Source organism: Allopontixanthobacter sp., assembly GCF_034376665.1.
Lineage (GTDB): Bacteria > Pseudomonadota > Alphaproteobacteria > Sphingomonadales > Sphingomonadaceae > Allopontixanthobacter.
Genome location: NZ_JAXMJI010000074.1, coordinates 1 through 57671 on the forward strand (window position 1 = coordinate 1; position 57671 = coordinate 57671).

The 57671-nt window shown below is 61.6% G+C and carries 51 protein-coding genes, 2 tRNA genes and 1 pseudogene (1 of these 54 running past the window's edge); 28 read left to right on the plus strand and 26 right to left on the minus strand.

Features of this window, described 5'->3' with window-relative positions:
* From U0988_RS07990 to U0988_RS08000, 3 genes are all read left to right on the plus strand, one after another.
* The coding region (locus U0988_RS07990) for a CCA tRNA nucleotidyltransferase (protein ID WP_322292101.1) at positions 1-1121 on the plus strand (1121 nt) is incomplete at its 5' end.
* A 255-nt stretch (positions 1122-1376) separates the two neighbouring features.
* Positions 1377-2867, plus strand: coding sequence for a DEAD/DEAH box helicase (locus tag U0988_RS07995; protein ID WP_322292102.1), 1491 nt, complete (start codon positions 1377-1379; stop codon positions 2865-2867).
* A 291-nt stretch (positions 2868-3158) separates the two neighbouring features.
* Complete coding sequence (locus U0988_RS08000; protein WP_322292103.1) at positions 3159-3680, plus strand: hypothetical protein; 522 nt, start codon at positions 3159-3161, stop codon at positions 3678-3680.
* An 81-nt stretch (positions 3681-3761) separates the two neighbouring features.
* Here U0988_RS08000 and parC read toward each other — a convergent pair whose 3' ends face one another.
* Positions 3762-6056: a DNA topoisomerase IV subunit A gene (parC, locus tag U0988_RS08005; RefSeq protein ID WP_322292104.1), complete on the minus strand. Its 2295-nt coding sequence runs from the start codon at positions 6054-6056 to the stop codon at positions 3762-3764.
* Between the two features lie 97 nt (positions 6057-6153).
* Here parC and U0988_RS08010 point away from each other — a divergent pair, with 97 nt between their 5' ends.
* Positions 6154-6696, plus strand: a complete 543-nt coding sequence (locus U0988_RS08010) for a type 1 glutamine amidotransferase domain-containing protein (RefSeq protein ID WP_322292105.1) — start codon at positions 6154-6156, stop codon at positions 6694-6696.
* A gap of 20 nt (positions 6697-6716) precedes the next feature.
* On the opposite strand, the gene U0988_RS08015 is transcribed toward U0988_RS08010, so the two are convergent.
* Genes U0988_RS08015 through U0988_RS08025 form a run of 3 tightly spaced genes read right to left on the minus strand, consistent with a single transcriptional unit; the run spans position 6717 to position 9150 of the window.
* A complete protein-coding gene (locus U0988_RS08015; protein ID WP_322292106.1) occupies positions 6717-7049 on the minus strand; it encodes a 2Fe-2S iron-sulfur cluster-binding protein in 333 nt (110 codons plus the stop codon).
* An 8-nt stretch (positions 7050-7057) separates the two neighbouring features.
* Positions 7058-8155 carry a cysteine desulfurase family protein gene (locus U0988_RS08020; protein WP_322292107.1) on the minus strand — a complete coding sequence of 366 codons (1098 nt, stop codon included), beginning with the start codon at positions 8153-8155 and terminating at the stop codon, positions 7058-7060.
* Entirely contained in the window at positions 8152-9150 is a 999-nt protein-coding gene (locus tag U0988_RS08025) for a cysteine desulfurase family protein (RefSeq protein WP_416172379.1), read from the minus strand. The genes U0988_RS08020 and U0988_RS08025 overlap by 4 nt, the downstream gene beginning before the upstream one ends.
* Before the next feature lie 187 nt (positions 9151-9337).
* Between U0988_RS08025 and U0988_RS08030 the strand changes: the two genes are divergently transcribed.
* Positions 9338-9994: an alpha/beta hydrolase gene (locus U0988_RS08030; protein WP_322292108.1), complete on the plus strand. Its 657-nt coding sequence runs from the start codon at positions 9338-9340 to the stop codon at positions 9992-9994.
* Between the two features lie 217 nt (positions 9995-10211).
* The gene (locus U0988_RS08035) at positions 10212-10892 is read left to right on the plus strand and encodes a TonB family protein (protein WP_322292109.1); all 681 of its coding nucleotides are present in this window, start codon (positions 10212-10214) and stop codon (positions 10890-10892) included.
* A 3-nt stretch (positions 10893-10895) separates the two neighbouring features.
* On the opposite strand, the gene U0988_RS08040 is transcribed toward U0988_RS08035, so the two are convergent.
* A complete protein-coding gene (locus U0988_RS08040) occupies positions 10896-11099 on the minus strand; it encodes a hypothetical protein (RefSeq protein ID WP_322292110.1) in 204 nt (67 codons plus the stop codon).
* Between the two features lie 100 nt (positions 11100-11199).
* Here U0988_RS08040 and U0988_RS08045 point away from each other — a divergent pair, with 100 nt between their 5' ends.
* Positions 11200-13047, plus strand: coding sequence for a DUF885 domain-containing protein (locus U0988_RS08045; protein WP_322292111.1), 1848 nt, complete (start codon positions 11200-11202; stop codon positions 13045-13047).
* Positions 13048-13149: 102 nt separating this feature from the next.
* On the opposite strand, the gene U0988_RS08050 is transcribed toward U0988_RS08045, so the two are convergent.
* Entirely contained in the window at positions 13150-14754 is a 1605-nt protein-coding gene (locus tag U0988_RS08050) for a phosphoenolpyruvate carboxykinase (RefSeq protein ID WP_416172380.1), read from the minus strand.
* 241 nt (positions 14755-14995) lie between these two features.
* Between U0988_RS08050 and U0988_RS08055 the strand changes: the two genes are divergently transcribed.
* From U0988_RS08055 to U0988_RS08085, 7 genes are all read left to right on the plus strand, one after another.
* The gene (locus U0988_RS08055) at positions 14996-15781 is read left to right on the plus strand and encodes a response regulator transcription factor (protein WP_322292113.1); all 786 of its coding nucleotides are present in this window, start codon (positions 14996-14998) and stop codon (positions 15779-15781) included.
* Positions 15774-17393 carry a sensor histidine kinase gene (locus tag U0988_RS08060; protein ID WP_322292114.1) on the plus strand — a complete coding sequence of 540 codons (1620 nt, stop codon included), beginning with the start codon at positions 15774-15776 and terminating at the stop codon, positions 17391-17393. The genes U0988_RS08055 and U0988_RS08060 overlap by 8 nt, the downstream gene beginning before the upstream one ends.
* 2 nt (positions 17394-17395) lie before the next feature.
* Positions 17396-17854 carry a serine kinase gene (locus U0988_RS08065; protein WP_322292115.1) on the plus strand — a complete coding sequence of 153 codons (459 nt, stop codon included), beginning with the start codon at positions 17396-17398 and terminating at the stop codon, positions 17852-17854.
* 53 nt (positions 17855-17907) lie between these two features.
* Positions 17908-18834 (plus strand): RNase adapter RapZ, encoded by a 927-nt coding sequence (gene rapZ, locus U0988_RS08070; RefSeq protein WP_322292116.1) that lies wholly within the window; start codon positions 17908-17910, stop codon positions 18832-18834.
* 75 nt (positions 18835-18909) lie between these two features.
* Complete coding sequence (locus U0988_RS08075) at positions 18910-19347, plus strand: PTS sugar transporter subunit IIA (protein WP_322292117.1); 438 nt, start codon at positions 18910-18912, stop codon at positions 19345-19347.
* Positions 19344-19622, plus strand: a complete 279-nt coding sequence (locus U0988_RS08080; protein WP_322292118.1) for an HPr family phosphocarrier protein — start codon at positions 19344-19346, stop codon at positions 19620-19622. Before U0988_RS08075 ends, U0988_RS08080 begins: the two co-directional genes overlap by 4 nt.
* Positions 19622-20434: an RNA methyltransferase gene (locus U0988_RS08085; RefSeq protein ID WP_322292119.1), complete on the plus strand. Its 813-nt coding sequence runs from the start codon at positions 19622-19624 to the stop codon at positions 20432-20434. The genes U0988_RS08080 and U0988_RS08085 overlap by 1 nt, the downstream gene beginning before the upstream one ends.
* Positions 20435-20443: 9 nt before the next feature.
* On the opposite strand, the gene U0988_RS08090 is transcribed toward U0988_RS08085, so the two are convergent.
* The gene (locus tag U0988_RS08090; protein WP_322292120.1) at positions 20444-21163 is read right to left on the minus strand and encodes a hypothetical protein; all 720 of its coding nucleotides are present in this window, start codon (positions 21161-21163) and stop codon (positions 20444-20446) included.
* 29 nt (positions 21164-21192) lie between these two features.
* Positions 21193-22581, minus strand: a complete 1389-nt coding sequence (locus U0988_RS08095; RefSeq protein WP_322292121.1) for a DNA recombination protein RmuC — start codon at positions 22579-22581, stop codon at positions 21193-21195.
* 75 nt (positions 22582-22656) lie between these two features.
* Here U0988_RS08095 and U0988_RS08100 point away from each other — a divergent pair, with 75 nt between their 5' ends.
* Positions 22657-23103: a four-helix bundle copper-binding protein gene (locus tag U0988_RS08100; RefSeq protein ID WP_322292122.1), complete on the plus strand. Its 447-nt coding sequence runs from the start codon at positions 22657-22659 to the stop codon at positions 23101-23103.
* Positions 23104-23147: 44 nt separating this feature from the next.
* Here the strand turns inward: U0988_RS08100 and U0988_RS08105 are convergent, their stop codons facing one another.
* Both U0988_RS08105 and recR read right to left on the minus strand, forming a co-directional pair.
* Positions 23148-23717, minus strand: a complete 570-nt coding sequence (locus U0988_RS08105) for a peptide deformylase (RefSeq protein ID WP_322292123.1) — start codon at positions 23715-23717, stop codon at positions 23148-23150.
* 44 nt (positions 23718-23761) lie between these two features.
* The gene (gene recR, locus U0988_RS08110; protein WP_322292124.1) at positions 23762-24370 is read right to left on the minus strand and encodes a recombination mediator RecR; all 609 of its coding nucleotides are present in this window, start codon (positions 24368-24370) and stop codon (positions 23762-23764) included.
* 53 nt (positions 24371-24423) lie between these two features.
* Between recR and fmt the strand changes: the two genes are divergently transcribed.
* From fmt to U0988_RS08125, 3 genes are read left to right on the plus strand one after another with little or no spacing between them, the layout of a single operon-like run.
* Positions 24424-25344: a methionyl-tRNA formyltransferase gene (fmt, locus tag U0988_RS08115; RefSeq protein WP_322292125.1), complete on the plus strand. Its 921-nt coding sequence runs from the start codon at positions 24424-24426 to the stop codon at positions 25342-25344.
* Positions 25341-26105 carry a tRNA pseudouridine(38-40) synthase TruA gene (gene truA, locus U0988_RS08120; protein ID WP_322292126.1) on the plus strand — a complete coding sequence of 255 codons (765 nt, stop codon included), beginning with the start codon at positions 25341-25343 and terminating at the stop codon, positions 26103-26105. Before fmt ends, truA begins: the two co-directional genes overlap by 4 nt.
* A complete protein-coding gene (locus tag U0988_RS08125; protein WP_322292127.1) occupies positions 26105-27211 on the plus strand; it encodes a zinc-binding dehydrogenase in 1107 nt (368 codons plus the stop codon). Before truA ends, U0988_RS08125 begins: the two co-directional genes overlap by 1 nt.
* On the opposite strand, the gene U0988_RS08130 is transcribed toward U0988_RS08125, so the two are convergent.
* The gene (locus U0988_RS08130) at positions 27208-28188 is read right to left on the minus strand and encodes an asparaginase (RefSeq protein ID WP_322292128.1); all 981 of its coding nucleotides are present in this window, start codon (positions 28186-28188) and stop codon (positions 27208-27210) included. The two genes, U0988_RS08125 and U0988_RS08130, sit on opposite strands and share 4 nt — an antisense overlap.
* A gap of 92 nt (positions 28189-28280) precedes the next feature.
* On the opposite strand from U0988_RS08130, the gene U0988_RS08135 reads away from it, so the two are divergent.
* Positions 28281-28356: transfer RNA gene (locus tag U0988_RS08135), tRNA-Val, on the plus strand.
* 274 nt (positions 28357-28630) lie between these two features.
* Here U0988_RS08135 and U0988_RS08140 read toward each other — a convergent pair.
* Positions 28631-29206 (minus strand): TlpA disulfide reductase family protein, encoded by a 576-nt coding sequence (locus tag U0988_RS08140; protein ID WP_322292129.1) that lies wholly within the window; start codon positions 29204-29206, stop codon positions 28631-28633.
* A 16-nt stretch (positions 29207-29222) separates the two neighbouring features.
* Between U0988_RS08140 and argH the strand changes: the two are divergent.
* The 4 genes and pseudogenes from argH to U0988_RS08160 all read left to right on the plus strand — a co-directional run bounded on the left by argH (position 29223) and on the right by U0988_RS08160 (position 32915).
* A pseudogene (argH, locus tag U0988_RS08145) lies at positions 29223-30610 on the plus strand (argininosuccinate lyase).
* Complete coding sequence (gene lptM / locus U0988_RS08150) at positions 30607-30846, plus strand: LPS translocon maturation chaperone LptM (protein WP_322292130.1); 240 nt, start codon at positions 30607-30609, stop codon at positions 30844-30846. The pseudogene argH and the gene lptM overlap by 4 nt, the downstream one beginning before the upstream one ends.
* Positions 30847-30859: 13 nt before the next feature.
* Entirely contained in the window at positions 30860-32122 is a 1263-nt protein-coding gene (gene lysA, locus U0988_RS08155) for a diaminopimelate decarboxylase (RefSeq protein WP_322292131.1), read from the plus strand.
* Between the two features lie 7 nt (positions 32123-32129).
* The gene (locus tag U0988_RS08160; protein ID WP_322292132.1) at positions 32130-32915 is read left to right on the plus strand and encodes a precorrin-2 dehydrogenase/sirohydrochlorin ferrochelatase family protein; all 786 of its coding nucleotides are present in this window, start codon (positions 32130-32132) and stop codon (positions 32913-32915) included.
* Between the two features lie 3 nt (positions 32916-32918).
* Here the strand turns inward: U0988_RS08160 and U0988_RS08165 are convergent, their stop codons facing one another.
* The 5 genes from U0988_RS08165 to U0988_RS08185 all read right to left on the minus strand — a co-directional run bounded on the left by U0988_RS08165 (position 32919) and on the right by U0988_RS08185 (position 39448).
* Positions 32919-33944, minus strand: a complete 1026-nt coding sequence (locus U0988_RS08165) for a winged helix DNA-binding protein (protein ID WP_322292133.1) — start codon at positions 33942-33944, stop codon at positions 32919-32921.
* 138 nt (positions 33945-34082) lie between these two features.
* Positions 34083-35372, minus strand: coding sequence for an adenylosuccinate synthase (locus U0988_RS08170; protein ID WP_322292134.1), 1290 nt, complete (start codon positions 35370-35372; stop codon positions 34083-34085).
* A gap of 118 nt (positions 35373-35490) precedes the next feature.
* Positions 35491-36612 carry an ATP phosphoribosyltransferase regulatory subunit gene (locus tag U0988_RS08175; protein ID WP_322292135.1) on the minus strand — a complete coding sequence of 374 codons (1122 nt, stop codon included), beginning with the start codon at positions 36610-36612 and terminating at the stop codon, positions 35491-35493.
* A 25-nt stretch (positions 36613-36637) separates the two neighbouring features.
* On the minus strand, positions 36638-38221 hold the full coding sequence (gene serA, locus U0988_RS08180) for a phosphoglycerate dehydrogenase (protein ID WP_322292136.1): 1584 nt from the start codon (positions 38219-38221) through the stop codon (positions 36638-36640).
* A 99-nt stretch (positions 38222-38320) separates the two neighbouring features.
* Complete coding sequence (locus U0988_RS08185) at positions 38321-39448, minus strand: phosphoserine transaminase (RefSeq protein ID WP_322292137.1); 1128 nt, start codon at positions 39446-39448, stop codon at positions 38321-38323.
* Positions 39449-39642: 194 nt separating this feature from the next.
* On the opposite strand from U0988_RS08185, the gene U0988_RS08190 reads away from it, so the two are divergent.
* Positions 39643-40848, plus strand: coding sequence for a glycosyltransferase family 1 protein (locus U0988_RS08190; protein WP_322292138.1), 1206 nt, complete (start codon positions 39643-39645; stop codon positions 40846-40848).
* On the opposite strand, the gene U0988_RS08195 is transcribed toward U0988_RS08190, so the two are convergent.
* Positions 40809-41240, minus strand: coding sequence for a hypothetical protein (locus U0988_RS08195; RefSeq protein WP_322292139.1), 432 nt, complete (start codon positions 41238-41240; stop codon positions 40809-40811). The two genes, U0988_RS08190 and U0988_RS08195, sit on opposite strands and share 40 nt — an antisense overlap.
* 80 nt (positions 41241-41320) lie before the next feature.
* Complete coding sequence (locus U0988_RS08200; RefSeq protein WP_322292140.1) at positions 41321-41929, minus strand: PadR family transcriptional regulator; 609 nt, start codon at positions 41927-41929, stop codon at positions 41321-41323.
* Positions 41930-42032: 103 nt separating this feature from the next.
* Between U0988_RS08200 and U0988_RS08205 the strand changes: the two genes are divergently transcribed.
* The 3 genes from U0988_RS08205 to U0988_RS08215 all read left to right on the plus strand — a co-directional run bounded on the left by U0988_RS08205 (position 42033) and on the right by U0988_RS08215 (position 44365).
* Positions 42033-43355 carry a replication-associated recombination protein A gene (locus tag U0988_RS08205; protein ID WP_322292141.1) on the plus strand — a complete coding sequence of 441 codons (1323 nt, stop codon included), beginning with the start codon at positions 42033-42035 and terminating at the stop codon, positions 43353-43355.
* A complete protein-coding gene (locus U0988_RS08210; RefSeq protein ID WP_322292142.1) occupies positions 43352-44239 on the plus strand; it encodes a hypothetical protein in 888 nt (295 codons plus the stop codon). The genes U0988_RS08205 and U0988_RS08210 overlap by 4 nt, the downstream gene beginning before the upstream one ends.
* Positions 44240-44289: 50 nt before the next feature.
* A tRNA-Thr gene (locus tag U0988_RS08215) sits at positions 44290-44365 on the plus strand.
* Positions 44366-44729: 364 nt separating this feature from the next.
* On the opposite strand, the gene U0988_RS08220 is transcribed toward U0988_RS08215, so the two are convergent.
* Positions 44730-46598: a glycoside hydrolase family 2 protein gene (locus U0988_RS08220; protein WP_322292155.1), complete on the minus strand. Its 1869-nt coding sequence runs from the start codon at positions 46596-46598 to the stop codon at positions 44730-44732.
* Positions 46599-46777: 179 nt separating this feature from the next.
* Positions 46778-47932, minus strand: a complete 1155-nt coding sequence (locus U0988_RS08225; RefSeq protein WP_322292143.1) for a cupin-like domain-containing protein — start codon at positions 47930-47932, stop codon at positions 46778-46780.
* Here U0988_RS08225 and U0988_RS08230 point away from each other — a divergent pair.
* A complete protein-coding gene (locus U0988_RS08230; protein ID WP_322292144.1) occupies positions 47907-48791 on the plus strand; it encodes an endonuclease/exonuclease/phosphatase family protein in 885 nt (294 codons plus the stop codon). The genes U0988_RS08225 and U0988_RS08230 overlap by 26 nt on opposite strands.
* Positions 48792-48807: 16 nt before the next feature.
* On the opposite strand, the gene gluP is transcribed toward U0988_RS08230, so the two are convergent.
* The 5 genes from gluP to U0988_RS08255 all read right to left on the minus strand — a co-directional run.
* Positions 48808-50088 carry a glucose/galactose MFS transporter gene (gene gluP / locus U0988_RS08235; RefSeq protein ID WP_322292145.1) on the minus strand — a complete coding sequence of 427 codons (1281 nt, stop codon included), beginning with the start codon at positions 50086-50088 and terminating at the stop codon, positions 48808-48810.
* Positions 50089-50108: 20 nt separating this feature from the next.
* Entirely contained in the window at positions 50109-51416 is a 1308-nt protein-coding gene (locus U0988_RS08240; RefSeq protein ID WP_322292146.1) for a glycoside hydrolase family 30 protein, read from the minus strand.
* Positions 51417-51556: 140 nt separating this feature from the next.
* Positions 51557-53068 (minus strand): tryptophan halogenase family protein, encoded by a 1512-nt coding sequence (locus tag U0988_RS08245; RefSeq protein ID WP_322292147.1) that lies wholly within the window; start codon positions 53066-53068, stop codon positions 51557-51559.
* A 24-nt stretch (positions 53069-53092) separates the two neighbouring features.
* On the minus strand, positions 53093-55087 hold the full coding sequence (locus tag U0988_RS08250) for a glycoside hydrolase family 3 protein (RefSeq protein WP_322292148.1): 1995 nt from the start codon (positions 55085-55087) through the stop codon (positions 53093-53095).
* A gap of 106 nt (positions 55088-55193) precedes the next feature.
* Positions 55194-57671, minus strand: the 3' portion of a protein-coding gene (locus U0988_RS08255) for a TonB-dependent receptor (RefSeq protein ID WP_322292149.1). Its footprint extends 447 nt past the window's final position; the window shows 2478 of its 2925 coding nt (coding positions 448-2925); the start codon falls outside the window, past its right edge; it ends in the stop codon at positions 55194-55196.

Sequence of the window (57671 nt, forward strand, 5' to 3'; positions counted from 1 at the left end):
TGGCTGCGCTCGGCAGCGAGAACGTCCGCTGGGTCGGCGGCGCCGTGCGCGACACGCTGCTCGGGGAGGATGTTCGCGACATCGACGCCGCTACCCCGCTGACACCGGGCGAAGTGGTCGAGCGCCTCGGTGCAGCCGGCATTCGCACCATTCCCACCGGCATCGCGCATGGCACCGTCACCGCGCTGATGGATGGCGGGAACGTGGAGGTCACCACTTTGCGCCGCGATGTATCGACCGACGGACGGCGCGCAACCGTGACCTTCGCTCAGGACTGGCGGGAGGATGCCGCGCGGCGGGATTTCACCATCAACGCGCTGTTTGCGCACCCCGAGACGTTGGAAATCGACGATTATTTTGGCGGCGTCAGTGATCTTTCAGCCGGGCGGGTTCGCTTCATCGGAGATGCGCGGCAGCGTATTCGCGAGGATCACCTGCGCATCCTGCGCTATTTTCGCTTCCAGGCCCGTTTTGGCGCCGAGCTCGATAGCGAAGCGGAGGCCGCCTGCGCCGAACTCGCGGCCACGCTGAAAGGCCTGTCGCGTGAACGGGTGGGATGGGAATTGCAGAACCTGCTCGGCCTGCCCGATCCCTCGCCCACAATTGCCCGAATGCACCGGCTCGGCGTTCTTCAAGTGGTGCTGCCGGAGAGCGGCCGACACGAAGTCGAGGCGCTCACCGGCCTCATTGCGGCGGAACAGCATTACGGCGTCGCGCCCGATGCCCTGCGCCGCCTGGCCGCCATGCTGCCTGCATTGCCGCAGATTGCCGGCGCGGTTACTACCCGTCTGCGCCTGTCGCGCAATCAGCGGGAACGGTTGGCGTGTGTCGCCGCGCGCGGTCCCGAAGATCGCGAAATCCCCCGCGCCCTCGCCTATCGGGAGGGGACCGAATGCGCGATCGACCGGCTTTTGCTGACCGGGGGCGATCCATCCAGGGTAATTGGTTGGGGCGCGCCCGATCTGCCGATCAAGGGCGGCGAAATTGTCAGACGCGGGGTACAGGCCGGGCCTGCCGTCGCACGAATCCTGCAGAGCGTAGAACGCCGATGGCTGGAGGAAGGCTTCCCCGACGCGGCACGGGTTTCCGCCATTCTCGACGAGGAGCTTGCGAAAGAATAAGTCCCCTGTTCGTTATTTCATTGCTTGTTCACACATCCCGCCCTACATGGCCCCCGACGTCCGGCGCATCATGTGGATGCGCACTCGGCTGCAAGCGTGAACTTCGCCGCACAAAATGGCAGAAGTCCCGTAGCCGACGCACGGCAAGCGTTATTCGCTAAGCTTCCCTTTTCACGCTTGGGTCGCAGACCCAAACTCTGCGCCCGGAATCCCGTCTTTTGCGGGAACCGCACGGCGCGTCCTGAAAGTATATTTATGTCTTATTTCAAACAACTCGGCCTGGCCGAACCACTTCTTCGCGCGCTGGAAACCAAGGGCTATACCCAGCCCACCCCGATCCAGAAGCAGGCAATTCCGCCGCTGATGGAAGGCCGCGACCTCTTGGGTATCGCCCAGACGGGAACCGGTAAAACCGCCGCGTTTTCGCTCCCTTCGCTCCATTATCTCGCTGCAAAGCCGGTTGGCCGGTTCCCGTCCGGCTGCCGGATGCTGGTGCTTTCACCGACCCGCGAACTCGCAGCGCAGATTGCCGACAACATGGAAGGTTATGCAAAATATCTGAACCTTTCAGTCCAGTGCATCTTCGGCGGCGTTCCCGCCAACAAGCAGGCCCGTAATCTTGTGGGCGGCACCGATGTGCTGGTGGCCACCCCTGGTCGCCTCCTCGATTTGATCGAACAGCGCGCGCTGACGCTGCGCCATGTCGAAATATTCGTACTTGACGAAGCCGACCAGATGATGGACCTCGGCTTCATCAAGCCGCTGGCGCGCATCGCCGCCATGCTGCCCGAAGACCGGCAGAGCCTGTTCTTTTCCGCCACCATGCCGCAGTCGATCGCCGAATTGGGCAAGCGCTTCATCAAGAACCCGGTGCGGGTGGAAGTGTCGCCGCAATCGACCACTGCCGAACGGGTCGAACAATACGGGATTTATATCAACCAGGCCGAAAAGCAGGCGCTGCTCACGCTGACTCTGAAGGCCGGGCTGGATGACAAGACCATCGACAAGAGCCTGGTGTTCACCCGCACCAAGCACGGCGCGGACAAGGTCGTGCGCCATCTGGTTGCGGCCGGCATCAACGCCGCGGCCATCCACGGAAACAAGACGCAGGCCCAGCGCACCCGGGCGCTCGACGGCTTTCGCAACGGCAGCGTGCCGGTACTGATCGCCACTGATATCGCAGCGCGCGGCATCGATGTCACCGGTGTGAGCCACGTGTTCAATTTCGAAATCCCCAACGTGTCGGAACAATATGTCCACCGGATCGGCCGGACAGCCCGTGCCGGAGCGGACGGGATCGCGATCTCCTATATCGCGGCGGACGAAAAGCCGTTTATCAAGGGCATCGAACGGCTGACGGGGGTGAAGCTTGCCCCGATGCCACTGCCGGAAAACTTCCAGATGCTCGCCAGGACGCTCCCGGCACCTGCGCCCAAGCGCTCCGGCGCTGAACGCGCACTGGGCGGCGGCCGCGCAGGCGGCGGTCAAGGCCGCGGGCGCAGCCATGGCGGCGGACATAGCAGCGGCGGCGGTCAGGGCCGCGGCCGGAGCGACAACCGAGGCCCGCGAACCGGCGAACGCAGCGGGGAAAACGCCGGTGGCGGTGCTCGCAGCGGCGGCCGCCGGGATGGCGGACGTGGTCCGGTTACCAACCCGGTTGCCGCAGCCCGCCCGAACAACGGCCCGCGCCCAAGTGGCGGTGCCGGCGGAGGCGCACGGCGTCAATCCCGCGGCCGACCCGCATAAGGCGGCAACGCCGCTTGAATTCGTCTGCGGGAACCCTTCACCCCAGCTTCAGGTTGCACTGCATACAAGGGTGTCAGTTGCCCGGCCCTCTTTTTGAAGTTAGGGTCGGTCCACTGGTCCGGAGAAATTCTCCGGTACTGGTGAGCGTATTTGTCTGGTCAAACCAAACGGACCGGTTTCGGGGAAATCCCGTATCGGGAAATATGCGATCCCATCCTGGCCTGCTGCCGTCGGAATTCTCCCTATTCCGGACAGCAGATCGACGTGTTCAAGTCTTTACGGAGTGACATAATGAAATTCATGAAATTCGCCGCTGCAACCGCGCTGGCACTTTCGTCGGTATCTGCCTTTGCGGCAGACGGCGAACCTGTAGTCGGCGCAACCATTTACGGCCCCGAGGGTAACGTAGTCGGAACGGTTGAATCCATCGCCGACGGCATTGTCACGGTGGATACCGGGAAGCACAAGGCGCCGCTGCCTGCGGACGTGTTCGGGACCAGCGACAAGGGCCCAACCATCACGGTGACCCAGGCCCAGATCAACGCCATGCTTGACGAGCAGATTGCCGCCGCCACAGCACAGCGCGACGCTGCGCTGGTTCCCGGCGCGATGGTTCACACTGCTGGCGACCTCATGCTGGGTACGGTGGAAACCGTCGAAGGCGATGATGTCGTGGTAAAGATCGAAACCGGCCCCGTCGCTATGAAGCGCGAGCATTTCGCGGTGAATCCGGCCGGGACCCTGATCGCTTTGTTCACGATGGAGCAGATCCAGGCAGCAGCCGGGTCGGCACAGCCGTCAACTGCGAGCTAAGCGCAGACAACCAAACCCGATTCAATCGGGTCGCAGGAAAAGGGCCGATGTGGAGTTTATCCGCACCGGCCCTTTTCTTGTCTAGAACTTGTTGTTTCTCGGGAACCCCTGCGGCGGCATCCGGCCTGCGGCGCCGCGCGCGACCTTCCACTGCCACACTTCCTTTTCCGTCCGGGTCCGCCCGCTGTCTCCGCCCATTGCCCAGCTTAGCCCTTCGTCCAGCGTGAAGGTGATCGCGTCGGACATTCCGCCATCGCGGTAGCGCTGCAGGGTCACGCCCTGCCCGCGGCCCAGGATCGGCAGTTCGTCGAGACTGAAGATAACCAGCTTGCGATTATCGCCGACCACCGCGACATGATCATGTTCCGGCGCGATTTCTGAGACCACGACCAACCGGTTATCGTCCTTCAGATTGACGACCTGCCGGCCCTTGCGCGTTTCCGCGAGCAATTCGTCGGTTTCCGCTGCAAACCCCTTGCCGTTGGCGGCGGCCAGCAACAATTGGCTCTTCGGCTTGTGGACCATCACCCCCACAATCCGCGCGTCGTTCTCGAAATCGAGCATATTGCGCACCGGCTCGCCAAATCCGCGCGCGCCGGGCAATCTGTCGCAGCCGAGAGTGTAGAACCTGCCGTTATCGAGCGCGATCAGCAGTTTGTCCGTCGTCTGGGCGTGCAGCGCATAGGCAGGGCCATCTCCTTCCTTGAACTTGAATTCCTTGTCGAGGGGCTCGTGCCCGCTGGCCGCCCGAATCCAGCCCTTGGCCGACAGGATCACGGTGACCGGCGCCTTTTCGATCATTGCATCGAGGGAAAACTCCACCGTCGGGGCTGCTTCCGCAATCGTCGTCCGGCGGCGGCCGAGGGTCGTATCCGTGCCGTATTCCTTGCGCAGCGCGTTCATATCCCGTTTGAGGCGGGTACGCTGGCGGGCGGGCGAGGCAAGCAATGTTTCGAGTTCGTCCTGTTCCTTGAGCAGATCATCCCGCTCGCCGCGCAGCTGCATTTCCTCCAGTCTGCGCAGGGACCGCAGCCGCATGTTGAGGATTGCCTCGGCCTGCCGGTCATTGAGAGCAAATTCAGCCATCATCACCGGCTTGGGTTCGTCCTCGGTGCGGATAATCTCGATCACGCGGTCGAGGTTGAGGAAGGCGATAATATAGCCTTCGACCAGTTCCAGCCGGGCCGCGATCTTGTCCAGCCGGTGCTGCGTCCGGCGCTGCAGGATGTCGATCTGGCTGGCCACCCAGTGGCCCAGCAATTCCCGTAGGCCCATGACCATCGGAGTACGGGTGGCATCGAGAACATTGAGATTGAGACCGAAGCGGGTTTCCAGATCGGTCAGTTTATAGATCGATTCCTTGAGCAGTTCCGGATCGACATTGCGGCTGCGCGGCACCAGCACAATGCGGACCGCCTCGTCGCTTTCGTCGCGGACATCTTCTAGGATCGGCAGTTTCTTGTCCGCAATCAGCTGGGCGATCTGCTCGATAAGTTTCCCCTTCTGCACCTGGTAGGGAATTTCGCTGATGACCAGCTGCCATTGTCCGCCCCCCAGCCGCTCGATACCGGTTTCGCGATCTTCCGCCGTTTCGGCCTCGAGCGAGTGGAACCGCCCGCGCACCCGGAACGATCCGCGCCCGGTTTCATAGGCCTTTGCAATCGCTTCCGGACTGTCCACGATCAGGCCTCCGGTCGGCAGGTCGGGCCCGTGAAAAAGCTCCATCAACCGGTGGTGTTCGACATGGGGATTGTCGATCAGTTCCAGCGTGGCATCGATCACTTCGGCCACATTGTGGCTGGGGATATTGGTGGCCATGCCCACCGCAATGCCGCTGGCACCGTTCGCCAGCAGATTGGGGAATGGACCCGGCATCAGCGCAGGTTCTTCTTCCTCGCCATTGTAGGTCGGGATGAAATCGGCCGCGCCTTCGTCCAACCCCTGCATCAGTAACATGGCGGTGCGGGTCAGCCGCGCTTCGGTATAACGGTATGCCGCGGCATTATCGCCGTCGATATTGCCGAAATTTCCCTGACCTTCGACTAGCGGATATCTGAGCGCGAAATCCTGCGCCAGGCGAACCATCGCGTCATAGGCGGCGGTGTCGCCATGCGGGTGGTATTTGCCGATCACTTCACCCACCACGCGGGCGGATTTCTTGAAATTGTTGGCCGGATCCAGCTTCAACTGACGCATGGTCCATAGCAGCCGCCGGTGGACCGGCTTCAGCCCGTCCCGCAAATCGGGCAGCGACCGCGCCGTGATCGTCGACATGGCATAGACAAGATACCGTTCCGACAGAGCGGAATCGAAGCTTTCGTTGATGATGGAATCGACAGGATCGTCGCCGGATTTCTCAAGATCGATGGTGGTCATGCGGCACGCCCTATCACCGCCACGGCCTGCCTAACAATGCGGAACCTCAGGCTGTCCCCGCCCGTTGGATCAGTGAACGAAAAACAAGGAGTTCAATATGACGAAACACATCATGATCATTGCAACTAACGGCTTCGAACAGTCCGAATTGATGGTTCCAAAGGCAAATCTGGAAGATGCCGGGTTCGAAACCACGGTCGTTGGTCTGGAAGCTGGAGAAATCAAGGGGTGGGACCAGAAGGATTGGGGCAAGTCAGTGCCTGTCGACAAAACGGTGGACCAGGTTTCCGCCTCCGATTTTGACGGCCTGTTACTTCCAGGCGGACAGATGAACCCCGACATCCTCCGAATGAACGACAAGGTTATTCATCTTGTTCGGGAGTTTGATCGCGCGGACAAGCCCGTCGCCGCAATCTGTCACGCGCCATGGCTGCTGATCGAAGCCGGAATCGTCAGCGGAAAGACCGTCACGTCGTGGCCTTCGGTACGGACAGATCTGAAAAACGCAGGCGCCAATGTCGTGGACCAGGAAGTCGCCGAAGACGGCAATCTGATCACCAGCCGCAATCCGGACGATATTCCGGCCTTCTCGAAGGCGTTCATCAGCAAGGTGAAGGAAACGGCCAGCCAACCGGCCTGATCTGATCGAAACGGACGGGCTCAGAGGCGCTGCATATCCCGGCTTTCGGGCGGGATATGCACTTCGAGCCCGTCCAGTTCCGCACTGAGTAGGATCTGGCACGACAGGCGGCTGGTCCGCGTCACCCCGGCGGCGAGGTCGAGCATGTCTTCCTCTTCCTCGCTGGCGTCTTTCAGGCGGTCGAACCATTCGGTACCGATCACCACATGGCAGGTGGAACAGGCCATCTGACCTTCGCAGGTCCCCTCGAGCGGCATACCGGCAGCCTGCGCCGCGTCGAGCAGCGACAGCCCCGCCTCCGCCTCTGTCTCGGTGATTGCGCCATTGGCGGCGATGAATCTGATGCTGATCATCTGGCTCCTCAAAGAACTCCCTGCGCAGCCGCAGCCGCATTGAGCCTTGTCGCAGCATCCTCGATCTGGTCCGGCGTCGTATAGCGGCCGAATCCAAGCCTTATCGAACTCTTTGCCGCCGCACTGTCAAGCCCGATCGCTTTCAGCACATGGCTCGGCCGTCCCGACCCGCTGGCGCAGGCCGACCCGGCGGAAAAGCAGATGTCCCGGCATTCCGACATCAGACGCGCCACATCCAGCCCGTCGCGCCGCAGGTTGAGATTGCCGTGCCAGCGCGCATCCTCCGCCCCGTTGAGCGTCCAGTCCGCGAACGCAGCCCGGGCGATCGTCCACAGCGCTTCGATGTGGCGGGCGTCTTCCTGCATCCGTTCCGATGCCAGCTGCGCCGCAGCCCCGAACCCTGCGCACAGCGCCGGGCTGAGCGTGCCGGAACGCAAGCCAGCTTCCTGCCCACCTCCGGACATGAGCGGATCAAGCTTTAGCCCGTCCCGCATCCACAGCGCGCCAACGCCCTTTGGCCCATGGATCTTGTGCGCCGAAACCGCGATGAAATCCGCCGCGCCCGGGATCGTCATGCGGCCATAGCCCTGCACCGCATCGCACAGCACCAGCGCGCCCGTTTCCCGCGCAATGGCCCCAATATCGGCAAGCGGATTGATCGCGCCGATCTCGTTATTGACCAGCATGGCTGCGATGACGCCGGTTTGCTTGGTGGCCGCCTTGCGTAACTCTATCAGATTAGCCTGGCCCCCGCTTCCGACCGGCAGGACGCCGAACTTGCGCCCCTGCGCTTCGACTGCAGGCTTGCAGTCGAGCACCGCAGCGTGTTCCGCGGCAAAAGTCAGCACATCGCCCTTCGATCCGCGCAGTACGGTGTTGAGAGCCTCGGTCGCGCCGCTGGTGAAGATCACCTTGCCGCCGGGAGGAAACAGCGCCGCCACCCGGTCCCGCGCCAGTTCCACCGCCGCCGCCGCCTGCCGCCCCATCGCATGGGCGCTGTGCGGATTGCCGAAGCCGATACCGTCGGGCCCGTCGAGCCACTGCAGCATCGCATCGCGCGCTTCGGGCGCAAGCGGCGTGGTGGCCTGATAGTCGAGGTAGATCATGCCGCGCGCCTCGCCATATCCAGCCAGACTTCGCAGAACTTCTCCACTTCGGTGCGCGTTGTGTTCCAGCCGAAACTTACCCTGATCGTGCGGGACGCCGTATCATCATCGAGGCCCATCGCTTCCAGTACATGGCTTTTCTTCAGCGTCCCGCTCGAACAGGCGCTGCCCTGCGACACCGCGATCCCGGCCATGTCGAACCGCATCAATTGCGCGCTACCGCTCATGCCCGGCATGGCCAGCGCGCGAACATAGGGCGTGGCGTCGGCCAGACGGTCCGCCAGCCAGATACCGCCAAGCTTGCGGCAATCATCCGCCAGGGTATCCAGCGGCTCCAGAATGTCCGGGTCGATATAGGGAATGTTACCCGCTTCCAAGGCAGCCGCCATGCCCATGATGCCCGGCAGATTTTCCGTCCCGCGGCGGTAGCCACGCTCGTGCCCGCCGCTTGGTGCAAGGATAGAAAAGTCGGTCACCAGCAATGCACCAACCCCGATCGGTCCCCCGAACTTGTGCGCCGAGATGATCGCCATATCGCATGGCGGCAGGGTAAACTTGCCTGCGCCCTGCGCGCAATCGGCGATCAGCAAACCGCCCGCCCCGTCAACCAGCCGGAAGACTTCTTCGAGCGCCTGACGGTTGCCGGTTTCGGAATTGATCTGCTGTACGGCGACCACTGGCCGCTCCCGTTGAACCGCTTCGGCGAGCAATTCCATGTCCAGCGAACCATCGCTCCTGACCGGCAGGCGCTCCGCCTCGGGTGCTGCCGCCAATATCGCATCATGCTCAACCGCACTGACCAATCTTGCGCCGCCTTTTACGCGGCCCAGCGCCAGTTCGGCTGCCTCGCTCGCGCCGCTGGTAAAGATCACTTCGCCGTCCCAGCCCAGCGCGGTCTTCACCCGTGCGCGGGCGTCTTCCAGTGCCGCCTTGGCCTTTCGTCCCTCGGCGTGCGGGCTGGAGGGATTGGCCCAGATCGCGAAACCTTCCAGCATCGCTGTCTCCGCTTCCGGGCGGATCGGCGTGGTTGCGGCATGATCGAGGTAGATACGGGAAATGGGCGGGCTCGTCTTTCAATGGGGCACTTTGTTCGCGGGAATTGCGAATTGCGCCATTGTCACTATATAGCCCCCAACTCGGCGCGCGCTACCCGCGCCCGCCTACTTCGGACAGGTCCAAAGAATGCCATCTGTAATTTTTCCCGGCCCCGAGGGCCGTCTTGAAGGCCGTTACTCCCCTGCTCCGCGTCCGCGTGCGCCGGTGGCAATGATCCTGCATCCACATCCCCAGGGCGGCGGCACGATGAACGAACGGATCACGCAGCGTCTGTACAAGACCTTCACCGACCGCGGATTTGCCACCTTGCGGTTCAATTTTCGCGGGGTCGGCCGCAGCCAGGGCAGTTTTGACAACGGAATCGGCGAACTGAGCGACGCCGCGGCCGCGCTCGACTGGGTGCAATCGATCCACCCCGAAGCGCAAACCACATGGGTCGCGGGCGTGTCCTTCGGCGCGCTGATCGGTATGCAATTGCTGATGCGCCGCCCTGAAGTGCGCGGGTTCATCTCGGTCGCCCCACCTGCCAACATGTATGATTTCAGCTTCCTGGCGCCATGCCCCGCATCCGGAATCTTTATCCAGGGTGTAGCCGACACTGTGGTGCAGCCCATTGCGGTCCAGAAGCTGGTCGACAAGCTGCGTACTCAGAAGCACATCACGATCCATCACGAGGAAATTCCGCGCGCCAACCACTTCTTCGAAAATGAACAGGAAGAACTGATGGCTTCGGTCGATAATTACCTGGACTTCCGTCTCTCGCCGGATTGTCCAATCAAGTGACGCAAACCTAACTGCCACCGGCAGCGCCCAGCTTTGCGTGATCCCCGCGAAGGCGGGGATCACGCACGGCAATCGTTAGGTCCGAACATGCGAATTCTACCAGTGGCGTTTTGCCACCCGAAATCTCTTGCCCAAACTATGTGATGTTGTAACATTGCAATCTACGGGAATGCCGAACCGGAGAATCGGGCGGCCCAGTCAGGAGAGAGGAAGCGCTATGGCGTATGTCGATCAAGCCCAGGCAAAGAACAGGAAGAGCGCGGTCATTATGGTTGCCGCGATTCATGCCGTCATCGGCTATGGATTAATCGTCGGACTGGCTCCGGGAATATTTGATCCGCCCGCACCCAAGCCATTCGTCGGAACGCAAATACCGCTGCCGCCGGTTCCGCCGCCGCCTAAAACAGACCCGCAACCCACCGAGCTGACAAAGCCGGTTACACCGCCCGTATACACCCCGCCCAGCGCACAGGACATTAACCGGAACCCGATTGAGATTGACACCACCACGGTCATCTTGCCGCCGTTCGATCCAGTACCCTGGGCCCAAGGCACGGTCGGTCCTCCGAAGCCTTTTGCTTCAGCTACGCCGCCCAGCTTCGATCCAGTCGCTGTAAAGCCGCGCAATGATCCCGGAGCATGGGTTACGACCAGCGATTACCGGTCCAGCTGGATCAACCGGGAACTGACCGGCACTGCGGCCTTCAAGGTGGAGGTCGGCACCAATGGTCGCGCGGTATCCTGCCTGATCACCCGGTCGAGCGGCCACGATGCGCTGGACCAGGCGACCTGCGATCTGATCAGCAAGCGCGCGCGGTTCGAACCTGCGCGCAACAGCAAGGGGGGAAAAGTTGAGGGAACCTATGCAAGCTCCGTCCGCTGGCAATTGCCGGAGTGAGAATTAGCGTGAGATCTGGTCGACCGGCGCTTTGCCCCGATCATCCGGAACAATCCAGATCGCCACATTGGCAATCGCCACCAGGGCCAAGATCACCATCAGCGTGACCTGGCGCTTCGGCCCGCCGCGGCGCCACAGGACGAACGCGCCAAGCAACAATGCCAGCGCGGCCAGGACCAGGATCGATAATACCGTGTCGGTTGCCATCCGCGTGGCTTAGCCTGAAGTGCAGCACAGGTGAAGCGGGCTGTGCGCGGAGGACCATTCCCGGTTTGACTTGCTTCCGGGTCAGCGTCAGACATGGCCCATGACATTCCTGAAAACACACAGCTTCACCCGCCGCCAGACCTTAGCCGGACTGGGAGCAGGCGTCTCCATTGCCGCCCTGCCCGGGTGCGTAACCACTGCCCGGCAGGCCGCAGGCGCGGCACCGGGCGCGCTCGCTGGCGCCGATCTGCTGGAAGATATTGCGTATAATCTGCTGGCGCATGAGCCGGAACGGGCAACCTCGCTCGGCGTGGATGTCGGCCAATATGCCCACCTTCGGTCACGGATGGAGGACCAGTCGCAGTCGGGGCAAGATGCCTATGCCGCAACCTTGCGGGCTGACCTGGCCCGGGTGCGGGCCGCCGACACCAGCATGCTGGATCCCGCAACCCGAACGAGTTTCGAGGTCGTCGAAAGCGCATACGCCACCGCGCTCGATGGCTTCGCCCTGCCATACGGCGACGTGGCGGTCGGAAGCTGGCGCAATTCGCCTTATGTGGTGATCCAGAACGTCGGGTCCTACATTGACCTGCCGCGTTTTTTTGATTCGACGCAGCCGCTGAATAGCGAGGGCGATGCCGAGGCATATATCACGCGTCTGGCTTCGGTTCCCGATGTCCTCAATGGCGAATTGGCACGGATGAAGGCGGCGACCGATATGGGCCTGGTCCCGCCAGATTTCCTGCTCGCCAAGGCAGTCACGCAGATGCAGGCCACGCTGCAAGATGCCATGCAAGGGGGTTCGCTGGTGGCTCCGCTCGCCGCATCGGAAATCGGCCGGGAAGTGACAGGGCAGGCAGAGGAAATCGTCAAGACCACGGTCGCACCTGCGCTCGAGGCGCAGCTGGCCGAACTTTACCGCCAGCAGAAATTGGCCACATCCGATCCCGGCATGCCCGCCCGCCCGCACGGCGAGGAATATTATGCCTGGGCCCTGCGCGCCAGCACCACCACCAGTCTGACCCCGGACGAAGTGCACCAGCGTGGGCTGGAAGAACTCGCCTCGCTCCATGCGCGGATGGACCCGATCCTGCGCGAGCTTGGCTATACATCCGGCACTGTCGGGGCGCGGATGAATGCCCTGGGGAGCGACCCGCGGTTCAAATTTGCCGAAGGCGATCCGGGCCGCCGGGAAATCATGGCCTTCATCGAGGACAGGATCGCGTGGATAAAGGCCCAGATGCCGCGCGCCTTCAACACGCTGGTCGATCCCAAGCTCGAAGTCCGCCGCATTCCCGCGGCGGAGGAACTCGGCGCACCGGGAGCTTACGGCGGGGCCGGTTCCAAAGACGGCACCATCCCGGGCAGGATGTGGATCAATTTGCGGACGACCGAACTGCACCGCAAATACGATCTGGCCGACCTCACTTACCACGAAACCATTCCCGGACATGTCTGGGAGGGGGAATATTCCAACACCCTGCCGTTGATCCGGTCGATCCTGGCATTCAACGCTTTTTCCGAAGGCTGGGCGCTCTACGGCGAGCAATTGGCGGACGAGCTGGGCGCCTATGACGAATACAAGGTCGGGCGGCTTGGCTATCTCCAGTCGCTCGCGTTCCGGGCGTGCCGTATGGTGGTCGACACCGGCCTTCACTCCAAGGCCTGGAGCCGCCAGCAAGGGGTCGATTTCTTCGTCAATAAAAACGGCAGCAAGCCCGATGAGGTCGCTAGCGAAGTCGACCGTTATTGCAGCTGGCCCGGTCAGGCCTGCGGTTACAAGGTCGGCCACAGCGAAATTGTGCGTCAGCGCGGTCTTGCCAAGGCAGCACTCGGCAGCGCCTATGATTTCAAGGCGTTCAACGATGCCGTGGTCCTTGGCGGCAACGCGCCGCTCGATGTGATGGCGAAGAACGTTGCACGCTACGTCGCAAGTGCGCAGGCCTAAAGGCTCGCCACATCCCTTGCCACTAACGAGAAAAGCCCTCTTCCCCGTGAAGGGAAGAGGGCCCCCTCTCCCACCCGCTTTGCGGGCAGCTCGAAACCGGATTCAGGCCGCCTGATTTTCCACGTGCGGTGCGGCGCGGCGGACCCCTTCGTCCACGTGCGCTTCGAATTCGGCGAAATTCTCGATGAACAACCGGACCAGCTTGTGCGCGGTGCGGTCGTAATCATCCTGGTCGGCCCAGGTGGAACGGGGGTCGAGGATTGCCCTGTCAACGCCTGCTACTTCCACGGGTACGTCAAAGCCGAAATTGGGGTCCTTGCGGAACTCCGCATCGTTCAGAGTTCCGTCCAGCGCTGCATTCAGCAGCGCGCGCGTGGCCTTGATCGGCATCCGTTTCCCGACGCCGTATTTGCCCCCGGTCCACCCGGTGTTGACCAGCCAGCACTGCGCGCCGCCCTCGGCAATGCGCTTCTTGAGCAGATTGCCGTAAACACTCGGGTGACGCGGCATGAACGGTGCCCCGAAACAGGTGCTGAACGTCGCTTCCGGCTCGGTCACGCCGATCTCCGTTCCGGCAACCTTGGCGGTGTAGCCCGACAGGAAGTGATACATCGCCTGATCGGGCGTCAGCCGCGCAATCGGGGGCAAAACGCCGAATGCATCGGCCGTCAGCATGATCACGTTCGAGGGAACCGGACCGAGGTTTTCTTCCGACGTGTTCGGAATTGCGGACAACGGATAGGCACCGCGGGTATTTTCCGCGAGCGAATTGTCGTCCAGATCGAGCTCGCCATCGGCATTCATCACGACGTTTTCCAGAACCGTGCCGGGCATCCGCGTGGTCGCGAAAATCTCTGGTTCCGCTTCTTCGGAAAGGCGGATCATCTTGGCGTAACAACCGCCTTCGAAATTGAACACCGCCGTATCGGACCAGCCGTGTTCATCGTCCCCAATCAGGGTGCGGCTGGCATCGGCGCTGAGCGTGGTCTTGCCGGTCCCCGACAGGCCGAAGAAGATCGCCGTCTTGCCGTCTTGCCCGATATTGGCGGAGCAATGCATCGGCATCACCCCCTTGGGCGGCAACAGATAGTTGAGAATGCCGAACACGCTCTTCTTCATTTCGCCGGCATATTTTGTGCCGCCGATCAGGATCAGCTTTTCCGTCAGATTTACCGCAATCACCGTCTCGCTGCGGCAGCCATGGCGGGCCGGGTCGGCGCGAAAAGCGGGCAGGTCGATGATCGTGTATTCGGGCACGAAACCATCCAGCTCCTGCTCACTCGGGCGGACCAGCAGTGTCCGGATGAACAGATTGTGCCACGCAAGTTCGTTGATTACCCGCACATTCACACGGTATTCCGGCTGCGAACCGCCGAACAGATCGGCGACGAACAGATCGTCCTTTTCCGCCACCGCGCTCAGGAAATCCTGCTTCAGCGCGGCGAAATGTTCCGGGGTCATGGAGGCATTGACTTTGCCCCACCAGACGGTGTCTTCGGTGGTCTCGTCGCGAACGATGAACTTGTCTTTCGCCGAGCGGCCGGTGTGCTGTCCGGTTTCCACCACCAGCGGGCCGTGCTTCGCCAGCTTGCCCTCGCCGCGCGCAACGGCCTGCCGGACCAGTTCCTCGGTCCCGAGATTGGTGTGGACCGCAGCCTTCGTGACAATACCCTGACTGCTCAGCGAATGGGAAAGTGGCGTGCTCAACATAGTCTCCTGGTCGGTCCGGAATTTGGGTCTGCCGGTTATCCGGATGACCCCGTCCGATTCGTGTGCATACGAATGCAGCGGAAGCGGGGTCCCCTTACGTCGCCAACCTGCCTCCGTCAAATTGTCCGGGGCCATCGGCGGCTAAACTTTAACCAAAGGCAGTCAATTCGTTGTTTCGCGGCGCCGAACCGTTTAGTCAGGTGTGATTATGGATTCCGAGCGATCAGGCGAAACGACGATGGTGCCATCACAGACACAGCCTGCCGGGGACGGGGTGGGCCGTCCGCAGTCCGATGCGGATCAAGGGCAAAAGGTCATTGCGCTGGTCGATGACGACCGCAATATCCTGACCACGGTATCGATCGCGCTGCAGGCGGAAGGCTTTGCCACGCGGCTGTATTCCGACGGAGAAGCGGCGCTGAAGGCGCTGCTGGAAAATCCGCCGGACCTCGCCGTGTTCGACATCAAGATGCCGCGAATGGACGGGATGCAATTGCTTCGGGAACTGCGCAAGCATAGCGCGCTTCCGGTGATATTCCTGACCAGCAAGGATGACGAGGAGGACGAGGAAGCGGGGCTGGAACAAGGTGCGGACGATTACATCGCCAAGCCGTTCAGCCTGCGCCTTCTGCTCGTGCGGATCCGCGCCATTCTGCGTCGCAGCGCCGCTTTGGCGGACGATGCCGATCCGGGGAAGGTCACCGACAAGGAAGACCCGGTCGGCACCCTTGCGCGCGGCAAGCTGCTGATGGATCCGGCCCGCCATCATGTGTCCTGGGATGGACGTCCGGTCTCCCTCACCGTCACCGAATTCCTCATTCTGGAGGCACTTGCGGTAAGGCCTGGTGTGATCAAATCCCGCAACCAGCTGATGGACGCGGCCTATACCGAAGACATGTTCGTGGACGACCGGACAGTCGACAGCCATATCAAGCGGATGCGGCGCAAGTTCCGCAGCGTCGATGGCGAGTTTTCCGCCATCGAGACACTCTACGGGGCGGGCTACAGCTTCACCGATGGCTGAGGACACGGTCAACGCCGCTTCCGGTGTGGAACCCGCCTCGCGGTCGGCGGCGCGCCTGAACCAGCATCTGAATTCTCAGATCGACCGGCTGAAATGGTCCAATCGTCTTTCGCTGACCTCGCGGATTCTGGCGGTAAACATCCTCCCGCTGGCCCTGCTCGGCGGGGGAATATTCTACCTCGACGGATACCGTAAACAGCTGCTCGACGAACGCTACAAGCTTGCCCGGATCGAAGCCCAGATCACCGCTGAAGCGCTAGCCGGTGCCAGCAAGGCGCGGCAGGAAGCGCTGCTTATCCAGATCGGCAAGGAACAGCGGATGCGGCTGCGGATGTTCGATGCCGAGGGCCGCCTGTGGGCCGACAGCTTCGCGCTCGACGCGCCCGCATTCCAGTTCGACGATCCGGTGGCCGAGCCGTGGCCGGACGATTTTGCCCGAATGCTCGACCGCGCCGTGGACACGATCGTCGGCGCCGACCCGATCCCGGATTACGTGGAACCCGCCGAGGCTCGGGCCGATTCCTGGCCGGAACTCGCCCGCGCTCGCGAGCAGGGTCTGTCACAAATCCAGCTGCGCGACGCGCCGGACGGAACCCCGGTCATCAACGCGGCCGCACCTGTCGGGCTGAAGGGATCGACGCTTCTCACCACCCGCAACGCGGTCGATATCACCGATTCGGTGCGGAGCGCACGTTCCACGCTGGTAAGTGCTGTGTTCCTGGCGCTACTCGTCTCGATCGCATTGTCGCTGTTCATGGCGCGGACCATCGTGCGCCCGCTGCAACAGCTGGCGAGGGCAGCCATTCGCGTCCGCCTGGGCCGTGACCGGCAGGTCGAGGTGCCTCGCCTGCCGCAGCGCCACGACGAAATCGGCCTGCTTGCGCGCGCCATATCGGACATGACCGACGCCCTGCGGCAGCGGATCGACGCGGTCGATCATTTCGCCGCCGATGTGGCGCATGAAATCAAGAACCCGCTCGCCAGTCTGCGCAGCGCCATCGAATCGCTGTCGCGGGTAGAGGATCCCGAACTACGTAGGCAGCTGACGGAGATCGCCTCGCATGATGTCCGGCGGATCGATCGGCTGGTGACGGAAATTTCCGACGCAAGCCGGATAGACGCCGAATTATCGCGCGCCGTGTTCGAGGAAATGGACCTCGTCGGACTCACTTCCGCCATCATCAGTTCGCGCGACAGCAGAGGGGAAAACGAAGGCCGCGAGATCACCTATAGTTCCCCGATGAGCGGCGCTTGGGTGCGGGGTGTGCCCGCACGGCTGGAACGGGTGATCGAAAACCTGCTCGACAATGCCGTGTCCTTTTCGCCGCCGGATGGCGTGATCTCCGTGAATATCAGCCACGAGGACGACATGGTTTGCATGAAAGTCTGTGACAGCGGGCCGGGAATTCCCGAGGATTCCCGCGAAAAAGTGTTCCAGCGGTTTCATTCATTGCGTCCCGATGCGGAGGCATTCGGTGACCACAGCGGTCTCGGCCTTGCCATCGCCCGGACGATTGCCGAAGCGCATGACGGATCGCTGGTCGCCCAAGAGCGGGACGATGGCCGAACCGGGGCTTGCCTGGTGCTCAAATTGCCCGAACTGGAGCGCTGATCGTGATCGACGCGCCCCGTCCGCCGCCGATGGTACTGCATCAGGCGGGATGCATCGCGGTTGGTGGGCGCGGGATATTGATCGAAGGGCCGCCGGGCAGCGGCAAGACGACCCTGGCGCTGATGCTGCTGGACCGCGGGGCCGCGCTGGTCGGGGATGATGGCGTGGAACTGGCCATCCGGCTGGGACATCTATGGGCCATGCCGCCAGCGCACACCGCGGGGAAACTGGAGATTCGCGGCGTCGGGATCATCGATTTGCCTGTCACGCAGGCACCGGTTTCGCTCCGGCTGATCCTGTCCCCCGATGCCCCGCGCTATATCGAGCAGGCGGACAGCAGCGAAGTCGCTGGCGCGCGCCTTCCCACGCTGTTGTTCGACCCGGGCGGAGCGGCAGCGGCGATTCGCGCGGAATACGCGCTGGACCTGCACGGTCTGCCCATGCCGGCGGGATCCGGCTGATGGAGTATATCCGCCCTTTCCTTGCCCGGTAAACAGGACCAAACCCTACCTTGATGCCTGACGATTCGGCCCCTCCCAACCACGAAGCCCGGCAGCATATTCTGCTCGTCACCGGCCTGTCCGGAGCGGGTAAGACAACCGCGCTGCAAGTGCTGGAGGATCTGGGCTGGGAAGCGATCGACAATTTTCCCATTCGCCTGCTCGGCCGGCTTATCCTGCATCCCGACCAGAATGGCCCCCGGCCCCCGCTGGCGGTGGGCTTCGATTCGCGGACTCGCGGGTTCAGCCCGGCCCGCGTCATCGACGAAGTCAAAGCCCTTTCGCGGCGCGAGGATTTGTTGCTCACCACCCTGTTTCTCGACTGCAACAGCGGCGAGCTGGAGCGGCGCTATAACGAAACCCGGCGCCGCCATCCGATGGCGCAGGGCCGGCCTGTGCACACCGGAATCCAGGCCGAGCGCGAATTGCTCGAGCCGCTCCGAAGCTGGGCCGACGCCGTCATCGACACCAGCGAATTCGCGACCAATCAATTGCAGCAGGCCATCCGCGAACGCTTTGCCGAAACCGCGCCGCAGGACATGTCCATCATCATTTCCAGCTTCGGCTTTGCCCGCGGGACACCGCCGCTGGCAGACCTGGTGTTCGACATGCGGTTTCTCGACAATCCGCACTGGATTTCAGGACTGCGCGAACAAACCGGTCTCGACGAAGCCGTGGGGGCGCATATCCGGAAAGACCCGGTGTTCGAAACCGCCTTCACGCAGATTCGCGATCTGCTGGTGACGCTGCTCCCGCGCTATCAGGCGCAAGGCAAAAGCTATGTGAATATCGGCTTCGGCTGCACTGGCGGCAGGCACCGTTCGGTCTATACTGCGGAGAGAATGGCGGAAGCCTTGCGCGAGGAAGGTTTTTCGCCCACGGTCCTGCATCGCAATTTGGGCTCGCGCGCCGCCGATCAGATCGAAGGGCCGCCGGCATGAGGTTCCGCCAATTTACGTCATGATGAATTGTCCCCGCTTTACCTCGACACACCCCCTGGAAGGTGACCGCCAGCCATGATCGGCCTGATTTTGGTGACCCACGGCCGGTTGGCCGAAGAATTCGTGCATGCAATGGAACACGTCGTGGGCGCACAGGAAGCGATCGCCACGATCTGCATCGGGCCCAGCGATGACATGGAAAAGCGGCGGCTGGAAATTTCTTCTGCGATCAAGTGGGTCGACGCTGGCCAGGGTGTCATTATCCTGACCGACCTGTTCGGCGGCACGCCGTCCAATCTGGCTATTTCCCTGCTCGAGAGAGGCCGCGTGGAAGTCATTGCCGGGATCAATTTGCCTATGCTGATCCGGCTTGCCGGTACGCGCAAGAGCTGCCCCATCGGAGAGGCGGTGATCGCGGCACGCGATGCCGGGCGCAGCTATATTACGGTGGCCTCGGAATTCCTGGGGCAGTCCGACCTCGCCGGCAACGCAAAAAAGGGCGAAGCGCGTTGAACGAGCATCGCCGCGAAATGCTGATAGTGAACCAGCGCGGGCTGCACGCGAGGGCCAGTGCGAAATTCGTCAACGCGGTCAGCGCCCTTCCCGATGGAGTGTCGGTTCGCGTCGCGAAGGATGGCAACGAAGCGGTAGGCGGTTCGATTCTCGGGCTGATGATGCTCGGCGCTGCAAAAGGCGATACGGTCGAGCTGATCGTGGCCGGTGCAGACGCCGAAGATGTTCTCGAACAGCTCTGCACGCTCGTCGGCGGCGGGTTTGGCGAGGACTGATGGCCAGCGGCTTCCGGCGCGAGATTACCGGCTATTCCAATCCCACCGTCAAATATCTTCGCAGCCTGCGCGACAAGAAGAACCGCCGCCGCGAGGGCAAATTCCTGGTCGAAGGTCTGCGTCTGCTGACCGACGCGCGCGAGACCGGGCATCTGCCCGAAATGCTGGTGATGGCGGCTGGTCGCGATCCCCACCCACTGCTGGACGAGCTTGAACGCGCGGTCATGGATGCTGGCGGCGAAGTCATCGAAACCAGCGCCGACATTCTCAGCAAGATTACGGGCAAGGATAATCCGCAAGCCGTGGCGGGGATGTTTGCCGAATTCGACACGTCGCTGAGCGCGCTCGACCGGACCGCTGGACAGATCTGGATGGTGGCACAGGCACTGCGTGATCCGGGCAATCTGGGTACCATGCTGCGTACTTGCGATGCCGTGGGCGCGGGCGGATTGATCCTGGTGGATGATTGCGCCGATCCCTTTTCGGTTGAAGCCGTCCGGGCGAGCATGGGTGCGGTCTTCACGCAGCAAATCGCCCAGGCGGGTTGGGGCGATTTCCTGGTCTGGCTACGCTCTGGCCCCGGTCAACTGGTTGCCGCGAGCCTGCGCGACGCGGTGCCGTATCGCGGTGCACCGTACGAAGCGCCGTGTTTCCTGCTGGTCGGCAACGAATCGCGCGGTCTGCCCGAGGGGTATGAGGATGCCTGCGATCTGCGGGTAACCATGCCGATGCTGGGAAGTGCCGACAGCCTTAACGCAGCGGTGGCTGGCGCAGTGCTGGCTTACGAGGTCTTGGCCGCTTTCGAGACCTGAGCGTCCGGGTCAGTCCCCAGCAATGAAGACCGTAATCCGCCATTTTCCACCCTGCTCGGACGCAAGCAGCCGATAATCGACCAGGCTGCGGAGCCTGTCGGACGCGACAAATCCCGTGATACCATCCGCCAGTCTCACGTGCTGGTAAGCGGCCCCGCTTTGCAGCCCGCCGGTTAGTTCAACCGCGTTCCATGAAAGCGAACGGACCGCTTCGGCCCCCTCGTCAGCTGCGCTGAGCATCGGGACATCGGTGCCGGTCACGATCAGACCCATCATCTGGTCTATACCGGGCGTTTCCTGCGTGAAATACCATGGCAGCGTGATTCCGCCTGCCTGGTTGGGTCCGCAGCCCAGCGCAAGCACTGCGTCCAGTTCCGTCCACAAATTGTATTCGTCATCCGTCAGGCGCCTGCGCAGTTCGGCGGTGCCTGCACCGCCGCCGAAATCGAGCTTTATGTCGGGGTCGGCCAATGCGATCAGCGCGTCCGCGTCGCGTTCCCTGACCGCCCTGGTCAAATCCGTGCGAAACCGGTCAGCTCCCGGAATGTCCCCGCAGGCATTGCGCGGAGCCAGCGGCGGGAGACTGGAGTCGGCAGAGGCGGTCTCTTCCTCGGGATCGATCCTTTCTGTAGTAGATTGGTCGGTTGCACGGTCGATTGCCGGTTCCGGCTCATCGCTGCATCCCGCCGCCCCGAGTGCCAGAGCTGCCGCAAGGATCGAATAACGCATGGGGTCGCTCCGCAGGGTCAGTTCATGGACTACGCTGCGGGTGGTAACGCATCGACGGCATCGTCGTCCACATCGGCGTTCGTGTAACGCGGCGCGCTTTCCACCAGCGGCACTTCCTCGATCTCGCGTTTCCCGATCTCGATGCCCTTTTCCGCCAGCCGCTTGCCGGATGACAGGACGTTGCGTTCGAAGCTGCCGACGAATTTGTTGTAATTGCCAACGGCCGTCTCCAGCCCGGAACCGACCCGCTTGAGATGCTGCGAAGCGGTTGCGAGCCGTTCGTACAATTCGGCCCCGGCCTTGCCGATTTCCCGCGCCTCCGTCGCCAGTTGATCCTGCCGCCAGACCTGCGCGATCGTGCGGGCAATCGCCACCAGATTGGTCGGCGTGGCAAGCAATACGCCGTTCTGGAACGCGAAGTCCCATAAATCGGGATCGGTTTCGAGCGCGGCGGCGACAAAATGTTCGCCCGGCACGAACATCACCACATAGTCGGGCGCTTCGTCGAACTGGCTCTGATAGCTTTTCGCACCCAGTTGCTGGACATGGTTGCGCATCGATTTCGCATGGGCACCCAGCGCCCGCTTGCGAATTTCGTCATCATCCGCCTCGAAGGCTTCCTGATAGGCATTGAGCGACACCTTCGCATCGATGATCAGCTTTTTCTGACCCGGTACATTGACGATCGCATCGGGGCGCAGGCGCCCGTCAGCGGTGTCGATCGAATGTTCGAGGATGAAGTCGGTGTGCTGCGACAGACCGCATTGTTCGAGGACATTCTGCAGCGCCCGCTCCCCCCAGCGGCCCCGTGCCTTGGGCGCGTTGGTCAGCGAATTGCCGAGCCGCTGCGCCTCGCGCCGGACTTCTTCCTGCCCCTTCTGCATATTGTCGATCAGGCCGGTCAGCTGGCCGAATGCATCCACCCGCTTGGCCTCCAGAGCGATCACCTGATCTTCGTAGTTCTTGAGCTTGAGGCCCACCGGTTCGAGCAGCGCCTTGATCTTCTGCTCGCCCGCTTCCTCGGACTGTTTGAACCGTTCGTTGGCGCGGTTGAGGAACGCTTCCTGCGCTTTCCCCAGCACCGCCGCCCCGGTGTTTTCGAATTCCTTGAGCAGCTTCTCGCGGCTTTCCTCGAGCAGGCGCTTCTGCTCCTCGAAACCGGCGGCCTGCGCCTTGAGGCCGGTCAATTCCTCGCGGGTCGCATCAAGCTTCGCCGCCAGATCGTCGGCGCGCGCGGCGCGGTCGCTCATGGTCGCCAGTTCGGGCGCCATTCGGCTGACCTTCTCGACCGCCGCCTTTGCCTCCGCGTCGCGCTCCTCGAACCGGGCGCGCCAGTCAGCCACGGGACGCGAGCCGAAGAACCAGCCGAGGGCAGTCCCGATGAGCAGCGCAGCGACAACGAAAATAATCGATAGCATTTCCATTTCCGGAACATAGCTGGAACGGATGCTTTGGAAAAGGGAACAAAGCCAATTCCTGTGGAACTACGCTCGATGATGCTCGCTGTGTTCATGGAAACACCCGAAAAGGAGCTTGAAGCCATGTCGATCAAGGAAATGATCCGCGAACACCCGCAGATCGGGGCCGATTACACCGAAGAACTGGGCGAGGCGGTGAAGCACGCGATGTATTGCGCGGCGATCTGCAACAGCTGCGCCGACGCCTGTTCTGCGGAGGAAAAGGGGATGGAGAAGTGCATCCGGCTGTGCATGGATTGCTCGGACATCTGCACCGCGACCTATCGCACTGCCAGCCGCCGGACCTCCGGCAATGTGCCGGTTCTGAAATCCATGCTGCAGACCTGCATTGATGCCTGCGAAGCGTGCGAGGCCGAATGTGCGAAGCATGACCACGCCCATTGCAAGCGTTGCGCGCAAATGTGCCGCGAATGCGCCGACGACTGCCGCAAGGCGCTCGAAACAATGCAGGCGCACGCCTGATTCGAAAACCCCCCGGAGGGATCCGGGGGTTTTCGGCTTTTCGATCAGGCTGCCTTGCGCAGTTTGTCGAGCTTCTTCAGCGCCATGTTGCGCTTCAGCTTGCTCAGATGGTCGATGAACAGTATCCCTTCGAGGTGGTCCATTTCATGCTGGATGCAGGTTGCCATCAACCCGTCCAGCTGTTCCTCATGCACCGCGCCGTCCAGATCCTGGTACCGCACACGGCAGGTCGCCGGACGATCGACATCGGCGTAGATATCGGGCACCGACAGGCAGCCCTCCGAATAGGTCGCCAGTTCTTCCGCAGGTTCGAGGATTTCCGGATTCACGAACACGCGCGGCTGCTTCAGCGTTGGCTGGTGAGTATGATGGTGGCCTTCGTGTGCGGTGCAGACTTCGGGCTCCGCATCGGGATCGTCGGGTTCCAGATCGATCACCAGCACCCGCAGCGGTACCCCGACCTGGATCGCGGCGAGGCCGATACCAGGCGCGTCATACATCGTTTCGAACATGTCCTCGACCAGCACTTTCAGCGCGTCATCGAACTTTTCGACCGGAATCGACACGGTTTTGAGCCGGGGGTCCGGCACTTCCAGAATCTCGCGTATAGCCATGCGCACTATTTAGTGCGGGTGGCGGCCCGCTGCAAGCGCTGGTGCTATCCCATAGGCCTTCTGGCCCGCAACGCCTGCGCCAGCGTACCTTCGTCGAGGTAGTCCAATTCCCCGCCCACTGGCAGGCCGTGTGCCAATTGGGTGATGCGCAGCGGATATTCCTCCAGCCGCTCGGCCAGATAATGGGCGGTGGTCTGCCCTTCCAGCGTGGCGTTCATCGCCAGCACCACTTCCTCGATCCCGGCCCCGTCGTCCTTGGCTGCCACCCGTTCGAGCAGCGATCCGATGTTCAGGTCCTCCGGCCGCACCCCGTCCATCGCGGACAGCTTGCCGCCCAGCACGTGGTAGCGCCCGGTAAACAGTTTCGCGCGGTCCAGCGCCCACAGATCGGCGACATCCTCCACCACGCAGATGGACGTCCGGTCGCGGCGCGGATCGGCGCAAATGCCGCAGGGGTCCTGCGTATCGACATTGCCGCAGGTCCGGCATTCCACCAGCCGGTCCCGCACCTGCTCCAGCGCGCCGAGCAATTGCAGCAACGCAGTTTCCCGCCGCTTCACCAGCCACAGGACCACCCGCCGCGCGGACCGGGGGCCGAGTCCGGGGAGCCGCGCCAACGCCGAAGCCAGTGTCTCGATCTCTTGCGATGCCATGCACCCGAGGATAGGGGTTGCGCCCCGCAATAGGAAGGCCGACCTACCCCGTCATGCGCACCATTTTCATGGGAACTCCCGGATTTGCCGTGCCGACCTTGGCTGCGCTTCACGACGCGGGCCATACGCTCGTCGCCGCCTATACCCAGCCGCCGCGCCCGGCGGGCCGGGGCAAGAAGCTGCAGCCCTCGCCGGTGCAGGTCGAAGCGGAGATTCGGGGCATCCAGGTGCGGAGCCCCGTCTCCCTCAGGAACGCCGAGGTCCAGTCCGAATTTGCCGCGCTGGAACCGGATATTGCCGTGGTGGCGGCCTATGGCCTGATCCTGCCCCAGGCGATCCTCGACATTCCGACGCATGGCTGCCTCAACGTCCATGCCTCGATCCTGCCGCATTGGCGCGGCGCGGCACCGATCCAGCGGTCGATCCTGGCGGGCGATGCGGTGACCGGGGTGACCATCATGCAGATGGAAGCGGGTCTCGACACCGGCCCGATGCTGGCGACTGCACGGACGCCGGTAGAGGACAAGACAGCGGGCGAACTGACCGAGGAACTGGCCGAAATCGGCGCGCAATTGATGGTCGGAACGCTGATCGACCTCCCCATGCTGCATGGCGTGCCGCAGGACGATTCCGAAGCAAGTTACGCACCCAAGATTGACAAGGCGGAAGCGAAGATCGACTTCGCCCGCCCCGCCGAAACCATCGAACGCCAGGTGCGCGCTTTCGCCCCTTTCCCCGGCGCGTGGTTCGAACTCGATGGCGAACGGATCAAGGTGCTGAAAGCTGAAGTGACGGGCGGTAGGGGCGTGCCCGGCACTACTCTGGACGACGCGCTGACCATCGCTTGCGGAGAAGGCGCGCTGCGGCCGCTGCGCATCCAGCGGGCCGGCAAACCGGTAATGGACACCGCCGATTTCCTGCGCGGCAAGTCGGTGGCACAGGGGACAAGACTGGCGGGGACAAATCTGGCGTGACCCGCTACGCGCTTACCCTCGAATTCGATGGAACCCCTTTCCAAGGGCTGCAGCGGCAAAAGCACGGGCCGAGCGTCCAGCGTTCTGTCGAGCAAGCGATCAACGCGGTAACCGGCGAAGAGGTTACCCTTCATTCCGCGGGACGGACCGATTCCGGTGTCCATGCCCTCGCGATGCGCTGTCATGTCGATATTGCGAGGGACTTTGCCCCGTCTCGCCTGATGGAAGCGATCAACGCGAAAGTCCGTCCCGATCCGGTCGCGGTCACCGCCTGCGAGATCAAACCCGGCGAATGGCACGCGCGATTTTCCTGCATCCGCCGCAGTTACCAATACCGCATCCGCAACCGCCGTGCACCGCTGACTATCGACCTCGGCCGCGCATGGCACATTCGGCCGGAACTCGATCATACCGCCATGCACCGCGCGGCGCAGGCGCTGGTCGGGCGCCATGACTTCACGACCTTCCGTTCGGCCAATTGCCAGTCTGACAGTGCGATAAAAACGCTGGACCGGTTGGACGTACGGCGCGAAGGAGACTGGATATTCATCGAAACAGAGGCGCGCAGTTTCCTGCATCATCAGGTGAGATCCATGGTAGGGTGCCTGGCACTCGTCGGCATGGGCCGCTGGACTGAAGCGCAGGTCGCGCACGCCCTCGCGGCTGCAGACCGCCAGGAACTGGGCCTCAACGCACCGCCGCACGGGCTTTACTTCGTCGCGGCCGACTATCCCGAAGAACACGATCAGGAGAGAAATTGATGAGCACGACCGGAAAACAGATCTTCACCACGCTGGAAGCGGACGGCACATTGACCGTCGAAGTGGCCGAAACGACCTTCCCCGAGCCGAAGGGCGCGCAAGTGCTGGTGCGGATGGAAGCCGCGCCGATCAATCCGTCCGACCTGGCCTTGCTGTTCAGCGCGGCCGATCTGGAAAATGCCCAATATTCACCCGGCAAGATCGTGGCCAAAATGCCCGAACCATTCCTCAGCGGATCCAAGGGCCGCCACGGCCAGCGGATGCCGGTTGGCAATGAAGGTGCGGGCACCGTCGTCGCCGCAGGGGACAATCCTGCCGCACAGGCGCTGATGGGACAACGCGTAGCCTGCGTTCCCGGCAATGCATTCAGCCAATATTCGATTGCCGAAGCGGGCATGTGTCTGCCGCTGGGCGATATTTCGTCGGAAGATGGCGCCTCCGCCTTCGTCAACCCGATGACAGCGCTGGGCTTTGTCGAAACGGCAAAGATGGAAGGCCATAACGCCATCCTGCATTTTGCCGCAGCATCGAACCTGGGCCAGATGCTCAACCGTATCTGTCTGGAAGACGGCATGGCGCTGGTCAATGTGGTGCGCAAGCAGGAACAGGTCGATCTGCTGAAGGGCCTCGGCGCGAATCATATTGTGAATACGTCGGATGATGACTTCATGACGCAATTGCGTAGCGCAATCGACGAAACGGGCGCTTATCTCGGCTTCGATCCGATTGGCGGCGGCACCTCAGTCGATACCGCGTTCAAGGCGATGGAACAGGTTGCGGTCGGCAAGATGAAGGAATTCAGCCGTTACGGGTCGGATCAGGCGAAGAAGATGTATATCTATGGCCGCCTCGACCTCGGCCCGACGATCCTGACACCGTCCTATGGTTTCGGCTTCACCCTGTCGGGCTGGCTATTGTTCCCGTTCCTGCAGAAGGCGGGCATGGAAACCATGGTCCGGATGCGCAAGCGGGTGCTGGACAATATGACCACCACCTTCGCCAGCCATTACAAGCAGAAGGTAACGCTGGAACAGATGCTCGAAAAAGACGCCGCGATCGATTACCGCGCCATGCGCACGGGCGAAAAATATCTCGTGACGCCTTAACGCCGGTCAAACGCTTCCTGCTGGCGGATGGGATCAGTGATCCCGTTCGCCAGCAGCAATTGCAGCAGAATGCGCGATTTTGCCGGACCGAGCGCACGGGCGGCAACAAAGCCATTTTCGTCGTCGTCCGGTTCGCGGTCCACGAGCCCCTGATCAACCCTGGACGCCCGCACCACCGGCACCCCGCTTGCGGCCGCCTGCGCCAGGGCTTCGCGAACTGCGGCAGGGGCATTGCCCTGGCCAAGCCCGGCCAGCACCAGCCCCTTCGCACCGCTGAGCACCGCATCGCGCACATCATCCCCCGGCATTCCTGCATAGGCGTAGAGGATGCTGACCCTGGGCATGTCCGGATAAAATGCAAAACGGGCCGCCTCTCCCATGCGCCACGCCGGGCCGAACCATTCAAGCGAGGCCGGGGTGACGTGCCCCACCGGGCCGCGGGGAAACCCGCGAAACGCGTCCACCCCTTCGGTTCTGGCCTTGCGCACGTCACGCGCGGCAAAGATGTGATCGCTCATCACCAGCAATACGCCCCGCCCAGCCGCCTGTTCGTCCCCGGCGACACCAACCGCGTTGGCAAAATTGCGCATCCCGTCACTGCCCACCGCGTCGGCCGGACGCATCGCGCCAACCAGGATCACCGGTTTGGCAGTCGGCAGCGTCTGGTCGAGCAGAAAGGCCGTTTCTTCTGCCGTATCGGTGCCGTGGGTAATGATGATCCCCTGACAGGCATCATCGGCCATCGCGCCCGAGATGGCGTCATGCAAAATGTGCCATAGTGCCGGACCGATATCTTCCGACCCGATGCTGGCGAACTGCGTTCCCACCAATGTCGCTTGGAGCCCCAGACGGGCGGCTTCCCCTAGCAATTCGTCCACTCCGATCTGCCCGGGAATATAATCGCGGCTGGTCGCCGACCCGGCCTTCCCCGCGATCGTGCCCCCGGTCGCGAATACCTTTATGTGCCTGCCTGTCATTCCCGCGCCATAACGTTCCGCGCCGGAATTCACCATTGGCAATTGATTTTGAATCTTTGGCCGCTATGAGCGCTGTTCCAGACGCAAGGTTTGGGCGCTTAGCTCAGTTGGTAGAGCATCTCGTTTACACCGAGAGGGTCGGCGGTTCGAGCCCGTCAGCGCCCACCATTTTCCTGTTCAGTGACGTTCGCAGACGACGTTGCCCCCGAATCCTCGAAATGCAGCGAACGCGCGCGCTTCCCTTTCGCAAGGGCGTTAACCTTTGTTCGAGGGCGTGTTCCAGATTGAACAGACGTAGCGATTAAGCTTCCCTTGCGCTGCACTTGGTCTATGGCAGAGCTGCGACCCGAGGGACGGTTTAGGCCGTTCTTTTACTTTAGTGGCCCTGTTTTCAAGCAGGGCCACTTTTTTGTAGATACGGGGGGGCAGCATCAATCGCGGATCAGGCTCCATCTTCTCCGAGCGCGTCATTAATCGCCTCGCGCGCTTCTGCGCCGGACCAGTCATATTCGCCGGTGATGCGCCACACTTCGCGGCCCGCCGAATCGTACAGCACCGTCGTCGGCAGCACTCCCCCTTCGATGCCGAACCCCAGCGCATTTTCCGGATCAAGCCAGGGCTGCAGGTTCTCGAATTTATTGGCCGCAAAGAATTTCTCGACCTTTTCCGCGCCCCCCATGTCCTGACTGACCGTCATCACCCGCAGCGCGCCCGCGTATTCGCCGGCCAGATCGTCCAGCATCGGCATTTCCACCACGCAGGGTGCGCACCAGGTGGCCCACAGATTGAGCAGTACCGGCCCGCCCTGCAGCGCCCCGGTGTTGATCTGCCTGCCGGCCGGATCGTCCAGCAGAATTGCCGGCATGAGTTCACCGGCATGGCTGGTGTCGATCGTGCCGACCAAGTCCGGCTTTGCACCCTCCAACCCGGCCTGTTCTTGCGCGTCCGGCGCGGCTTCCCTATCGCAGGCGGCCAGCGGAAGGGCCAATAGCAGCGTGAGCGACAATCTTAAGGACACTAAGGGCTCCAACCAGATGTGGGGCGGACGCTTTGCCGAAGGGCCAAGCGCGATCATGCGCGAGATAAATGCCTCGATCCCGTTCGACAAGGCGTTGTGGCGCCAGGACATAGCGGCCAGCAAGGCCCATGTCGCCATGCTTGGGGCGCAAGGGATCGTAACGACCGCCGATGCCGCGGCCATTTCCGGGGGGCTGGACCGGATTGCCGCCGAATACGAGCAGGACGGTGTGCCCGAAGATTGGGACCTCGAAGACATCCACATGACCACTGAAAGCCGGCTCGCCGAATTGATCGGTCCGGTCGCGGGCCGGCTGCACACGGCGCGCAGCCGCAATGATCAGGTGGCGACAGATTTCCGCCTGTGGGTGCGCGAGGCGATGGAACAGGTCGACGCGGGGCTGGAGCAATTGCAGCGGGCGCTGGTTGCCCGCGCGGATGAACATGCGGCCAGCATCATGCCCGGCTTCACCCATCTGCAAACTGCGCAGCCGGTCACGCTGGGCCACCATCTGATGGCCTATTACGAGATGATCCGGCGCGACCGTAGCCGCTTCGCCGATGCGCGGGCGCGGCTGAACGAATGCCCGCTGGGCTCGGCCGCGCTGGCCGGTACCGGATTCCCGATCAATCGTGACATGACCGCCCACGCGTTGGGTTTCGATGGCCCGACCCGAAACAGCCTCGATGCGGTTTCCGACCGCGACTTTGCGCTCGATTACCTGATGGCGGCGGCGCAATGCTCGCTCCATCTCTCGCGGCTCGCGGAGAATTCATCATCTGGGCCAGCCAGCCGTTCGGGTTCGTCCGCCTGCCCGACGCGCTCAGCACCGGCAGTTCGATCATGCCGCAGAAGAAAAATCCCGACGCCGCCGAACTGGTCCGCGGCCATTCCGGGCGGATCATCGGCTGCGCAACTGCCTTGATGGTGACGATGAAAGGCCTGCCGCTCGCCTATTCGAAGGATATGCAGGACGATAAGCCGCCGGTGTTCGAGGCGGCCGGTTTGCTCGCCTTGTCGATTGCCGCGATGACCGGGATGGTGGCGGACAGCGCGTTCCGGACCGAACGGATGCGGCAGGCGGCGGAGCTTGGCTATGCGACAGCCACCGACCTCGCCGACTGGTTGGTGCGCGAGGCGGACGTCCCCTTCCGCGAGGCGCATCATATCACCGGCGCAGCGGTCAAGCTGGCGGAAGGCAAGGGCGTCGCGCTCGATGCGTTATCGCTGGAGGAACTCAAGGCGATCGATCCGCGGATCGACGAACGGGTGTTCGCGGCCCTGTCCGTCGATGCATCGGTGGCGTCACGCAGCTCCTATGGCGGAACCGCGCCGGAACGGGTAAGGGAGCAAGTGGCGCAGGCGCGCCGCGATTTGGGCCAGACATCGGGAAATAGCGAATGAACCGCCGGATTCTTGCACTTGCAGCTGCCTGTGTGCTTGCAGGCTGCGGTCAGAAGGCCGACCTGAAGCCGCTCCCCGGCCAGACGCTGCCGGTCGCGCCGCTGGGTTCCGATGTCCAGCCCGATTCCGAAGCCTTGCTCGAGCTCGATACGCAGGCCGCGCCCGAGCGCAATGTCGAGCTGCGCCGACGCTCGGAATCGCGCGAAGATGATCCTTTCGACCTTCCTCCGGAATGATACGGCACAGTAAATGAATCATTTCGAACTCCGCGAAGGCGTGCTCCATGCCGAAGGCGTGCCCCTGCCCCGCATTGCGGCAGAGGTCGGCACGCCCGTCTATGTCTATTCGCAGGCCACGTTGGTGCGCCATGCGCGCGTGTTTCGCGAGGCGCTTTCCGCGCTCGGCAACCCGCACATCGCCTTTGCGGTGAAATCCAACCCGAATCTTGCAGTGCTCAAGGTCCTCCAGCGCGAGGGATATGGAGCCGATGTGGTTTCCGGCGGCGAGCTGTCGCGCGCTCTGGCCGCCGACATGGCTCCGGCGGACATCGTGTTTTCCGGCGTCGGCAAGACGCATGACGAAATGGTCTACGGTCTCCAGACGGGGATCGGTCAGTTCAATGTCGAATCCGAAGAAGAAGGCATCGAGCTGTCCGCAATTGCGTTGCAGCAAGGCAAGATCGCCCGCTGCGCCCTGCGGGTCAATCCCGACGTCGATGCGCGCACGCATGAAAAAATCTCCACCGGCAAGGCGGAGAACAAATTCGGCGTCCCGATCCACCGTGGCGGCGAGATTTACGCCGCGCTGGCGAGCCTGCCCGGCCTCGAAATGCGCGGGATCGCAGTCCACATCGGCAGCCAGCTTTCCAGTCTGGAACCGCTCGAAACCGCATTTGGGAAAGTTGGCGCGCTGATCGCGGAATTGCGCGCGCAGGGGCAAAATGTCACCCACGCCGATCTCGGCGGCGGACTTGGTGTGCCGTATAGGGCGGATGATGTGATGCCCAGTCCGGCCGAATACGGCGCGATGGTGGCGCGGGTGACGAAAGACTGGAACGTTGCCCTGTCGTTCGAACCGGGGCGGGTAATCGCGGGCAATGCCGGCGTACTGCTGACCCGGGTAATCCGGGTGAAGCGCAGTTCCAACGCCAGCCCCTTCGTAGTGGTGGATGCCGCGATGAACGATCTTGCGCGCCCGGCCATGTACGGGGCGTGGCACGATATCGATGCGGTTGTGCCGTCCGGCTCGACCAGTGAATCCCACGTGGTCGGACCCATCTGCGAAACCGGCGATACTTTCGCCATGAACCGCCAGATGGACACACTGGAGGCGGGCGATCTGGCGGTATTCCGCACCGCCGGAGCATACGGCGCGACGATGGCCAGCAGTTACAACAGCCGCGGCTTCGTGGCGGAGGTGCTGGTCGACGGGGACCAGTATGCAGTGGTGGCGGACCGGCTGCCGCCTGCCAATATCATGGCCGCGGAACGCGTGCCTGCTTGGCTCAAATAGGCCCGCTATGATCCGGTCCCTGCCCTTGCTGCACCGCATCGCCGGTACCCGCGTGGTGGTGATCGGGGCGGGAGAAATGGGCGAGGCCAAAACGCGGCTGGTGGAGCGCGCCGGCGGCATCCCCTGCGGCGAGGCCGAGGCGCATCACGCCCGGCTGGCGTTCATCGCGCTGGAAGACGGCAAGGCTGCCGAAGCCGCCACAATGCGGCTGCGGAGCAAGGGTTTGCTGGTCAACGTCGCCGACCGGCCTGACCTGTGCGATTTCACCACCCCCAGCATCATCGACCGCGATCCGGTGCTGATCGCCATCGGCACCTCCGGAGCATCGGCCGGCCTGGCTAAGCAGCTGCGCCTCCGGCTTGAACGGATAGTGCCGCCGGGCCTGGGGCGGCTTGCGGCAACTCTGGAATCGATGCGCGGGGCCATTCGCGCCCGCTATCCCGAAGGACCGGATCGGCGGCGTGCGCTGGATGCCGCGCTGGGCGAAGGAGGAATTCTCGATCCGCTCGATCCGGATGCGGCAGACCGGGTGGATGACTGGCTGGCGGGCAACGAAATCCCCGTCCCCGCCGGACCAGTGGAAATCATCCTCGCCAGCGACGATCCCGAAGATTTGACGCTGCGCCAGTGCCGCCTGCTCGGCATGGCCGACGCCGTGCTGCACGGTGCGGGCGTTCCGGCAGCGATCCTTGACCGCGCAAGAGCCGATGCGCTGCGGCGGGAATTGCCTTTTGGCGGGCCGCCAGCCGCAGGGCTGACCGTGATCCTGCGACTAGGGTGCAAACCAGCTTAACTGTCAGACCACTCTTTTCGCGTCTTTCCCCAATTCCGCGAAGTAGCGCGCCATGGCATCGGCGGCCTTGTCCGTCAGGGAGATGAAGGCGCGGCGCCGGTCGGTCTCGTCCTCCAGCCGTTCGATCAGGCCGGCGTCCTTCATCTGCGCGATCCAGCGCAGCGCGGTGGTGGGCGGAACCCCGCTGGCGATGCAAAGCGAGGTGATCGAGACGCGGGTGTGTTCGACCCGCGCTGCCGTGAGGTCCAGCAGCATGTCCCACGCAGGATCGGCGAACAGTTCCCCATCGAAGAACCGGGCGCGCAATTGCCGCTGGCGGATTATACGGCGCACCAGCCTCGGATCGGGCAATGGTGGCCGGGCGGTACGCACAAGCCGCTCCGACGAATCCGCGGAATTCGGGCCGCTGTAATCGGGGTCTGGCGATTCGAAGCGGAATGCGCCGCCATCGGCGCCCCTGCCGGGCGCTATGCCCTGCCCGGACAGGCGTTCGAGACGTTCCGCGATCTGGCCGACCTGCTCCGTCAGCCGAAGCAGGTTTATCCGGTCATCCGGTGACAATTCGCGAACCCCCATGCCGGGCTTTTTCGCCAATATGCTGCCGAGCGCAATTACGCGTTCGGACCTAGTCGGATCGACCAGAATATTTACGTCCGACTGGTCAAGACAGCCGAAAACATCATCCAGCGCCCCCAGTGTGGTTGAAACCACCAAATGCGCGCCCAGCCGGGCCGCACGCATATCGAGGCGCGCCAGCGCCGCAAGGGTAGCGCCGTCTACAACTGGGCAATCGAGCAAGACAATCTCGCCCAACGAGCGTGCTTCATTGCCAAGCAGATCCCCTAACGTTCCAACCGCGCCCAACCGGAAGCCGGCCGCCGCCGCATCATCGCACATAGTCTCGCGAAGATGCGCCCGGTCAACGAAAATCGAGACTGCTAAAGGCACTCCGGCAGGATCTTTGGCCCCGTCGCGCACGACCGCCAGGAGCGGGTCATCGCTTCGGTAGTGAAAATCCGCCTGCCCCATGTCTCGACTCCGTTCCAGATTGAACAGGAGTAGAACATAAAGGGATCAGGTCAAGGACGAATTTCGATGGCAGCTCAACGATAAGGTCGGGTACAAAATCTCATGCTGAATCAAAACTACGCCGCTCGGGCGCGCAGCTCAATCGATGAACGGGTCGCGCACCAGAATGGTGTCTTCGCGTTCGGGACTGGTGGAAACCAGCGCCACCGGCGTTTCGATCAGCTCCTGGATCCGCTGGATATATTTGATCGCATTGGCGGGCAAATCAGCCCAGCTGCGCGCGCCGGCGGTGGTTTCGCTCCATCCGTCCATTTCTTCGTAGATCGGCTCCACCGCTGCCTGATCGGCGGAATGGGCGGGAAAGTAATCCATGATCTTGCCGCGCAGCCGGTATCCGGTGCAGATCTTCACGCTGTCAAACCCGTCAAGGACATCGACCTTGGTCAGGGCAATGCCGGTCACGCCGCTGATGGCGCAGCTTTGCCGCACCAGCACCGCATCGAACCAGCCGCAGCGGCGCTGGCGGCCGGTAACGGTGCCGAATTCATGGCCGCGTTCGCCCAGCCGCTGGCCGTCCGTGTCGCCAAGTTCAGTAGGGAACGGACCGCTGCCCACGCGGGTGGTGTAAGCCTTGACGATGCCCAGCACGAAGCCGGTCGAATTGGGGCCGAGACCCGAGCCGCTCGCCGCTGTGCCGCTGACGGTGTTGGAGCTGGTGACGAAGGGATAGGTCCCGTGATCGACATCCAGCAGCACGCCCTGCGCGCCTTCGAACAAAATGCGCGCGCCAGCCTTGCGGACTTTCTTCAGGCGTTTCCAAACCGGTTGCGCGAATTGCAGCACGAAGGGGGCGATTTCCCGCAGCTCGTCCAGCAGCTTCGCACGGTCGACCGGGGGCTGGTCGAAACCGGCCAGCAAGGCATCGTGATGCGCGCACAACCGGTCGAGCTGGGGGTCCATCTTGTCGAGATGAGCGAGGTCGCACACACGGATGGCGCGGCGGCCGACCTTGTCTTCATAGGCTGGGCCGATTCCCCGGCCGGTAGTGCCGATCTTGCCGGAACCCGCAGCGGTTTCGCGCAAGCCGTCCAGATCGCGGTGCATTGGCAGGATCAGCGCGCAATTGTCCGCCAGGGCAAAATTGTCCGGAGTGATAGTCACGCCCTGGCTTTCCAGCTTGGCGACTTCGCTCTGCAGTGCCCACGGGTCCAGCACCACGCCGTTGCCGATGATCGACAGCGTTCCGGTCACGATACCCGAAGGCAGCAGGCTGAGCTTGTACACCTGATCGCCCACCACCAGCGTGTGACCGGCGTTGTGGCCGCCCTGGAACCGCACCACCGCATCCGCGCGGCTGGCCAGCCAGTCAACTATCTTGCCCTTGCCTTCATCACCCCAGTGGGCGCCGATTACGGTAACATTGGCCATGGCAAAAACCTTCTCTGGTAATCGGTACGCGGGGTTGGATCAGATGCAGCACAAGCGGCGCGGCCCTAATGCCTGCGCCGCACTAGGGCAAGCACCACAATGCGGCAATCGGCGGCATCTAGAGCGCGGTTGGTTCCCTTCCATCGAGCCGATGCGTGCAGCCAAGAGCCTCTGCGTCATCATTGCCAGAAAGTGCCTCGCGCGTGCGCCAACCGATTGCGCGCAGCCTGGCGGCGACATCGCGGTCATGCCCTAGTGGCAGGAACAGGATATCAGCGGCGGGCGAAGCTTTCAGTGCGCCGATCATGGCATCGATATAGAGCGAGAATCCGGTGGCCGGCTCGTCGGTTCCGCCAATGGCATAGGTACCGCCCCGGCCCACCGCGCCGCGCACGCCGTCGGCATAAATGGTGAATCCAAACCAGCTTTGGTATTCGAAGCCGTGCCGCTCGGTCGGGTCGAGCGTAAGGCGGGCGCGTTCCGCCACGCGTTCGGCAATCTGTTTCAGGCCGGCGATACGGCTGGCGAGCGCACCACCTGCATCGATCTCGAACAACCGCGCAATCGCCTCGTCAAACGGGCCGGTCGCATAAAGCAGCGGCATATAGGCCGCTCCGCCCGGCACCAGCGCCAGTCCGCCGGCGTCCTTGGTATCCAGTTCACGCCGGACCTGCGCGATGCGTTCCGGTGCCAGCGGCAAGGCTTTCTTGGCAAGAATATCGACCAGGTCGGGCAAGGTGAAATCGACCGAAATGCCTTTCGCCCCGGCGCCCTCCAGCGCCTCGATTGCAAGCGCGATCATCTCGGCAGCGGCGGCGACCGTATCGCTGCCGATCAATTCCGCGCCCAGTTGCAGCCGCTGGCGCGCCGGATCGAGCTGGTCGGCGCGAACCAGCGCCACTTCGCCGCCGTAACACAGCCGCAGCGGGCGCGCCGCCGCGGCCAGTCCGGTAGCTGCGATCCGGCCAATCTGCGGAGTCATGTCGGAACGGACCGCAAGCATCCGCAGCGACACCGGATCGACAAAGCGGAACATCCGCCGCGCCGTAGTCCCGTCGTTGCCGCCGACCATCCGGCCCGCCAGCGATTTTTCGAACTCCACCAACGGCGGGCTGACCCGGTCATACCCATGCGCATCCATCACATCGAGAATTTGGCGCATGGCGCGGCTGACCGCCCTCGCCTCGGTGGGAAGCCGGTCTTCGAGGCCTTCTGGCAGGAGATCGTCAGGGTTGGTCATTTCGCGGCCCCTATTGAACCTGCGCCTAAAATACCAGCGCGGTTACCGTCTTCACGCCCTCGAGTGCGCTGGCTGCGGTGACGACATCCTGCGGGATCGGCTGGTCGACCGACAGCAGCACCACCGCCTCCCCCCCGGCATCGCGGCGGCCGAGGTGGAAGGTACCGATATTGATCCCGTTCTCGCCCAGCAGCGAACCGATCCGGCCGATGAAGCCGGGTGCGTCTTCGTTGACGATATACAACATGTCACCCTTAAGGTCGGCCTCGATTCCGACACCGAAGATTTCCACCAGTCGCGGGGCATTGGCACCGAACAGCGTGCCCGCCACCGAACGGTCGCCCTGATCCGTCGCCACCGTCACGCGAACCAGCGTGTGATACACCCCTTCGCGGTCATGCCGGATTTCGCGGACATCGAGCCCGCGCTCGCGCGCTAGATAGGGCGCGTTGACCATGTTCACCGTATCCGAATAGCGCCGCATCAGGCCCGCCAGAACCGCCGCCGTAATCGGCTTCTGGTTCAATTGCGCCGCCGCGCCTTCCACTTCTATGCTGATCTTGGGCAGATTGCCATGCGCCAGCTGCCCGACGAGCGAACCGAGGTTTTCCGCCAGTTCCATATAGGGGCGCAGCTTGGGCGCTTCTTCCGCGCTCAGGCTCGGCATGTTGAGCGCATTGGTGACCCCCCCATTGACCAGGTAATCGGACAATTGTTCCGCCACCTGCAGCGCGACATTGACCTGCGCCTCGTCGGTGGAAGCACCCAGATGCGGCGTGCAGATGAAGTTCGGGGTGCCGAACAGCGGGCTTTCCTTCGCCGGCTCCTTGGCGAAGACGTCAAGCGCCGCTCCGGCGATATGGCCGCTTTCGAGGCCTTCCTTCAGCGCCGCTTCGTCGATCAGCCCGCCCCGCGCGCAATTGACGATCCGCACACCGGGCTTGGTTTTGGCAAGGTTTTCCGCCGATAGGATATTGCGCGTCTGATCGGTCAGCGGGGTGTGCAGGCTGATGAAATCGGCGCGCGCCAGCAGACCGTCCAGATCGACCTTCTCGATCCCGAGTTCGATCGCGCGATCCTCGGTCAGGAACGGATCATAGGCGATCACCTTCATCTTGATCCCCAGAGCGCGGGCAGCGACGATCGAACCGATGTTACCAGCCCCGATCAGGCCGAGAATCTTGCCGGTCACTTCCACGCCCATGAAGCGGCTCTTTTCCCACTTGCCGGCCTGGGTCGAGGCGTCTGCTTCCGGAATTTGCCGGGCGAGCGCAAAGATCATCGCGATGGCGTGTTCGGCGGTGGTGATCGAATTGCCGAACGGGGTGTTCATCACCACCACGCCCTTGGAACTGGCATAGGGAATATCGACATTGTCGACCCCGATCCCGGCGCGGCCGATGACCTTGAGATTGGTCGCCGCGTCGAGAATTTCCCTGGTCACGGTGGTCGAGGACCGGATCGCGAGGCCATCATACTGGCCGATGATCTTGAGCAATTCTTCCGGCGTCTGGCCGGTGATGACATCGACATCGCAGCCGCGCTCTTCGAAAATGCGCGCGGCGTTGGGGTCCATCTTGTCGGAAATGAGGACTTTGGGTTTGGTCATGATTTTTCCTTGAAATCGTCATCCCGGCGTAAGCTGGGATCGCTTGCCACCAGGTCGATCCTGGCTGAACGAGATCCCAGCCTTCGCTGGGATGACGGATTAACTTTTGAGAGTAGTGTAAGCCCAGTCGAGCCACGGACCGAGTGCTTCCACATCCGCCGTGTCCACCGTTGCGCCGCACCAGATGCGCAGGCCCGGCGGGGCATCGCGGTATCCCGCAATGTCATAGGCCGCGCCGTGATCCTCCAGCAGTTTGGCGAAGGCCTTGATGAAATCGGCATCGGCACCCGCCACCGTCAGGCAGACGCTGGTGTTCGACCGGGTTGCCGGATCGGGCGCGAGATGGCCAAGCCAGTCGCGCGCCTCAACAATCGTGTCCAGCGCCGCCGCATTGGCGTTGGCGCGGGCCTGCATACCGGAAAGACCGCCAACCGATTTGCCCCATTCGAGCGCGAAGACTGCATCTTCGACCGCGAGCATGGAAGGCGTGTTGATGGTTTCGCCGGTAAAGATACCTTCGATCAGCTTGCCGCCCTTGGTCATGCGGAACAGTTTCGGCAGCGGCCATGCGGGGGTGTAGCTTTCCAGCCGTTCCACCGCACGCGGGCCGAGGATGAGCACGCCATGCGCGCCCTCCCCGCCGAGAACCTTCTGCCAGCTGAAGGTCAGCACATCGACCTTGTCCCAGGCGATATCCTGCGCGAACACTGCGCTGGTGGCATCGGCAATCGACAGGCCTTCGCGGTCCGCCGCGATCCACTCGCCATTCGGAACCTTCGCGCCGGACGTGGTGCCGTTCCAGGTAAACACGACATCGTTCGACCAGTCGACACGGCCCAGATCGGGCACATGGCCATAATCGGCGCGGATGATGGTCGGGTCGATCTTCAGCTGCTTGACCGCATCGGTAACCCAGCCTTCGCCGAAGCTTTCCCATGCCAGCGTGGTCACCGGGCGCGCGCCGAGCATCGTCCACATCGCCATTTCGACCGCGCCGGTATCCGAACCGGGCACGATTCCGATCCGGTGCGTCGCGGGAACCTCCAGCACTTCGCGAATGAGGTCGATACACAGCTTCAGCCGCGCCTTGCCCAGTTTGGAGCGGTGCGAACGGCCGAGCGATTCGGTGGCGAGTTTTTCGGGAGCCCAGCCCGGCGGCTTTGCGCAGGGTCCGGATGAGAAGTACGGGCGCGCGGGTTTGCGGCCGGGAGGCGTAAGGTCAGTCATGTATTCTCTCCTTGCAGAGAGCTCGCGCGGCGTTGGGACCGCGTGGCCCGAGGGCCGATTGGATGGTGCGGGGGGACAAGTCAAGCGGCGATGCCGTGAATGGGGTGGCGGCAAGACCTTGCCGTTCACTCCTTCGCCATTCTGTTCGACAAGCCCTCGCCAAGAAAGCGATTGGCGATTAAGGCTCGGCTGCAATGAAAACGTCCGACCTTCGTATCGCCATGTTCAGCGGCAATTACAACATCACGCTCGATGGTGCGAACAAGGCGCTCAATCGGCTGGTCGAGTATTTGCTGCGTCAAGGCGCGGCGGTTCGCGTCTATTCGCCGACGGTGTCCAATCCGGCGTTCAAGCCGGAGGGCGACCTGGTCAGCGTTCCATCCTTCGCAATTCCGGGCCGTAGCGAATACCGGATGCCCGTCGGTATCAGCGCCGAAACCCGCGCCGATCTGGCCAAATTTGATCCCAACCTGCTCCACATCGCGTCACCCGATTTCAGTGCGCGCGCGGCAGTGCGCTGGGCCAAGGCGCGGGGAACTCCGGTCCTGGCGTCAGTGCACACGCGATTCGAAACCTATCCGCGCTATTACAATCTGGGTCTCCTCGAACCGGTGCTGGAGAGCTGGATTCGCGGGCTCTATCGCCGCTGCGACGCGCTGGTGACGCCGTCGGAAAGCATGGTCGAGGTTCTGCGGCAGCAGGCCATGAACGACGATATTTCGATCTGGTCACGCGGTGTCGACCGGACCCTGTTCGGGCCGGAAAAGCGTGATCCGGCATGGCGGCGCAGCCTCGGGATCAGCGACAGCGATGTGGCGATCGCATTCCTCGGCCGACTGGTGATGGAGAAGGGGCTCGACACCTTTGCGGAAACGATTGCGGAACTGCGCAAGCGGAATATTGCCCACAAGGTACTGGTGATCGGCGACGGCCCGGCGCGCAAATGGTTCGAGCAAGCTCTGCCCGGCGGTATCTTCGCCGGGTTCCAGTCCGGTCCTGATCTGGGACGTGCGCTGGCAAGTTCGGATATCTTCTTCAACCCGTCGATAACCGAGACCTTCGGCAATGTGACGCTGGAAGCCATGGCCAGCGGCCTTCCGGTGGTCGCCTCCGCCGCTACCGGCAGCACCAGTCTCGTCCAGGACGGTGTAACAGGCGCTTTGGTCCCCCCCGGAAGCCCCGGCGCCTTCGCCGATGCGATCACGAAATACCTGACGGACCAGGCACTGCGCAGCGCTCACGGAAGCGCCGGAGAGAACCGTAGCCTCGACTATAGCTGGGATGCCATCAACCAGGCGGTGGCGGACACTTACCTCCGCCTGATTGCGGCACGTTGCCAACCCCTGACAGGGGACGAAGATCAGGTCAGAACACCTTTTGCGGCCATCCGGCGCGCATAAATGAACAGGCTGAAAGTGATCACCCAGATCGCGGCCGCAAACAGATTCTGTCCCGGGCTCTGCAAACTTTCCGGCACCGCTGCGACCATGCGCTCGTAATAGGTGGTGCCAAACAATCCAATAATCGAAATTCCGAACGACCAGACTGCCAGCTTCTTTCTGAGCAGCAGCAGCAGCGAACCCAGCGCACTGCCCCACACGCCGAGAGCCCAGAACGCGACTGCCCACGCCGGGAAGCTGTAGAAATAATCAAGCTGTTCCGGGGTTATCTCCATCTGCTCCAGCTGCCCCAGCTCGGTTGCCAGATAGCTGGCCACACCCCCGAGATTCCACAGCAGGGACAAGACCCCGATGACCCATAGGTGCCACGGGGCTTTTTTTGTCAGTTCCATTTGCCGATCCCTCCATGCAAATTTCCTGCGCGGGAAGGTAGCACGGAGGGAATCTGACGCAAGGACGGGAGCAATTGTCCCTACAGACGCTCGATCCGTTTGGCCGCTTCGTCGATGATATCGACGATCTCCTCGATCGTCTTGCTATCGAACCGGCCATCCCGGTAGCGGTGCTTGAGCACCCCGGCGAGATTGCCCATCGCGCGGAACAATTCGGGCGCGCGCCCGCGTTCCTCCTTGCCCGACATTGCGGCGAGCCGCGCCATCAGTGCGTCTGCCTCGTCAACGCGTTCGCCGAGTTCCTTGCGGCCTGCTTCGGTCACTTCGAAGGCCTTGCGCGCGCTGTCGTCGACCCCGGCAGTCTCCGCGATCACACCTTCGTCCGCGAGCAGTGACAGTGTCGGATAGACCGCGCCGGGACTTGGTTCGTAGGTGCCGCCGGTCAGCTCGCCAATCGCCTTGATCAGTTCGTAGCCGTGGCGCGGTTCGTCTGCGATCATCCTCAGCAGCAGCAGGCGCAGTTCGCCGGATGCGAACATCCGGCTGCGATTGCCGGACCGGCCACGCGGCCCGCCCCTGAAGTTCCCATCATCCCAGCTGAAGCGGCCGTCCCAGCCGCGCCCCGCAGCCATCATGGCCTCCATCGGGAAACCCCTGGGCCAGCCTTTCCAGTTCCTGTGCATCCCCATTATCAATCCTTTCGATATACTTGTGATAGGTCTAAGATATATCTTAACCTAACATCTGCAAGTGGGTACTGCAAATTTTCCGCAAGGCGTCTATCTCCCCCTCATGGCCGACCTTTTTGCCGATGATCCGCTGCCCGACGCTGCCCGCGAACAGCTGCGCGCCGATGCCCCGCTGGCCGACCGGCTGCGCCCGCGCATGCTGGAGGAGGTTGTCGGGCAGGACCATCTTACCGGAGCGGATGGCGCGATCGGTCGGATGGTCGCCGCCGGCAAATTGTCCTCGATGATCCTGTGGGGGCCGCCCGGGACCGGCAAGACGACCATTGCCCGGCTGCTCGCAGACGCGGTGGGGATGCGGTTTGCTTCGGTAAGCGCGGTGTTTTCGGGCGTCGCCGATCTCAAGAAGGAATTTGCCGCAGCCGACACGGCAGCGCAGGCTGGACAGCGGACCTTGCTGTTCGTGGACGAAATCCACCGCTTCAACCGCGCGCAGCAGGACGGCTTTCTGCCGTTCGTCGAACGCGGCACCGTCACGCTGGTCGGTGCAACTACCGAGAACCCGAGTTTCGCGCTCAACGCGGCACTACTCAGCCGGGCGCAGGTGCTGATCCTGCGGCGGCTGGACCAGACTGCCCTGGAGACCCTGCTGGCCCGCGCCGAGGAACTGCAGGGCCCGCTGCCGCTGACCGCCGAGGCGCGCGAAGCGCTGGTCGCCTCTGCCGACGGGGATGGACGTTTCCTGCTCAACCAGGCCGAAACGCTCTATTCCGCGCAGATAGCCGAACCGCTCGATCCGGCAGCGCTGGGCAAATTCCTCCAGCGCCGCGTGGCGGTGTATGACAAGGACCGCGACGGGCATTACAACCTCATTTCCGCCCTGCATAAAAGCCTGCGCGGGTCCGATCCGCAGGCCGCGCTTTACTACATGGCCCGAATGCTGACGGCTGGGGAAGAGCCGCTTTACGTGCTGCGGCGGCTGGTCCGCTTCGCGTCGGAAGATATCGGCCTCGCCGACCCGCAGGCGCTTGTCCAATGCCTCGCGGCCAAGGACGCCTACGAATTTCTCGGGACCCCGGAAGGCGAACTCGCGATCGTGCAGGCCTGCCTTTACTGCGCCACGGCGCCGAAATCGAACGCTGCCTATGCAGCGCAGAAATCCGCGTGGAAAAGCGCGCGCGAGACAGGTTCACTGGCCCCGCCCCCGCATATCCTCAACGCCCCGACGAAGCTGATGAAGGACATCGGCTACGGTGCCGGCTATGCCTATGACCACAATGCGGATGACGGTTTCTCCGGTGCCGATTACTGGCCGGAGGAGATGGATGCCCAGGTTTACTACCAGCCGGTCGAGCGCGGCTTCGAACGCAAGATCCGCGAACGGCTGGAGTATTGGGAGCGCAAGCGGCGCGAAATGCGGGACGCATGACGCTAGGGCGGTTCCGGCACTTTGTTGCCATCGACTGGTCCGGCGCAGCGGGCGAGCGTCACCGCGGAATTGCCGTTGGGGCGTGCAAAGCAGGCAGCGATGCGCCGCAACTGGTTCGGCCAGATCATGTCTGGTCCCGCACGGAGGTGCTGGATTATCTCGCGGAGGACCTGCCGCCCGACACTCTGGTCGGGATGGACCTTGGCATTGCCCTGCCCTTTGCAGATTGCAGCGACTTCTTTCCCGGGTGGGAGGACACCCCCCAGTCGGCGCAGGCATTATGGGCCTTGGTTGACCTGATCTGCGCAGAAGACCCCCATCTCGGCGCTGCCAGTTTCGTGGATCACCCCGTCGCCAGCCGCTATTTCCGCCGACACGGCGGGCGCGAGGGCGAGTGCTTTCATGGACCCGGCGCGCCCCACCGACGCGGGCGGCTGCGGGTGACGGAGGGTCGGCAGGCGGCAGCCGGCTGCAAACCCTACAGCAATTTTAACCTGGTCGGCGCAGCGCAAGTCGGCAAAGCCAGCCTGACCGGAATGCGGGTGCTTCACCGGTTGCGCGGCAAGGTTCCAGTGTGGCCTGTCGAGCCGCTTCCCGCGTCAGGCAGCGTGATCGTGGAAATTTATACCACTATCGCCGCGATTGCTGCGGGGCGCAGCGCAGGCCGCAGCAAGATGCGCGGCGTCGACGAGTTGAACGCTGCGCTCGCAATTCTGGGCAGCCCGGGTCTTGCCGCCCAAGGCTCGCTTGACGATCACCGCTGCGACGCTTTGCTGACCGCGGCATGGCTGCGCAAAGTATCGGAGCAGCGGGAATTATGGCAGCCAAGGGGCCTGACCGTTGAAATTGCCCGCACGGAAGGCTGGACCTTCGGCGCGGTTTGACGCATGGGGCGCGGATATTGGCGAATCCACCACGGATTGCGTCCACCAGGGCCGGCTTAGCTCAGTTGGTAGAGCACCTGATTTGTAATCAGGGGGCCGGGGGTTCGAATCCTCCAGCCGGCACCAGTTTTCAACCACTTATAAGGCTCTTTAAGTTGGCGATGCTGGGCTAGCAACCACCCAGCAACCACGCTTGATAAAGAACATTCTAGGTAAGGCACGCGCGAAGTGGGTTTGTCGAATCCGATAATCCGTCGATCCTAGATCGGGTGGCAAGATTGGGCCGGTTTCAGACAGTCCGGTTTCGAACGCAGAAACTGGGATAGCCAACATTAAAGCGGCAACATGGACAAGGCCGCATCCGCTGACAAAGCTGCCGCTCCAAGGCTCGTTCTTCTCACCTGAAACCGGCCGTACGTTCAGGTTTCGTCGAGCGCTCATGACCGGCAGCTATTAGGACTGCAAAATCGATGCCCAGCTCAAAGTGTGGTCATTGTGTGTTTCCCTTCTTTGCATACCACTCGGCGAGCACGGTAAATGCCACTTTGCGATCGCCAGTTTCGCTGATCAGTCCCTTGCGGTTCCAGCCATCCTGAATGCCGGGCAGTTGGCGGCGCGGGGAGCGAAAATCCTTGAGCACCCAGGGGGACAGGCCAGCCAGTGTCGGAATGCCTTCTGCCATTGCCAGTGTGGCACGGTAATATGCCGCCTGATATTCTTCGGTGAATTTCTGCGGCGGCCCTTCGGCGTGGTAGCCCAACTTTGCCCCGGCACCGAATTCGGAGAACAGGAAAGGCTTGTCCGTGGGCAGATCCCAACCGAACGTCCCGATGTCGTCCAGCCGGTCACCTCCATACCAGCCAAAATAGGTGTTCACCGCTAGCACATCGACAGATGCCGCAAGCGGATCGGAAATCGTCACCACCTGCCGGCCGCCATCCATTTCACGAGCTGTGAGCAACGCTGCCGTAACCAGCCTGTCCGGATCGAGTGCCCTGACATCGAGCGCAAGCCGCGCCATAAAGCCGTTGCGCGCATCGCCTATCGGGGTTTCGTTACCCACGCTCCACAGCGCAATCGAGGCCCGATTACGGTCGCGCAGGATCATTTCAGCGAGCATCCGCCGGGTCTTTTCCAGCACTGCGGGATCATCGAACGCGATACGCCAATATACCGGGATTTCGCTCCACACGATCATTCCCAGCCGGTCCGCCGCACGCAACATCGGCTCGCCATGCGGGTAGTGGGCAAGCCGAACGAAATTGGCGCCCAGACCGTCCTTTGCCTCGCGCAGTAGCGCGTCTGCCGCAGCATCGGTCATGTGGCGGGTGGGGTCAGCGCCCAGCTCCTCTTCGTGCAGGCTGATCCCCCGCAGGAAGATCGGTTCGCCGTTGAGCAATATCTGGCTGGCCTGGACAGAAAGCGTGCGGAAACCGGTGATATCGTGCCAGCGGTCTTCACCAGCCGTAACCTCCACACGGTAAAGCTTCGGACTGTTTGGCGACCAGAGCTGGATAGGCTTGCGCGGTGTGATCCGCAGCGTAAGTCGGCCATCGCTGCCCGTTGTCGCACGCCGGTCGACGCCCAGCTCGGGGATGGTCAGCCGCACCGACACACCGGCCATTTGCGCACCGTCGATGCGGATATCGGCGCTGATCCTGCCATCGGCTTCCAGCCTGACCCAGGCATCATCGACGAAGGTTTCGGGCAGGTTGATCAGGCGCACGGCGCGGGTGATTCCGCCATAGGTTTCCCAATCGGTAACCGGTGGCGGCACATCATGGCTGGTCCGCTGCGAATCAACCGCTACAACCAGACGGTTGCCATGCGCGCGCAGCAGTCCGGTTACTTCGAACGCAAAGGGCGTAAAGCCGCCTTCATGCCGCCCCAGAAGCTTGCCATTGAGCCAGACTTCTGCGGAATAATTGGCGGCACCAAAACGCAGAATGCTCCGCGAAGCCGGATCAATCACCGCATCGAAACGGCGCTGATACCATACCAGCCCCTGATAATGACGCATCTGGGGTGAGTGCGTAAGCCAGGATGCGGGGAGCGTCGCCAATGGCGCAGCGTCCATGTCATATTCGAACAGTGCGAGCGGGTCGGCCCGGCGCACGCTTGCCACATCTGTATCGGCATGACGGCGATGGCTTGGCCCGGCCTCTCCGCCATGGAACCCGGTCAGACCATCGCGATAGGGATCGATCGACCAATTCCATTGGCCGGAAAGATCCTGCCCGTTTCGCAGGTCTGCTGCTGCGAGGATCGGGCCTGCGGGCATCACTTGCCCGACCACTGGCGATGGCAGCAGGCTCGACACCGCCAGTGCGAGTGCAATCCATACCCGCCGAAGGGCCACCGTCAACATCCCGCTCCTTTGCTCGTCCGGGCGTGGCGGAAGGCCGCGCGTATCTGTTCGCGCCACAGCTTGTCGCCTTCGGATTTCATGTGCAGGCCATCGGAAATGAACAGCGCCGGGTCCGGCCTACCAAAACCAGGATTATATGTCCGAACTTCATCGCGATGCTCCTCCTGTAGTCATGCAAAGGGGCCGGATTTTTGGCCGTCTTCACTCAAATTGTTGATCAGATCCCGCTTCAACCGCGCGGTCGCTGCCGGATCGGATTGCGCCAATACACCCCGCATTTCCGGCGCAAGATGTTCCCCCGGATCACCATTGGTGAGGAAGACATAGTGGTCGAACACTGCCTTCCATGCGCGGCGCTGGTCAGGCGGCAGTTCGCGCAAAGCAATAATACCGTGCAGCAAGGCATCCCAGGGTGACCCCAGATCCTGCCGTGCCGGATCCCACCAGTAATTGACCAAAATGTTGATCGGATCGAGCGCGCCGACATGATGATACCAGTGATAAGGGATATAGAGCACATCGCCGGGCTCCATCTCAGTCACCAGCGCCACTTTCGCAGCTTTTGCATAACGCGGATACCGGATGAGATCGGGTGCCGAGACATGCACCATGCTGATTGGCGTACCTCCGGGAGTCAGCTCGTACGGGCCCAGATATAGATCGCCAATCGCTTCAGGCGGGAACAGGGTGAATCGGCGGCGTCCGGCGACAACGCAGGCGAGGTTTTCAAGCTCATCATTGTGCGCGGCGACTTCAGTACGGTTACAAATCCACATTCGCGGCATGACCAATGGGGAAATCAGCGGCATGGTGTGCACATGCGCAAAACCAGGGATACACAGATGCACAGGCATTGCCTGAGCGGCGAGCGACCGTGGCAGATCGCCTTTCATCTCGTCCAGCAGTATTTGCAGGAACTGCCCGAGGCTCGCCTGATGGCGAGTGAAATTGAGCTGTCGGCCATCGGCGGTATAGTGGAAGCGGCCCAGAAATTCCGGATCGCCGGAGGCATAGGAGAGCTGCGCATCCGAAGCATTCGCGCTCAGCCGTGCGGCGAGTTTCTCAGATCCGCCCAAGGCGGCGGCAACGATAGGCCAATCCGCCACCAATCCGCGGACGAGCACCGGCTCGCCAACAGCGCGAAACGCCGCCAGCGATGCGTCTGTCGCACTTAGCGTTTTCACCTGTTTCATTGCACCTCGCTTGACTAAGCAGCAGAATTGCACTTCTAACCTGAAATTGGAAGCGCTACCACGAGGAGCAGATCGGATTTGCCGGATGTATAGACTTGTCGCGTCAATGCTGATTTTGATTTTTTTCGGCACCGGGATCGGCGCAACAACCGTACATGCGCGCGAATTAGTCTGCGCTGGACCGTTTCTGGCCATGACATACAACATCCGGCTCGACACTCCGGCGGATGGAGCGAATGACTGGGCTCACCGACGTGAATTCCTTATTGCACAAATCCAGTTGCTGCGACCGGCCATACTAGGCATGCAGGAAGTACTTCCCAACCAACGTTCAGACCTTGAATCCGCCCTGCCCGCCTATTCCTTCGTCGGCGGAGGTCGCGATGACGGGAAACTTGCAGGGGAGGCATCGCCACTCGCATTTGATCGCAGACTCTTCCGTATCGAAAAATCTGGCACTTTCTGGCTTTCACAAACTCCGGAAGTTCCTTCGCTGGGCTGGGATGCTGCGTTCCGGCGTGTAGCAAGCTGGGCCCATGTCAGTCGCAAACAGGACGGTGCAAGACTATTGGTGATCAACACCCACTGGGATCATGTGGGCGAAAAGGCCCGTCATGAAAGCGGTAAGCAACTGGCCGGATGGATCAGGGCAAACCTGCATGAACGCGAGTCTCTGGTACTGCTGGGTGACTTCAATACCGGCATTGAGACACCGGCAATCGCGGACATGATTGAAAGCGAAGCACTCGTTTCAGCCAACGGTGCAGACCGAGCCCTGCTCCCGTCGCCATCCCAGTCCAGTTTCAACAATTACGATCCAGTCCCCGAACCCGGCAAGGTCATCGACCATATTTTCATAAACAATCAAGTCAGCGTCTTGCGCGGCATGGTCATGGCACAGCATTCCAATGGCCTCGTCGCTTCGGATCATTTCCCGGTAGTAGCTTTGCTGGATTTGCCGGAAAGGCGCGGCAAGTCCTCTTGCGAATAGTCCGCTGATCCGTATTTTACTGCTGAATGATCACCGCCCCGCCTGCAGTATGCCGGTTGCGGGCCTGAACCGCGAGCAGGGCGAATATCGCGATCACCCCATAGGCCGCCATGGGAATGAAGAAGGAGATCGACAAATTTGCCATGTCCGCCATTTGGCCGACGGCGTACGGCAGCAACGCGCCGCCAACAATGGCAACGCACAATAACCCAGATGTCGACGACTGCGATGTTCCGGCTCGTTTCAGAGTAATTGTGAAAATCGTGGGAAACATGATCGAATTGAACAAACCCACCGCCAGCGCCGCATATCCCGCCACCGGCCCGCTTGCGAGCGCCACGATCAGACAGAGAAGGGCAGCGCTGCTCGCCGCAATTGCCAGTAAGATCGGAGCACGGATGAAGGTCAGCAAATACGAACCGACGAATCGCCCGATCAAGGCACCCATCCAATATATGTTAGCCAAATAGAATCCTGCGCTCTCGAGGGGCAGACCCATGATATCCGGCTGATTCAAAAAGTTGATCATGATGCTGCCGATCGAAACCTCTGCCCCGACATACAGACCGATCGACAACGCGCCGAACAGAGCCCATTTCGAACGAAGCGCATCTAGCACCGACCCTTCGCCAATTTGCTGATATTCTGCGGCCGCTTTCGAAATTCGCGCGCGTGACAACCAGATGAAGACCATCAGACCGGCCAGCATGGCCGCTATCAGAAGAAACGCCTGCGATACTGCCTCCAGTGCAATCACCCGGTCCGGCTCGTTGGTAATCGGGAAGTGCCCGGATTTCAGCACCTCCGCATCCAGCATGATCCGCGAGCCGAAATTTGCTCCGAGGACTACGCCGAGCGAATTGAAAGCTTGTGCAAGGGTCAAGCGAAAATGGCTGCTATCCGGCGGACCAAGTGCGGCGGCCAGGGGATTGGCGGCGACCTGAAGTGTGGTGATCCCCGCCCCAAGGATGAACAATGCAGCCAGGATAAGCGAATAATCCTGGAAGCGCACGATGAACTGTACCAGCATACACCCTGCGATCATTATCATCAGTGCGACAAAAATAGTTCGCAGAGCGCCCAATTTTCCAAGCAAGGCTGCTGCAGGAAACGACATAATCCCATAGGCGGCGAAAAAGACCAGCTGGGTAAACAGCGCTTCGGTGTAGTTGAGATTAAAGCTGGCCTTGACCGACGCGATCAGCGGATCATTGTTTGAAGTAATGAAACCCCAAGCAAAAAACAGCGTCGTGACGGAAATGAAGGCAGCCGGGATACCAGATAGTTGCTGCCTCATCGGCTTATTTCCCAGCAATACTAAAGTTTGATCAAATATGTCGCCAGCGAGCCTTGCGGCATACTCGCCTGGAATGCCATCCTGTCGATAGTGATCGAAATATTTTCATCCCCATCGCTGCCGTTGAAGATGATCAGGGCGACGGTTTCCTCACGCTCGCCATGAAACGCAACTGCATCAACGTTTTTGATATTTGTCGCAGCGCCGATTCGAACGGAATCGCGCGGCAGGAATCGGCTTCCGTGCGCAAAGGCGTAATATTCAGGTTCGCGAGTGATCGCTCCGCTTTCAGTGTCGATCGTGATCAGGCCGCGGCAATTGCCGCAGCCGCCCATATGCGGCCCATGATTCTGGTCGAGCGCCAGGTTCCACATGACCACGCCCCGCGCCCAGTTACGCGGAGCGCCGATTACCAGAGATCTGGCGGACGATTGGAAAGCGGCAGTCCAGTCGCCGCTCCAGTCACCAGCAGCGCATTCTGTGAACCAGGTTTCCTTGTCCGGATAGCGTTCGTGAACAACCGACTGCGCAGAGACATCCCCGCCGTAGCAATGCCACGCTACGCCATCTACGAAGGGAAAGGCTCTGGTATCGGCGAGCACAGCAAGAGGGCTATCCGGCTCGTCCCAATTGTGGTCCCAGTCAAGCAAGCGTGTGTGCGGAATATCTCGATCCATCATCGGACCGAGAAATTCACCAACGAAACTGGCGCGCTCGGCCGGATCCACCCGCATGCCGGGATAGTCCGCCGGCTCGAAATGTGGTTCGTTCTGGATCGTCAGCATATCGATCGGGACGCCCGCCGCTCCCATCTCCTTTGCATAGCTGATCAGATAATGTGCGTAATCCTGGTAATGGGCCGGATCCAGCCTTCCCGTGATCAGGCTGCGACTGGTTTTCATCCAGGCCGGCGCGCTCCACGGGCTGGCAATGACCTTGAGCCGCGGATTGATCGCGCGAATTTGCAGCAGGGCAGGGATCAACTCAGATCTGGCCGGGGCAATATCGGCATCCGCCTCACCGGGTATATCGGCATAGGTGTAGTGGCTGCGGGAAAAATCGGAGGCACCGATTGTAATACGGGTCAAATCAAGGCCAAGCTCGCCGCCCTCACCAAACAATTCCTGGAGCAGTTGAGCACGCGCGACATCATCGAGTTCGTGTTCCAGCAGCCATGCCGAAGCATCGGTGATCGATGCCCCGTAACCGAAGAATGGCTGGTATCGCCGGCCGGTATCGACAACGACATCCGCAATTTGACCGGCACCAAGCTGGATCGGGATGGCCTCAAAAGGAGCCAGCTTCTTCGAACCGTCTGCTGTGGTCAACCAGCCCGGCATCCGCAACGTTTGGGGCGGCGCTTCAATTGCAGGACCAGCACTAGATGCAGCCCCAGTTAGTCCAGAGCATGCGGCTAAGGAGAGCAGCAGCGCTGCAGAACAGCGTTTGATATATTCGACAATATTCATTATCCATCCCTTTGCGCGTCGCAATATTTTGCCACGAAATCTGCGTGGGTTGGCATGACGGCAACACATTTCCTGATCACATTTTCAACATTGCCCAGAAACTGGACCACCTGCGCCTCGCTGCGGATATCGACCAGGGGGTCGTAGCCGCTAGGAATGACCCCTTGGCCGAGCATTACCTGGATCCAGCTTTCTTCGCTGAACAATTCCTCGTCTTCGCGAAAAATCCGGCCGTTGGCTTTGAACAGATCAATCTTGTGCTGCAGTGTATCGGGCACATCCATGTCGCGGCAGTACCGCCAGAACGGCGTGTCATCGCGCTCGGTTGCCTTGTAGTGCAAGATTATGAAATCGCGCACTCGTTCATATTCGAAATCGGTCTGGCGATTGAATTCATCGATATTGGCCTGATCAAAACTGCCATCGGGAAACAAGCGGATCAGGCGGATCAGCGCAGACTGGATCAGAAACAGGCTGGTCGATTCCAAAGGTTCGAGAAAGCCTGCCGACAGCCCCAATGCCAAGCAGTTGCGGTTCCATGTCTTCTTGCGCTTGCCGGTAGTGAAGCGGATCCGGATGGGCTCTGCCAATTGTTCACCATCGAGGTTTTCGAGCAGGATTCGCTCCGCCTCGGTCTCGTCCATATGAGCGCTGGAAAATACGTGCCCATTGCCGGTCCGGTGTTGCAGCGGGATGCGCCATTGCCAGCCTGCCCCATGCGCAGTGGCTGCAGTATAGGGCGTGAAATTAGCCGAACGGGTGCACGGCACAGCCAGCGCCCGGTTGCAAGGCAGCCAATGGGTCCAGTCTTCGAACCCGGTCTGCATCGCTTGTTCGATGATCAGTCCGATAAAGCCAGAGCAATCGATAAACAGATCGGCACAGATGACCTCGCCGCTTTCCAGAGTTACCGATTCCACAAAGCCGTCATCTGCCCGCAGCGTAACATCGACGATCTTGCCTTCCTGCCGCACGACCCCGCGATCCTGCGCATAACCGCGTAGATAACGGGCGTAGAGCCCGGCATCGAACTGATAGGCATGGGCGATATGTCCGATCGGCGAATCTCCGGCGTCGCTGCGGGCGGGCACGAATTTGTTTTCCAACGCCGCTGCAGTATTGATGGAGAAATTTGCGAAATCGGATGCTTGATTCTCCAGCTTCATTTTGAGCCAGTACTGATGGCAGCGCAGCCAGCCCAAGTCTTGCCCGATCACCCCAAATCCATGGATATAGCTTGAACCGATCCGGTCCCAGTTGTTGAACTGGATGCCCAGCTTAAAGGTGCCCTGAGTAAGCCGCATGAAGTTCGCTTCGTCCAGTTCCAGCAATTCGTTGAACTTCTTGATCGCCGGAATCGTGGCTTCTCCTACACCGACGGTGCCGATATCCTCCGATTCGACCAATTTTATCCGGTAAAGCCCTTGGAACAGGTGCGACAGCAGCGCCGCGGCCATCCAGCCAGCCGAACCGCCGCCGACTATTAATAAGCTTTGCAGTCGCTGCGTCATTATCGCTGTTCCTGTCCGGCTATGTTATTGACCTAATGAAGGGCAGGTTAGGCGATCATTGAGTGGAAGGATTGCCAAATCTGAATGATCGTTTGTCGTAAGGCCAAAGCCGCGGGCAAACAGGTCTGACTGGACAGCAGTTTCTGGACAGGGATCACCTGGCCAGGCGAAGGGCAATCGGCCCGTAAACTCTGCGAAGGAGCCATTGTCTGACCGGCGCACCAGGACATCGGTAATCCCCGTCCCCTCGGTTCCTGGCAGCCAGGCCGCCACAAAGGCATCAGATAGATTCAATAGATCATTGATGTAAACCGGCCGACCCGAATACAGGATGGAAATGACCGGCACTCCCCGACCGGACACGCGCTTAAGCACCGCCAGATCCTGCGGGAATCGCGCCGAATGCCGCATGGAGGCGGGGTAGGGAATGTCTCCCTTCATTTCCGCGTAGGGATCTTCAGCATGCACCGCGATCACAGCATCGTAAGCGGTCACATCAACCCCTATGCCGTCTTCGCTGAAATCGACACGCCCGGCGCTGCCCAAGGATTTCTGAAGCGCCGAGAGCATATCATCCGCGAGCGGATAATCACGATCGTCGGTGTCATCACCTTGCCAGGTCAGCGACCAGCCGCCAAGTTGCGGCGGCACTTTATCCGCAGCGCGGCCGACGAGAAGAATTTTCGAATCTGCAGCCAGCGGCAGCGGCGAATTTACTGTATTCTTCAAGAGCACCAGCGATTTTGAAACTGCCTCCCTTGCCGCATTGCGGGCATCGTCGCTGGCGAGGTCGGCTTCGGCTGAGGCAGGCGGGATCGGCGAGGTATCAAACAAGCCGCTTCGCAGTTTCACTCGCATGATCCGGGTTACCGCATCATCGATGCGGCGCATCGGGATCGTGCCTTGCTCGACATCGGCAATGGTCTGTTCGATAAATTGCTGCCAATCGTCGGGAACCATGATCATGTCGATCCCGGCATTGATCGCTTGCGGGCAATGAGTGCGGGTGCAGCCTTCAACCTGTTCGATGGCGTTCCAGTCCGACACGACAAAGCCGTCAAACCCGAGGCGGCCTTTCAGCACCTCGGTGATCAGCTCGCGATTTCCGTGCATCTTGCCCTGCGCCGCGCCCGTGCCGGAATCTCTCCAGCTGCTGTAGGATACCATTACCGTTTGCACCCCGGCATCGAGCGCGCCGACATAACCAGGAGCATGGATGCGGATCAGCTCTTCCTCCGTGGCGCGGGTTTCTCCCTGATCCTTGCCCAGCCAGGTGCCGCCATCGCCGATAAAATGCTTCGCCGACGCAATCGCACTGCTACCGTCGCTCAAATTTCCCTGCATGGAATTGACGAAGGACGAGGCATATGCCCGGACGAGCGCCGGATCGGAGGAATAGCTTTCATAGGTCCGGCCCCAGCGGGGGTTTTGAACTACCGCCAGTGTAGGGGCGAATATCCAGCTAATTCCGGTGGCTCTGACTTGCCTGGCGGTCAGACGCGCAATCCGGCCAACAAGTTCCGGATCACGCGCCGCGCCCAGTCCGATGTTATGCGGAAACAGCGTGGCCCGGAACACATTATTGTGCCCATGAACGGCATCGGTTCCCCAAATCACCGGAATTTTTACCTGCATGTCCGTCTTCAAAGACGCGTCATAATATCCCTTTGATAGCTCGATCCAATCAGCCGCGCTCGCGTGTTTATTATTTCCCGGCCAAGCGCCTCCTCCGTTAAGGACCGAACCGATATAATGCTGGCGAACCTGGTCGGGGGTAATCGACCTGATGTCTGCCTGGGTCATCTGCCCGATCTTCTGGCGCAAGTTCATGCCGGAAACGATGTGGGCGATGCGTTTTTCGATCTCCGCATCCTGATGGGCCGGCGCGATGCGTTCCGGCCATGGGGCCACAGAAGATAATTCTGTCTTGAGAAGTGATCCGGTACCCGCACATCCTGCCAGGGCAGAAATCGCGGCTACACCCGCGAGCACTCTTGAAAAACAGGAATTAACGAGCACAATCGCCCTCCTAAAAACCACTAGCGATTTGATCCATTCGCAGCGCGGTCAATCCGCATCAGCACGAAACCGGAGGGCGGACTGAAATAGTCCGCCCTCTATCTCACTAGAAGCGGTAATTCAGTCCGAGCAGGATCTGACGACCGTATTTTTCAATGGTTTCCGGCAGGAAACTACCATCCGCCGTTCTGGCCCCACCACCATCGACCCCTATCCGGGTTCGATAAGCTGAATTGGTCAGATTGTTGACCTGCAACAGCACACCCAGACCTTCCAGCGACGAATCCGGCTGGAAAGTGTAGCCAATCTGCGCCGAGACATTCTTGTCTGCGAGAATTTCGGTCACCCCGCGAACAGCGAACAACTGGGTCACTTCACCCTTGAAGGCCGAACGATAGCGGTAGGCCGCACGGGCCTGGAAACCGTCCTTCTCGAAATAGCCCGTCACCGTATAGACCGTGCCCGACAGGCCTGGAATACGCGTTGCCTGACGCACTGTCGGATCGTCGCTGGCGATCGGGCGCAGGTTCGATTCTGTGTATGAATAGCTGCCGATGACCCCAAATCCGTCAAGCACTTTATGCAGCTGGCCGAAGCCGAGTGCCCCGCTGAGTTCGATCCCCTTTATAGTTCCGCCCTGACCGTTGGCCGGCTGGTCGATCTGCCCCAACGGGCTGACCGGCACACCTGGCGGAAGACCGTTTGGTTGGTTCGGGGTCTGCAGGGACGACGGCGGGATGGGAAGCCCGGTAAAATCGAACACCTGCCGCTGTGTGAAAATGTAGCTGTCGAGATCCTTGTAGAAACCGGCCACACTAATGTAGCTCGTGCGATCTATATACCATTCATAGGCGAGATCGAGCGCCTTGGCTCGCCACGGTTCGAGCAAGGGATTCCCGCCCGAAGCTGACCACAGGCCGGTTCTTTCTACACCGACAACACATGGCGTGGGAACCTGCGCAGTAGGGGTACAGGGGTTGCGAGGGAAATTCGGAATGAAGCTGGCCCGCATTTCGTCCATACGGGGACGCGCCATGACCTCGGCCGCTGCGAACCTGATCCGATGGCCGCCGCCAAGCTCGTAGATCAGATTGAGGCTGGGCAGGACATCCCAGTATTGCTTACTGACTGTGACCGGGTTGACGACCCGCGGGGTAAGCGTAGCATTGATCACGCTGCCGTTCGATTCCTGCCGCTGATTTACTGCCTGCAGACCGATATTTCCACGCAAATTGCCCGAATTGAATGTCGCTTTGGCCCTTAAGGTCAGGACCTCTTCATCGATCTTCCATGCCTTGTCGAAGGTGGAGTTGTTGATGAAGTCGATCTTGTCGTAGTATTTTGGCAGCGCCGTGCGCAGATCGACTGCGAGCACATCCCCAAAACCCGCAAAGTCAAGCGAGGTCGGCTCCACCAGGTCGGCCGCATCGACCAGGGTTTGCAGACGGCCATTCTTTAGCATGAGATCGAATTCATCGACACGCTTGCTCTTGGTCCGCTTCGTGAAGTTCGCGCCAACGTCGAACTGCTCGAAAAAGCCCTCGAGGTCATATTCGAACCCGAGATCAAGCGCGAATACCTCTTCTTTGACGTGCGGCTCCTTGGTCTGCCCGTCATGGCCCCATCCACCCCAGGGCGCGCGGTCACCAAGCGAGACTTGTGATGCGTCACTGTAATCAAGCCCTTCGCTGTAGGTCGGAAAACCCCCATCGAGCACTTCAGTGATATCGAAATCGATATTGTCGAACACGCGATTGGCGTTCTGCGTTACATTGGTCGCGCAGCAACCAAATCCAGCGTAAGTTTCGGTAATTCTCTCGTCACGGGTGTTTCTCGAATAAGACAAGTCGCCAATGAAGCGCAACCGGTCGGTCATATTGAATTCAGCATTAAGGCCGCCCGAGAACAGGTCGTCATCACGGGTATTGTAATCGTTGCGGAGCTGCGGTGCCACGCCCGTGACCGTGCCGGAAACCCCCACCAGCGACCCGCCGATGTCTGCAGTTTCCACATTGGTGAAATTCTGATTGTCGGCCCACACGTTTGAGAACCACTGCGCGCCGCGAGTAACCTCGCGCTGTTCGAACCGGGAGTAATAAAGATCAGTCGTCAGATGGACGCTGTCGCTCGGCTCCCATTCAAGAATGCCGATTGCAGCTGCTCGCTTGTTCGAACGAGAAGTTGCAAAAATTTCCTGTCCATTGAGAAACAAGGCGGTATCCGCCGAATCCGGGGATATTCGGTCGCGGCGGCTCTGGTCCCCGCCGAAGCTTTCATAGCCATAAGCCTTGTAATGTCGGTTCGAAGACGGTGAATCAAGATAGGCGATCCCCAGCGCCCAGCCAAGCGTGCCTGCATCATTCTGGTCGATATAGCTGCCGCTGGCCCGGAAACCGTAATTGCGAATATCATCATTCAACTGGCCGCCGGAATTGACCTCACCGCGAAGGTTGAGGGCAATCGCCTGCTTGCCATATGCCAACGGCCGCACTGTTCGCATGTCAACGGTACCCGAAAGTCCCATCCCCGCGATGCTGGCATCAGGAGTCTTGTAAACGACAACGCTAGACAACAGTTCGGAAGG

Excerpts from the sequence above, each read along its gene's own strand:
- U0988_RS08170 (WP_322292134.1), bottom strand. The coding sequence starts at position 35,372 with ATGGCCAATGTTACCGTAATCGGCGCCCACTGGGGTGATGAAGGCAAG.
- U0988_RS08085 (WP_322292119.1), top strand. The coding sequence starts at position 19,622 with ATGGCCAGCGGCTTCCGGCGCGAGATTACCGGCTATTCCAATCCCACC.
- U0988_RS08015 (WP_322292106.1), bottom strand. The coding sequence starts at position 7,049 with ATGATCAGCATCAGATTCATCGCCGCCAATGGCGCAATCACCGAGACA.
- U0988_RS08040 (WP_322292110.1), bottom strand. The coding sequence starts at position 11,099 with ATGGCAACCGACACGGTATTATCGATCCTGGTCCTGGCCGCGCTGGCA.
- U0988_RS08035 (WP_322292109.1), top strand. The coding sequence starts at position 10,212 with ATGGCGTATGTCGATCAAGCCCAGGCAAAGAACAGGAAGAGCGCGGTC.
- U0988_RS08210 (WP_322292142.1), top strand. The coding sequence starts at position 43,352 with ATGACGCTAGGGCGGTTCCGGCACTTTGTTGCCATCGACTGGTCCGGC.
- U0988_RS08190 (WP_322292138.1), top strand. The coding sequence starts at position 39,643 with ATGAAAACGTCCGACCTTCGTATCGCCATGTTCAGCGGCAATTACAAC.
- U0988_RS08030 (WP_322292108.1), top strand. The coding sequence starts at position 9,338 with ATGCCATCTGTAATTTTTCCCGGCCCCGAGGGCCGTCTTGAAGGCCGT.
- lysA (WP_322292131.1), top strand. The coding sequence starts at position 30,860 with ATGAATCATTTCGAACTCCGCGAAGGCGTGCTCCATGCCGAAGGCGTG.
- U0988_RS08100 (WP_322292122.1), top strand. The coding sequence starts at position 22,657 with ATGATGCTCGCTGTGTTCATGGAAACACCCGAAAAGGAGCTTGAAGCC.
- fmt (WP_322292125.1), top strand. The coding sequence starts at position 24,424 with ATGCGCACCATTTTCATGGGAACTCCCGGATTTGCCGTGCCGACCTTG.
- lptM (WP_322292130.1), top strand. The coding sequence starts at position 30,607 with ATGAACCGCCGGATTCTTGCACTTGCAGCTGCCTGTGTGCTTGCAGGC.
- U0988_RS08045 (WP_322292111.1), top strand. The coding sequence starts at position 11,200 with ATGACATTCCTGAAAACACACAGCTTCACCCGCCGCCAGACCTTAGCC.
- recR (WP_322292124.1), bottom strand. The coding sequence starts at position 24,370 with ATGGCATCGCAAGAGATCGAGACACTGGCTTCGGCGTTGGCGCGGCTC.
- U0988_RS08195 (WP_322292139.1), bottom strand. The coding sequence starts at position 41,240 with ATGGAACTGACAAAAAAAGCCCCGTGGCACCTATGGGTCATCGGGGTC.
- U0988_RS08185 (WP_322292137.1), bottom strand. The coding sequence starts at position 39,448 with ATGACTGACCTTACGCCTCCCGGCCGCAAACCCGCGCGCCCGTACTTC.
- U0988_RS08090 (WP_322292120.1), bottom strand. The coding sequence starts at position 21,163 with ATGCGTTATTCGATCCTTGCGGCAGCTCTGGCACTCGGGGCGGCGGGA.
- U0988_RS08075 (WP_322292117.1), top strand. The coding sequence starts at position 18,910 with ATGATCGGCCTGATTTTGGTGACCCACGGCCGGTTGGCCGAAGAATTC.
- U0988_RS08060 (WP_322292114.1), top strand. The coding sequence starts at position 15,774 with ATGGCTGAGGACACGGTCAACGCCGCTTCCGGTGTGGAACCCGCCTCG.
- U0988_RS08200 (WP_322292140.1), bottom strand. The coding sequence starts at position 41,929 with ATGGGGATGCACAGGAACTGGAAAGGCTGGCCCAGGGGTTTCCCGATG.
- U0988_RS08160 (WP_322292132.1), top strand. The coding sequence starts at position 32,130 with ATGATCCGGTCCCTGCCCTTGCTGCACCGCATCGCCGGTACCCGCGTG.
- U0988_RS08095 (WP_322292121.1), bottom strand. The coding sequence starts at position 22,581 with ATGCTATCGATTATTTTCGTTGTCGCTGCGCTGCTCATCGGGACTGCC.
- gluP (WP_322292145.1), bottom strand. The coding sequence starts at position 50,088 with ATGAGGCAGCAACTATCTGGTATCCCGGCTGCCTTCATTTCCGTCACG.
- U0988_RS07995 (WP_322292102.1), top strand. The coding sequence starts at position 1,377 with ATGTCTTATTTCAAACAACTCGGCCTGGCCGAACCACTTCTTCGCGCG.
- serA (WP_322292136.1), bottom strand. The coding sequence starts at position 38,221 with ATGACCAAACCCAAAGTCCTCATTTCCGACAAGATGGACCCCAACGCC.
- U0988_RS08055 (WP_322292113.1), top strand. The coding sequence starts at position 14,996 with ATGGTGCCATCACAGACACAGCCTGCCGGGGACGGGGTGGGCCGTCCG.
- U0988_RS08000 (WP_322292103.1), top strand. The coding sequence starts at position 3,159 with ATGAAATTCATGAAATTCGCCGCTGCAACCGCGCTGGCACTTTCGTCG.
- rapZ (WP_322292116.1), top strand. The coding sequence starts at position 17,908 with ATGCCTGACGATTCGGCCCCTCCCAACCACGAAGCCCGGCAGCATATT.
- U0988_RS08165 (WP_322292133.1), bottom strand. The coding sequence starts at position 33,944 with ATGGGGCAGGCGGATTTTCACTACCGAAGCGATGACCCGCTCCTGGCG.
- U0988_RS08025 (WP_416172379.1), bottom strand. The coding sequence starts at position 9,150 with ATGCTGGAAGGTTTCGCGATCTGGGCCAATCCCTCCAGCCCGCACGCC.
- U0988_RS08175 (WP_322292135.1), bottom strand. The coding sequence starts at position 36,612 with ATGACCAACCCTGACGATCTCCTGCCAGAAGGCCTCGAAGACCGGCTT.
- parC (WP_322292104.1), bottom strand. The coding sequence starts at position 6,056 with ATGACCACCATCGATCTTGAGAAATCCGGCGACGATCCTGTCGATTCC.
- U0988_RS08245 (WP_322292147.1), bottom strand. The coding sequence starts at position 53,068 with ATGACGCAGCGACTGCAAAGCTTATTAATAGTCGGCGGCGGTTCGGCT.
- U0988_RS08010 (WP_322292105.1), top strand. The coding sequence starts at position 6,154 with ATGACGAAACACATCATGATCATTGCAACTAACGGCTTCGAACAGTCC.
- U0988_RS08105 (WP_322292123.1), bottom strand. The coding sequence starts at position 23,717 with ATGGCTATACGCGAGATTCTGGAAGTGCCGGACCCCCGGCTCAAAACC.
- U0988_RS08230 (WP_322292144.1), top strand. The coding sequence starts at position 47,907 with ATGCTGATTTTGATTTTTTTCGGCACCGGGATCGGCGCAACAACCGTA.
- U0988_RS08020 (WP_322292107.1), bottom strand. The coding sequence starts at position 8,155 with ATGATCTACCTCGACTATCAGGCCACCACGCCGCTTGCGCCCGAAGCG.
- U0988_RS08205 (WP_322292141.1), top strand. The coding sequence starts at position 42,033 with ATGGCCGACCTTTTTGCCGATGATCCGCTGCCCGACGCTGCCCGCGAA.
- U0988_RS08125 (WP_322292127.1), top strand. The coding sequence starts at position 26,105 with ATGAGCACGACCGGAAAACAGATCTTCACCACGCTGGAAGCGGACGGC.
- U0988_RS08130 (WP_322292128.1), bottom strand. The coding sequence starts at position 28,188 with ATGACAGGCAGGCACATAAAGGTATTCGCGACCGGGGGCACGATCGCG.